The sequence below is a fragment of the Pedobacter sp. V48 genome, from assembly GCF_000523515.1.
In the GTDB taxonomy this organism is placed as follows: Bacteria; Bacteroidota; Bacteroidia; order Sphingobacteriales; family Sphingobacteriaceae; genus Pedobacter.
Window position 1 is genome coordinate 1 of record NZ_AWRU01000007.1, and the last position, 57,671, is coordinate 57,671.

52 protein-coding genes and 4 pseudogenes (1 of these 56 running past the window's edge) are annotated in these 57,671 nt (G+C 43.1%); 37 read left to right on the top strand and 19 right to left on the bottom strand.

What is annotated here, in order from left to right; all coding sequences use genetic code 11:
- From N824_RS08645 to N824_RS35420, 11 genes are all read left to right on the top strand, one after another.
- The coding region (locus N824_RS08645; protein ID WP_048904760.1) for a hypothetical protein at positions 1-489 on the top strand (489 nt) is incomplete at its 5' end.
- 13 nt (positions 490-502) lie between these two features.
- Positions 503-1,315 (top strand): glutamine amidotransferase, encoded by an 813-nt coding sequence (locus N824_RS08650; protein WP_084498245.1) that lies wholly within the window; start codon positions 503-505, stop codon positions 1,313-1,315.
- Between the two features lie 652 nt (positions 1,316-1,967).
- Positions 1,968-2,534 (top strand): hypothetical protein, encoded by a 567-nt coding sequence (locus N824_RS08660; protein ID WP_152542080.1) that lies wholly within the window; start codon positions 1,968-1,970, stop codon positions 2,532-2,534.
- A gap of 41 nt (positions 2,535-2,575) precedes the next feature.
- Positions 2,576-4,738 (top strand): hypothetical protein, encoded by a 2,163-nt coding sequence (locus N824_RS08665; protein ID WP_200869845.1) that lies wholly within the window; start codon positions 2,576-2,578, stop codon positions 4,736-4,738.
- 19 nt (positions 4,739-4,757) lie between these two features.
- On the top strand, positions 4,758-5,936 hold the full coding sequence (locus N824_RS08670; RefSeq protein ID WP_048904764.1) for a glycoside hydrolase family 172 protein: 1,179 nt from the start codon (positions 4,758-4,760) through the stop codon (positions 5,934-5,936).
- Between the two features lie 31 nt (positions 5,937-5,967).
- Positions 5,968-7,257 (top strand): histidinol dehydrogenase, encoded by a 1,290-nt coding sequence (gene hisD, locus N824_RS08675; RefSeq protein WP_048904765.1) that lies wholly within the window; start codon positions 5,968-5,970, stop codon positions 7,255-7,257.
- Positions 7,247-8,674, top strand: a complete 1,428-nt coding sequence (locus N824_RS08680) for a sialate O-acetylesterase (protein WP_048904766.1) — start codon at positions 7,247-7,249, stop codon at positions 8,672-8,674. The genes hisD and N824_RS08680 overlap by 11 nt, the downstream gene beginning before the upstream one ends.
- Positions 8,675-8,687: 13 nt before the next feature.
- A complete protein-coding gene (locus N824_RS08685; RefSeq protein ID WP_084498246.1) occupies positions 8,688-10,937 on the top strand; it encodes a DUF2961 domain-containing protein in 2,250 nt (749 codons plus the stop codon).
- Between the two features lie 24 nt (positions 10,938-10,961).
- The gene (locus tag N824_RS08690) at positions 10,962-11,918 is read left to right on the top strand and encodes a hypothetical protein (protein WP_152542083.1); all 957 of its coding nucleotides are present in this window, start codon (positions 10,962-10,964) and stop codon (positions 11,916-11,918) included.
- 129 nt (positions 11,919-12,047) lie between these two features.
- Complete coding sequence (locus N824_RS35415) at positions 12,048-12,410, top strand: SDR family NAD(P)-dependent oxidoreductase (protein WP_052334091.1); 363 nt, start codon at positions 12,048-12,050, stop codon at positions 12,408-12,410.
- Between the two features lie 23 nt (positions 12,411-12,433).
- The gene (locus N824_RS35420) at positions 12,434-12,862 is read left to right on the top strand and encodes an SDR family oxidoreductase (RefSeq protein WP_255327430.1); all 429 of its coding nucleotides are present in this window, start codon (positions 12,434-12,436) and stop codon (positions 12,860-12,862) included.
- A 44-nt stretch (positions 12,863-12,906) separates the two neighbouring features.
- On the opposite strand, the gene N824_RS08700 is transcribed toward N824_RS35420, so the two are convergent.
- Positions 12,907-13,932, bottom strand: coding sequence for a hypothetical protein (locus N824_RS08700; protein ID WP_048904769.1), 1,026 nt, complete (start codon positions 13,930-13,932; stop codon positions 12,907-12,909).
- Positions 13,933-14,115: 183 nt separating this feature from the next.
- On the opposite strand from N824_RS08700, the gene N824_RS08705 reads away from it, so the two are divergent.
- Positions 14,116-14,577 carry a nuclear transport factor 2 family protein gene (locus N824_RS08705; protein WP_048904770.1) on the top strand — a complete coding sequence of 154 codons (462 nt, stop codon included), beginning with the start codon at positions 14,116-14,118 and terminating at the stop codon, positions 14,575-14,577.
- Positions 14,578-14,676: 99 nt separating this feature from the next.
- Here N824_RS08705 and N824_RS32985 read toward each other — a convergent pair whose 3' ends face one another.
- Entirely contained in the window at positions 14,677-14,853 is a 177-nt protein-coding gene (locus N824_RS32985; protein WP_200869846.1) for a hypothetical protein, read from the bottom strand.
- Positions 14,854-15,085: 232 nt separating this feature from the next.
- Here N824_RS32985 and N824_RS08710 point away from each other — a divergent pair.
- Positions 15,086-15,529 (top strand): annotated as a pseudogene (locus N824_RS08710) (SRPBCC domain-containing protein).
- Entirely contained in the window at positions 15,516-15,845 is a 330-nt protein-coding gene (locus N824_RS08715) for a helix-turn-helix transcriptional regulator (protein WP_048904772.1), read from the top strand. Before N824_RS08710 ends, N824_RS08715 begins: the two are co-directional and overlap by 14 nt.
- Here the strand turns inward: N824_RS08715 and N824_RS08720 are convergent.
- Positions 15,842-16,087 (bottom strand): hypothetical protein, encoded by a 246-nt coding sequence (locus N824_RS08720; protein WP_048904773.1) that lies wholly within the window; start codon positions 16,085-16,087, stop codon positions 15,842-15,844. The two genes, N824_RS08715 and N824_RS08720, sit on opposite strands and share 4 nt — an antisense overlap.
- 244 nt (positions 16,088-16,331) lie before the next feature.
- Here N824_RS08720 and N824_RS08725 point away from each other — a divergent pair, with 244 nt between their 5' ends.
- The 4 genes from N824_RS08725 to N824_RS08740 all read left to right on the top strand — a co-directional run bounded on the left by N824_RS08725 (position 16,332) and on the right by N824_RS08740 (position 20,141).
- The gene (locus tag N824_RS08725; RefSeq protein WP_048904774.1) at positions 16,332-16,790 is read left to right on the top strand and encodes a hypothetical protein; all 459 of its coding nucleotides are present in this window, start codon (positions 16,332-16,334) and stop codon (positions 16,788-16,790) included.
- 1 nt (position 16,791) lies between these two features.
- On the top strand, positions 16,792-17,400 hold the full coding sequence (locus N824_RS08730) for an alpha-ketoglutarate-dependent dioxygenase AlkB (RefSeq protein WP_048904775.1): 609 nt from the start codon (positions 16,792-16,794) through the stop codon (positions 17,398-17,400).
- Between the two features lie 146 nt (positions 17,401-17,546).
- A complete protein-coding gene (locus N824_RS08735) occupies positions 17,547-19,130 on the top strand; it encodes an ATP-binding protein (protein WP_152542085.1) in 1,584 nt (527 codons plus the stop codon).
- Between the two features lie 303 nt (positions 19,131-19,433).
- Positions 19,434-20,141: a diphthine--ammonia ligase gene (locus tag N824_RS08740; protein WP_235207040.1), complete on the top strand. Its 708-nt coding sequence runs from the start codon at positions 19,434-19,436 to the stop codon at positions 20,139-20,141.
- Between the two features lie 18 nt (positions 20,142-20,159).
- Here N824_RS08740 and N824_RS08745 read toward each other — a convergent pair whose 3' ends face one another.
- The gene (locus N824_RS08745; RefSeq protein WP_161662281.1) at positions 20,160-21,020 is read right to left on the bottom strand and encodes a nucleotidyltransferase domain-containing protein; all 861 of its coding nucleotides are present in this window, start codon (positions 21,018-21,020) and stop codon (positions 20,160-20,162) included.
- Between the two features lie 155 nt (positions 21,021-21,175).
- A complete protein-coding gene (locus tag N824_RS08750; RefSeq protein WP_048904779.1) occupies positions 21,176-21,865 on the bottom strand; it encodes an HAD family hydrolase in 690 nt (229 codons plus the stop codon).
- 125 nt (positions 21,866-21,990) lie between these two features.
- On the opposite strand from N824_RS08750, the gene N824_RS08755 reads away from it, so the two are divergent.
- A complete protein-coding gene (locus N824_RS08755; RefSeq protein ID WP_048904780.1) occupies positions 21,991-22,611 on the top strand; it encodes an HD family hydrolase in 621 nt (206 codons plus the stop codon).
- A 1,283-nt stretch (positions 22,612-23,894) separates the two neighbouring features.
- Positions 23,895-24,935 carry a methyltransferase gene (locus tag N824_RS08765; RefSeq protein WP_048904782.1) on the top strand — a complete coding sequence of 347 codons (1,041 nt, stop codon included), beginning with the start codon at positions 23,895-23,897 and terminating at the stop codon, positions 24,933-24,935.
- A gap of 32 nt (positions 24,936-24,967) precedes the next feature.
- On the opposite strand, the gene N824_RS38275 is transcribed toward N824_RS08765, so the two are convergent.
- The gene (locus N824_RS38275; RefSeq protein WP_200869847.1) at positions 24,968-25,114 is read right to left on the bottom strand and encodes a (4Fe-4S)-binding protein; all 147 of its coding nucleotides are present in this window, start codon (positions 25,112-25,114) and stop codon (positions 24,968-24,970) included.
- Positions 25,115-25,226: 112 nt separating this feature from the next.
- Here N824_RS38275 and N824_RS08770 point away from each other — a divergent pair, with 112 nt between their 5' ends.
- Both N824_RS08770 and N824_RS38280 read left to right on the top strand, forming a co-directional pair.
- The gene (locus tag N824_RS08770) at positions 25,227-25,655 is read left to right on the top strand and encodes a hypothetical protein (protein ID WP_052334093.1); all 429 of its coding nucleotides are present in this window, start codon (positions 25,227-25,229) and stop codon (positions 25,653-25,655) included.
- A 38-nt stretch (positions 25,656-25,693) separates the two neighbouring features.
- Positions 25,694-25,789: a hypothetical protein gene (locus tag N824_RS38280; RefSeq protein WP_084498247.1), complete on the top strand. Its 96-nt coding sequence runs from the start codon at positions 25,694-25,696 to the stop codon at positions 25,787-25,789.
- 177 nt (positions 25,790-25,966) lie between these two features.
- On the opposite strand, the gene N824_RS08775 is transcribed toward N824_RS38280, so the two are convergent.
- From N824_RS08775 to N824_RS08785, 3 genes are all read right to left on the bottom strand, one after another.
- Positions 25,967-26,446 (bottom strand): hypothetical protein, encoded by a 480-nt coding sequence (locus tag N824_RS08775; RefSeq protein ID WP_048904783.1) that lies wholly within the window; start codon positions 26,444-26,446, stop codon positions 25,967-25,969.
- A 198-nt stretch (positions 26,447-26,644) separates the two neighbouring features.
- Complete coding sequence (locus tag N824_RS08780; protein WP_048904784.1) at positions 26,645-27,583, bottom strand: YihY/virulence factor BrkB family protein; 939 nt, start codon at positions 27,581-27,583, stop codon at positions 26,645-26,647.
- Between the two features lie 26 nt (positions 27,584-27,609).
- Positions 27,610-28,017, bottom strand: coding sequence for a hypothetical protein (locus tag N824_RS08785; RefSeq protein ID WP_048904785.1), 408 nt, complete (start codon positions 28,015-28,017; stop codon positions 27,610-27,612).
- A 255-nt stretch (positions 28,018-28,272) separates the two neighbouring features.
- On the opposite strand from N824_RS08785, the gene N824_RS30110 reads away from it, so the two are divergent.
- From N824_RS30110 to N824_RS08795, 3 genes are all read left to right on the top strand, one after another.
- Positions 28,273-28,425: a lmo0937 family membrane protein gene (locus tag N824_RS30110; RefSeq protein ID WP_152542087.1), complete on the top strand. Its 153-nt coding sequence runs from the start codon at positions 28,273-28,275 to the stop codon at positions 28,423-28,425.
- Positions 28,426-28,505: 80 nt separating this feature from the next.
- Positions 28,506-29,267, top strand: a complete 762-nt coding sequence (locus N824_RS08790; protein ID WP_048904786.1) for a DUF72 domain-containing protein — start codon at positions 28,506-28,508, stop codon at positions 29,265-29,267.
- A 149-nt stretch (positions 29,268-29,416) separates the two neighbouring features.
- Positions 29,417-32,011: a PAS domain S-box protein gene (locus N824_RS08795; RefSeq protein ID WP_048904787.1), complete on the top strand. Its 2,595-nt coding sequence runs from the start codon at positions 29,417-29,419 to the stop codon at positions 32,009-32,011.
- Here N824_RS08795 and N824_RS08800 read toward each other — a convergent pair whose 3' ends face one another.
- Complete coding sequence (locus N824_RS08800) at positions 32,012-32,662, bottom strand: response regulator transcription factor (RefSeq protein WP_084498251.1); 651 nt, start codon at positions 32,660-32,662, stop codon at positions 32,012-32,014.
- 321 nt (positions 32,663-32,983) lie between these two features.
- Between N824_RS08800 and N824_RS08805 the strand changes: the two genes are divergently transcribed.
- A complete protein-coding gene (locus N824_RS08805; RefSeq protein WP_048904789.1) occupies positions 32,984-33,511 on the top strand; it encodes an RNA polymerase sigma factor in 528 nt (175 codons plus the stop codon).
- An 85-nt stretch (positions 33,512-33,596) separates the two neighbouring features.
- Here the strand turns inward: N824_RS08805 and N824_RS08810 are convergent, their stop codons facing one another.
- From N824_RS08810 to N824_RS08830, 5 genes and pseudogenes are all read right to left on the bottom strand, one after another.
- Positions 33,597-34,073 carry an SRPBCC family protein gene (locus N824_RS08810; protein ID WP_048904790.1) on the bottom strand — a complete coding sequence of 159 codons (477 nt, stop codon included), beginning with the start codon at positions 34,071-34,073 and terminating at the stop codon, positions 33,597-33,599.
- A 274-nt stretch (positions 34,074-34,347) separates the two neighbouring features.
- Positions 34,348-35,154, bottom strand: coding sequence for a DUF4142 domain-containing protein (locus N824_RS08815; RefSeq protein WP_048904791.1), 807 nt, complete (start codon positions 35,152-35,154; stop codon positions 34,348-34,350).
- An 896-nt stretch (positions 35,155-36,050) separates the two neighbouring features.
- Positions 36,051-36,344 (bottom strand): hypothetical protein, encoded by a 294-nt coding sequence (locus tag N824_RS08820; protein WP_048904792.1) that lies wholly within the window; start codon positions 36,342-36,344, stop codon positions 36,051-36,053.
- A 24-nt stretch (positions 36,345-36,368) separates the two neighbouring features.
- Positions 36,369-38,474, bottom strand: coding sequence for a hybrid sensor histidine kinase/response regulator transcription factor (locus N824_RS08825; protein WP_048904793.1), 2,106 nt, complete (start codon positions 38,472-38,474; stop codon positions 36,369-36,371).
- A gap of 16 nt (positions 38,475-38,490) precedes the next feature.
- Positions 38,491-40,428, bottom strand: a pseudogene (locus N824_RS08830) (two-component regulator propeller domain-containing protein).
- 182 nt (positions 40,429-40,610) lie between these two features.
- Between N824_RS08830 and N824_RS31195 the strand changes: the two are divergent.
- The 6 genes and pseudogenes from N824_RS31195 to N824_RS08855 all read left to right on the top strand — a co-directional run bounded on the left by N824_RS31195 (position 40,611) and on the right by N824_RS08855 (position 48,703).
- The gene (locus N824_RS31195; protein WP_161662282.1) at positions 40,611-40,754 is read left to right on the top strand and encodes a hypothetical protein; all 144 of its coding nucleotides are present in this window, start codon (positions 40,611-40,613) and stop codon (positions 40,752-40,754) included.
- A pseudogene (locus N824_RS38285) lies at positions 40,751-42,520 on the top strand (SusC/RagA family TonB-linked outer membrane protein). Before N824_RS31195 ends, N824_RS38285 begins: the two are co-directional and overlap by 4 nt.
- Positions 42,468-44,015 (top strand): annotated as a pseudogene (locus N824_RS08840) (TonB-dependent receptor domain-containing protein). The pseudogenes N824_RS38285 and N824_RS08840 overlap by 53 nt, the downstream one beginning before the upstream one ends.
- Positions 44,016-44,046: 31 nt before the next feature.
- On the top strand, positions 44,047-45,822 hold the full coding sequence (locus tag N824_RS08845) for a RagB/SusD family nutrient uptake outer membrane protein (RefSeq protein WP_052334094.1): 1,776 nt from the start codon (positions 44,047-44,049) through the stop codon (positions 45,820-45,822).
- 35 nt (positions 45,823-45,857) lie between these two features.
- Complete coding sequence (locus N824_RS08850; protein WP_052334095.1) at positions 45,858-46,640, top strand: family 16 glycosylhydrolase; 783 nt, start codon at positions 45,858-45,860, stop codon at positions 46,638-46,640.
- Positions 46,637-48,703, top strand: coding sequence for a glycoside hydrolase family 2 TIM barrel-domain containing protein (locus N824_RS08855; protein ID WP_200869848.1), 2,067 nt, complete (start codon positions 46,637-46,639; stop codon positions 48,701-48,703). The genes N824_RS08850 and N824_RS08855 overlap by 4 nt, the downstream gene beginning before the upstream one ends.
- Positions 48,704-49,128: 425 nt before the next feature.
- On the opposite strand, the gene N824_RS08860 is transcribed toward N824_RS08855, so the two are convergent.
- Both N824_RS08860 and N824_RS08865 read right to left on the bottom strand, forming a co-directional pair.
- Positions 49,129-49,458 (bottom strand): hypothetical protein, encoded by a 330-nt coding sequence (locus N824_RS08860; protein WP_048904798.1) that lies wholly within the window; start codon positions 49,456-49,458, stop codon positions 49,129-49,131.
- 90 nt (positions 49,459-49,548) lie between these two features.
- Positions 49,549-50,460 (bottom strand): helix-turn-helix domain-containing protein, encoded by a 912-nt coding sequence (locus tag N824_RS08865; protein WP_048904799.1) that lies wholly within the window; start codon positions 50,458-50,460, stop codon positions 49,549-49,551.
- A gap of 196 nt (positions 50,461-50,656) precedes the next feature.
- Here N824_RS08865 and N824_RS08870 point away from each other — a divergent pair, with 196 nt between their 5' ends.
- Together N824_RS08870 and fdhA are read left to right on the top strand one after the other, a co-directional pair.
- Complete coding sequence (locus N824_RS08870) at positions 50,657-51,067, top strand: heme-binding protein (RefSeq protein ID WP_048904800.1); 411 nt, start codon at positions 50,657-50,659, stop codon at positions 51,065-51,067.
- Positions 51,068-51,078: 11 nt separating this feature from the next.
- Positions 51,079-52,266 carry a formaldehyde dehydrogenase, glutathione-independent gene (fdhA, locus tag N824_RS08875; RefSeq protein ID WP_048904801.1) on the top strand — a complete coding sequence of 396 codons (1,188 nt, stop codon included), beginning with the start codon at positions 51,079-51,081 and terminating at the stop codon, positions 52,264-52,266.
- A gap of 201 nt (positions 52,267-52,467) precedes the next feature.
- Here the strand turns inward: fdhA and N824_RS08880 are convergent, their stop codons facing one another.
- Positions 52,468-52,941 carry a hypothetical protein gene (locus N824_RS08880; RefSeq protein WP_052334096.1) on the bottom strand — a complete coding sequence of 158 codons (474 nt, stop codon included), beginning with the start codon at positions 52,939-52,941 and terminating at the stop codon, positions 52,468-52,470.
- Positions 52,942-54,536: 1,595 nt separating this feature from the next.
- On the opposite strand from N824_RS08880, the gene N824_RS08890 reads away from it, so the two are divergent.
- From N824_RS08890 to N824_RS08905, 3 genes are all read left to right on the top strand, one after another.
- On the top strand, positions 54,537-55,091 hold the full coding sequence (locus tag N824_RS08890) for a sensor histidine kinase (protein WP_048904803.1): 555 nt from the start codon (positions 54,537-54,539) through the stop codon (positions 55,089-55,091).
- Entirely contained in the window at positions 55,072-55,716 is a 645-nt protein-coding gene (locus N824_RS08895; RefSeq protein ID WP_048904804.1) for a response regulator transcription factor, read from the top strand. Before N824_RS08890 ends, N824_RS08895 begins: the two co-directional genes overlap by 20 nt.
- 556 nt (positions 55,717-56,272) lie before the next feature.
- A complete protein-coding gene (locus N824_RS08905) occupies positions 56,273-57,418 on the top strand; it encodes a tetratricopeptide repeat-containing serine protease family protein (RefSeq protein WP_161662283.1) in 1,146 nt (381 codons plus the stop codon).
- A 27-nt stretch (positions 57,419-57,445) separates the two neighbouring features.
- Here the strand turns inward: N824_RS08905 and N824_RS08910 are convergent, their stop codons facing one another.
- Positions 57,446-57,671, bottom strand: the 3' portion of a protein-coding gene (locus N824_RS08910) for a helix-turn-helix domain-containing protein (RefSeq protein WP_048904807.1). 152 nt of this gene lie beyond the right edge of the window; the window shows 226 of its 378 coding nt (coding positions 153-378); its start codon lies beyond the right edge, outside the window; its stop codon occupies positions 57,446-57,448.

The following is a 57,671-nucleotide window of genomic DNA, read 5'->3' on the forward strand; positions in this document are numbered from 1 at the left end:
ATTTTTTGTATTGTTGTATTGGGTCCAAAATTATTGCTGTGGTTAGGTTTCTCCTCCGCACAACAATTAACGCTGCCATGGTACTGGCAAACGTTATTGGTGATGGGCCTGACAACTTTACTATGGATCACGGTTGCCTTGTTGACTAAACCGGATCCTGACCCCTTGCTAAACAGCTTTTACCAAAGAGCTAAGCCACTGGGCTTTTGGAAGCCTTTCCGGACACTGAACAAAAATGTTTTATTAAAGAAACCGGAATTACAGCCCATATTCAGGGGGATAGGTATCGCCGTTATTGGTTTTGCCGCAACCTGTCTACTCATTTTCGGCCTTACTGAAGCCTGGTTTGGCCGTTATGACTGGGCAACGGCTGAGCTGATCAGTGCTGTGATGCTATTTGTCATCTTCAAAAAAACATCAGCAGCTTACCTGGATTTTCTTTCCGAAAGATTGGAAAGTGATCCTCAAAATATGAATCAAAACACATAAATAAAATAATGCTATGAAAGTAAAGAAAGAACTTCCTACAGATGGGAAACACGTATTATACCTTGGTGATTGGGTTTTTCACGTCGGACCAATGTTTATTGAAACACCTTTTGGTACTGAGACAAAAGATGCCGACCTCCATTTTTATGGTGAACGCGTGGTTGAAGCCTTTGAACATATCACAGAAGTAACCAGTTTAGCCAATTGGGAATTGTATCGTTTGGCCCCCGGAAAATTAGAAGAATATTTGGCACATTCTGAATGCCTCGTGATTAGTGATGTGGAAGCCAAATGTTTTCACCTTTATCCGAGCTTCTTTGACCGTTCACGTCGTGAAAATAAAGTAGTGACCTTTCCCGACCGGTTAAACATTATCAAAGAGTGGGTAGCTAATGGGGGTGGATTGATGATGCTGGGAGGATGGTTGTCCTTTAGCGGTGTACAGGCCAAATCCGCATGGGGAAGAAGCCTACTTAACACTGTATTGCCGGTCGATTGCCTGTTGGTTGAAGATTTGGTAGAATCCTCTGCCGGGTTTACTGCTGAAGTTGTTAATGCTGATCATCCGGCAATAAAAGGCTTGCCATGGGATAAGTTTCCTCCGATTTTTGGGTATAATGAGGTATCCGCCAAACCAAATGCCGAGGTATTGGTGAGGGTTAGGGAAACCGGTCACCCGCTGGTAGTTGCAGGAGAATATGGAAAAGGCCGTTTATTTACGTATATGTCAGATCCGGCTCCTCACTGGGGTATCAATTTTGAATTATGGGAAGGTTATGATGCCTTCTGGCAACAGGCCTTGAACTGGGTAAAAAAGCAAAAATAAATCATATGAGTAAAGAGCTGTTATTTGCGGGTGCTACCGTTGTTGACATTACTCCACCTCTTGAGGTAGGATTACTAACTTCTTCCGTAAAGGGATCTTATGAGCCTTTTGAATCCATTAGAACGCCTTTAAAAGCAAGAGTACTGGTTATGAAAAATAGCGGAGAAATGATTGCTGTAGTTTGCCTGGATCTTCTGGCATTAAATGATACCTCAGTTGGCGGATGGGACAATTTTAAAAGCAGAATAGGTGGTGTGATTTCTGCAGATAAAGTAATCTTGACCTGTACCCACACGCACAATGCCCCGGAATCTGTTGCCTTATCTGATTTATACCTGACAGCTGTTTACAGGGATTGGCTAACAAATGTCCAGTACAAAATTAAAGGAGCAATAGACGCGGCTATATCAATGCTAAAGCCATGCAGGGTATTTATTGGCTTAGATACCCTGGCTGGATACAATATGCAGCGACGCATTCCTACCCCGGATGGCGTTATCATGTCAGATTCTATCCAGCCTATTGCTCCTGAATTATTAGAAAGAGAGCCCGTASRCWMWWSMRWTCWYAGTNAKCNCGTTTCAAAGATCAATTTGATAGGGTAATTGCCACGCTGGTGCACGCTGTTTGTCATCCTGTTCATGAAATGTGTATGCCTCACATGTCAGCCGAGTTTCCGGGAGAAGTATGCATTGCCCTGGAGGCATCGCCGCGTAATGGAGTGGCAATATTTTTAAATGGGGCTGCCGGAGATATCAATCCTCCGACGGTTTCCTGCGGACCGGAATATGCGATAAAACATGGAAAGGCAATTGTCAAAGTAGTAGAAAAGAGTGATCCGGTAATGATATCCGATCAGACCTTCTCTTTTTTGAATCGTACCAGGCAATTCAACATCAGGCCAGGAAGTAACATGGCCAACCCAAATGATGCTATTGGCAGATTAAATGCTATATGCCTCGGCTCAGTGGCCATTCTATTTTTACCGGGGGAGCCTTTTACAGAAACCGCCTGGACAATCGAACAAAATTCACCTTTTGAACAAACTATAGTAGTGGCCTACGCAGAAAATAACATTGGATATATCCCTACACTTTTGGCCGCGCAGCAAGGTGGATATGAAGCCGGGCCAGGTAAATGGTCATTTTTAGAACCTGGAGCAGATGGCTTATTGATAGAAGAAGCCCTGCTGTTACTAAAAGAACTTTATAATAATTGAGCATAAATTTTCTTTCATCCGAAAAACAAAAAACTACTCAAATGAAACTAAAGAATATTTTAAAATCTGCCTGTTTACTTCTGATATTGCTAATCCATTTCCAGGGTAAAGGCTCAACTAAAAGCAGTAACCTGTTTTTTTACGGGAATATAAAGAATGATCTATACCTGTTGCTGAAAACAGAGGGATATATCCTTAAAAGATTTAATACTCCTGCTGCTGCGGTTAAAGCCGCTTCCAACGGGGCGGGGGTGCTAATCATTGCGGATAACTATCCACAGATAGATCCTGCAAACCACATTACAGCTAAAATTTTAAGTGAAGCAAAGCAAAAAGGGCTAAAACTTTATGTGGAGTATCCCACATCTTTTCCAGGAATAGATATTCCTTCAGAAGCATTGGAGACCAACCTGGAAAGAGGCGTCATTACCCAGGAGGTATTTGATGCTCCGCTTAAAAAGATGAGTTTAGTGGGTATTCATAATTGTCATGTATTGCCAATACAGGTTAAAGATCCTTTGATGGTCCTGGCAAAGGTCGTTGGCTTCGATAAAGCGGAATACGGTCTGGAAAATACAAAAACCTATCCATTGCTTTTTAAGTACAATAACAATATATTGGTAAGCATGACTGGCCTGAGTAGCTTTGAAAAGGGGCGCTACGGTCCAACAGATGCAATACAAAGTGTGTTGAAATTCATCATTTCACATTTAACTTCCCGTTCGGAAGTAACCATAAAACACTGGCATCAAGATGTTAAACCGATGTTTGAAAGAGCGGAAAGTTTATCTGCCGGGGCCCGTTTAAACAGCATTAAAAAAGGTACAGATTGGTTTTATAAAGGAAGGTTTTTCCCGGATAAAAGCTGGACATCAGAAGTGTCAAAATATGGGAGCGACGGTACAAAGCCGACTGGTCCTCCTATAGCTCAGTCGAGAATTAATGGTGATGGGAAATTGGGCGTTCTGGAGGGACATATCTCCACGATTTCTTACAAAGGTGATCAGGGTTATCGCTATTGGATGCGGGCGGACGTACAGGGAGAGGTGGCAATGACTTTGGCGGCTGCCGGAAGGCTTTTCAATAATCAGGATTATAAGGATCAATCTGCAAACCTGATGGAATATGTTTTTAAAAATTCGAACCTGCGCCAGGGACCAAAAAATAATCCTGCAAGTGCTGCCTATGGATTAATTGGTTGGGCCACCACTAATGCCGGTACTTTTTATGGTGATGACAATTCCCGTGCAATTCTGGGAATGATAGCTGCATCGGCTTACTTGAAAACAGATAAATGGGATAAGGAACTAACCGAGGCTATTATGGGTAACTTCAGAACCACTGGTATAAAAGGATTTAGAACGGATCGTCTTGAGGAAGCGGATATCATCAAAAATGGATGGCCCTATTACTGGAACAGGGATGTGGTTAACATATCACCACATTTTGAATCGTGGATGTGGGCATGTTACTTATGGTTATATAACAAAACTGGTTACGCACCATTACTTGAACGGACTAAGAAAGCAATCAAAATTACGATGGATGCCTATCCTGAAAAATGGCTTTGGGGGAGTAGTATGCAAACCCAAAGGGCCAGGATGATCCTTCCGCTAGCCTGGCTGGTCAGAATAGAAAATACCGAGGAGCACAGGCAATGGCTGGATAAAATGATCAACGAAATTTTGAAATATCAGGATGAAAGCGGAGCGATCCGTGAAGAACTTGGAAAAGGAAAAGGAATGTTCAAGGCCTTAAATAAAAATGAAGACTATGGGACTGATGAAGGTTCACTTATATTCAGGAATGGTGAAAAAGTATCCTGCATGCTGTATACCTGCAATTTTGCCCTTTTTAGCCTTAATGAAGCTGCTGCAGCTACCGGCAATACAAAATATAAGGAAGCTACCGACAAGCTTTCGGACTTTTTGACCCGCATTCAGGTACAAAGTAAAGTACACCCTGATCTGGATGGCGCCTGGTTAAGAGGCTTTGACTATGGACGCTGGGATTATTGGGCATCTAACTCAGATGCAGGTTGGGGAGCCTGGTGCACCTTAACGGGTTGGATCCAAAGCTGGATTGTTACTACTCAGACTCAGATTGAACAAAAGGAAAGTTTCTGGAAGGTAACTGCAGCTTCGAAAATTAATGAGGTGGCAAAACCAACTATACGCACCATGATGAAAGAAGCAGATAAATAATACTTAAAGCTAATCTGACATGAAATTTAAAATATATTTCCTGCTGGTACCTTTTCTGTTTTCAGGGAGTATTATGGCACAGCGCTTTAACAATGACCTGTCGGCATTGTCGCTTATTCAAGATGGTGTAAAAACCAAACGCGTGAGCAGTTATGACAGGAGCGGGGACAATCATGACAATCTGCAGAACATAAAAAGCGGAGAAAAGCGTACTATCTTTGATGTGAAAGGCATTGGAATGATCAACCATATCTGGATCACCATGGGACCGGAACCCAATGTGTTAAGCCGGAACGATGTGATCCTAAAAATGTATTGGGATGGAAATGATCGTCCCTCAGTCGAATCACCAATAGGGCCTTTTTTTGGACAGGGATGGAATGAATCCTACCTTTTTACCTCAGCAGCATTGGCCGCTACTCCATCAAATGGAAATGGTTTGGTTAGTTATTTTGCCATGCCTTTTTCAAAGGGAGCAAGAATTGAGATTGAGAACCAGTCAGGCAAAGACATCAGGTCGCTGTACTTCTATGTAGACTACGTGGAAATGAAAAGCCTTCCCGCTAATGCCGGCAGATTTCATGCCTGGTATAATACGGAACTAACTGGTCCTGCCGATAGTGTTGAAAATGAACACTGGATGTTTGGACCCGGAATTCCAAACACAACCGGCAAGGACAATTACATCATTGCCGATATAAAGGGGAAAGGGCATTTTGTGGGTGTAAATTACTATGTTCATTCGCCTACCCCATATTGGTATGGAGAGGGTGATGACATGATATTTATTGACGGTGATGAACATCCCGCTCTAATTGGTACGGGTACGGAAGATTACTTCAATACTTCCTGGGGCGCTCCAAAAACACCTTATTCAACGCCTTATTTTGGTTATCCAAAGGTTAATGATGATATCGGTTTTCTTGGAAAAACCCATATATACAGATTTAACATTGCAGATCCGATCTATTTTGAAAAATCAATGAAATTCACGATAGAACATGGAAGTATGAATGTGCTCACCCTTGATCTTGCCAGCGTGGCGTATTGGTACCAGGATAAGGCCGTCGGCGTTCCGGCAATTCCAGATGCGGCGGCCAGAAAACCTATGCCAATGATTGGTCCCGCAGAAATTCACAGATGGCGCAACGAATGGCGCAAAAACAAAGGAAATGGGTCCAAGGTTTGGGGGAATTAGAAAATCAGTAAAAAAATCATAATCATATTAAATGGCCAGGTATATAAAAAAGGGAAAGAGTGAAGATGAAATTAATGAAGCAGATTCACGCGTTAGCAAAACAGTAGAAAGAATAATTAAGGATATAGCGTTAAATGGAGATAAGGCTATTAGGGAGTATTCTGCCTCATTTGACAATTGGGTACCAGAATCTTTCAGACTTACCGCCATCCAAATTCAGGAAATTCTTGACCATACTCCTGATCAGGTTATCGCAGATATTCAATTTGCGCAGAAACAAATTAAGTTTTTTGCAGAACAGCAAAGGGCATCAATTACGGATATAGAAGTGGAAACATTGCCTGGCGTGTTTTTAGGACATAAGAATATTCCCATAAATAGCGTGGGCTGCTATATTCCGGGTGGAAGGTATCCAATGGTGGCCTCAGCACATATGAGCGTCATTACTGCAAAGGTTGCCGGAGTACAACGCATTATTGCTTTTACGCCACCAATTAATGGTAAAATACCCGAAGCTACAGTATGTGCCATGCATTTAGCTGGTGCGGATGAAATTTATATTCTTGGTGGTGTACAGGCCCTATGTGCGATGGCCATTGGAACAAGTTCCATAAGGCCTGTTGATCTTATTGTAGGGCCTGGAAATGCTTATGTGGCTGAGGCGAAGAAACAATTGTTTGGTCGTGTGGGAATAGATCTGTTTGCCGGCCCTACCGAAATACTTGTCATTGCAGACGAAACTGCGGATGCAGAAATGGTCGCATGTGATCTTTTGGGGCAGGCGGAACATGGCCCTACTTCGCCGGCAGCATTAATTACAACTTCCGAAAAACTGGCTAAAGAGACTTTAATGGAAATTGAACGTCAGCTTACGGTATTGCCTACGGCAGATATTGCAGGTGCTGCGTGGAGGGATTATGGATCCATTATTTTGGTGGCTGATGAACAAGAAGCTGTTTTAGTGGCGGATGCTTTGGCTTACGAGCATGTGGAGGTACTTACCCGTCGGCCACAGTATTTTCTGGATCATATGACCAATTACGGCGCGTTATTTTTGGGGCCCGAAACCAATGTTGCTTATGGTGACAAGGTTATTGGCACAAATCATACGCTACCTACTATGAAAGCAGCCAGATATACCGGCGGATTATGGGTCGGTAAGTTCCTTAAAAATTGTACCTATCAACGATGTACGCCACAGGCAAGTGTTGTAATAGGTGAGTATGCCATGCGGTTATGCGAACTGGAAGGTTTTGCAGGACATAAAGCTCAGGCTCAACTTAGGGTAAATCGTTATCATAAGATCCCAGATGAAAAGTAAACGAACATCTAAACAAATAAAGATCTTATCACTTACAGCTTGTGTGCTGATCTTTGCTGTTCTTCCCACTTTCGGCAATATGCGTTTGCCAGGAATTATAGGCAGTAATATGATATTGCAGCAAAAAAGTGAAGTGAAACTTTGGGGCTGGGCAGATCCTTATGAGAAGATTTCCATAACCACCTCATGGAACGGTAAATCTTATCAGGTTGTTGGAGACAGGGATGCAAAGTGGGCAATCACTGTGCCTGGTTCAGCTGCTGGTGGGCCTTACACTATTGTTTTTAAGGGAAATAACCTGATTACACTTACCAACATATTAATGGGAGAGGTATGGGTTTGTTCCGGTCAGAGTAACATGGAAATGAATGGCAACTGGGGATTAAAAGACATTATCGAAGAACTGCCGCAGGCCTATAATAACAATATACGGTTCTTTTATATTCCTAAGAAGGCAGCAAAATATCCTCAGGATGATGTCGAAGGCAGCTGGGTAGTCTGCGATAGCAACACGTTAAAATCATTCAGTGCTGTTGGATATTTCTTTGGTAAAAAGTTAAATGAAAAGCTCAATGTCCCAATTGGCTTGATAGGGGCAAGCTGGGGAGGCTCTGCTGCGGAAGTATGGACGCCGGATAGTTTAATAAATGCAGATGCCGTTTTAAAATCAGCCGCCTCCAGGATACAGCCAAGTGGCATGGTCCCATACCATCCGGGTTATGCGTATAACGCGATGATCTCACCCCTAACGAATTATTCAATTGCCGGAACAATTTGGTACCAGGGGGAGAATAATACAGAAACTGCGGGTACCTACAGCAGACTATTTGCCACGATGGTATATGCATGGCGTAAGGCTTGGCGAAAGGACTTCCCGTTTTACTACGTACAGATTGCGCCTTTCCGCTATAAAAAGAAAAATTCCGGTGCACTTTTACGCGAAGCACAATTGCAGAGTATGGCTGTTCCCAATACCGGTATGGTGGCTACAACAGATCTAGTTACGGATGTCAATAATGTGCATCCTGAAAACAAACACGATGTAGGATGGAGACTGGCAAACTGGGCATTGGCAGAGACCTATGGACAAAAAATGCAGGCATATAAAAGTCCGGTTTATGAACGGGTCAGCTTTGATAAAAACAAAGTGCTCTTAACCATATCCAATGCATCGAGAGGAATGTTTGTGAAAGGGAATAAGATTAACGATTTAGAGATTGCGGGTAAAGACAGCATATTTTATGCGGCCAAGGCAATTTTAAAGCATAATAAAATAATCGCCTGGAGTGATTCGGTCAGACATCCTATAGCCCTGCGATATGCTTTTCATGACACCTCGATTGGCAATGTTTTTAACCAGGAAAGACTGCCCCTGATTCCATTCAGAACCGATAAATGGTCCATAACTACACCATAAAACTGATGCTCATATGAAAAATATCCTCTCAGCATGTCTTCTTGTAAGCTTAACGGTAATGTCCTTGAGCCTGAATGCACAAAAGGCTATTCCAATACCGGTAGGTTTAGATGCCTATCGCAAATGGGATCAGCTTTCACTTCAGCGCATAGGGGTAAGGGCGTATATGCGCAGTACGTATGATCGTACTGGCGGGGGCGCCGACGCGTCACATTTTCTGTTCATGAATAAAGAAGATGAGAATGTGACCCTCAGCGTAAAAGGGAAAGGTATCCTTTATTTCTTTCGCAGTAATCATTGGCATGGCAGCCCCTGGCATTTTAAGATAGATGGTGTCGATAATGTGGTAAAAGAAACGGCAACAGCTGATCCGGTAAATGCAATTAAAACGCTGAAAGAAACTGCTTTTATTCCAGATACTGCATTTCCCAAGCCGCTGGCATGGACCTGGGGTGCTACCAAAGGTGCCGATCTGATCTGGGTACCGATGGCTTTTCAGGATTCGATGAATATTGCGTATTCCCGTACTTTTTATGGTACCGGCTATTATATTTATCATCTTTATGCCAATGAGCAAAATCTTTCTCAGCCCATCAGCTCATGGAATGTAAATAAAATGCCAGATCAGGATGTGGTCGATCTGGTTAACCTTTCAGGCCAGGATATTGCACCAAAAAATATCAATATAAAACAAGGTCAGTTAAAATTGAATCAGAAGAATATCACCCTGGCCACTATTAAAGATCCCTTATCTCTGGTTCGTGCGATTAAGTTTACTTTACCGCTTAGTAAAGCGATCGATCTGGAGCGCATTCACTTAAAAATAACCTGGGATGGTGCAGCATATCCATCTGTTGATGCACCCCTATGTCTTTTTTTTGGAGCGGGTACATTCTTTAACCGGGAGAAAAAGGAATTTCTGGTCAAAGGGCTTCCCATAAACATTCGTTATGATTATGTAAATAACAAAGTAGAGCTTGGCTGTTATTATCCTATGCCCTTCTTTAAAACAGCCAAATTTGAACTGAGTGGCATAACCCCTGAAGATTCAGAGATAAGTTATGAACTGCGTTATGAAAAGCTGAAAACAGCCAGCAACAGAAATGCTTATTTTCATGCCACCTATAAGGATATGCCTAAACCGGATTTGGGCAAAGATATGACCTGGTTAGATACTAAGGGAATAGAAGGGCATCAGCAGTGGTCCGGAAGTTTCCTCGGAACATCGTTTATATTTTCTCACAATGCCAACCTGAATACACTGGAAGGTGATCCTAGATTCTTTTTTGACGACAGCAAAACTCCCCAGGCCTATGGTACAGGAACAGAGGAATGGGCCGGAGGGGGCGATTATTGGGGTGGAGAAAACATGACACTCCCACTTGCCGGTCATCCTTGTGGATCTACTGAGAAAAAAACAGCGGTAAATGATAAAGATCTTATTCAATCCGCATATCGGTTCCTGGTTGCTGATCTGATGCCATTTGGAAACCGGGCTGTTATAAATTTTGAGCATAGCGAAAACGTTTCCCAGGAGCATTACGAATCAGTCTCTTATTGGTACGGAATGCCCTGGCCATCATTAATTAAAACAGATTCAATTGACGTTGGCAAGCAGGATGATGAACTGCGCCATGCTTATTATTCGCCTGAGGCGTCAGAAGTAGAAACCATCCGATCCAGGTATGAATGGGGGCCGGATAAGTTTCCTTCCGGGGCATGGGGTCTGGATCTGCCTAAAAGAATTGCTGGTTATAAAGAACTGATCGGTAAAGAAATCTATCCTGCCCATGAAGAAGATGGACGGCATACATCCGGTATTTCTGAGTTTACAGTGAGTATCAGTCCAAATAACCTGGGTGCGCTATTACGGAGAACCCTGGATTATAGTTATCCCAATCAGACTGCAGAAGTTTATATCGCTAAAAAAACATCCGTTGGAAAGGTTAAAGAAATAGATTGGCAGAAAGCGGGGATATGGTATTTAGCTGGATCGAATACCTGTATGTTTTCCAGACCAGCAGGCGAATCAGCAAAAAGAGTGTATCAGGTGGAAACATCAAACAGACGCTTTAGAGATGATGAGTTTCTGATTCCCGCTAAATTAACCAGAGGCTTATCTAAATTAAGGGTAAGGATTAAATTTATCCCTGTAGTTCAGCAACTCTATCCGGGAAAGGATTTTCCAAAACCGAGTGCTTGGAGCGAATTGAAATATGGCGTGTATAGTTACGTACTACCACAATTAAAACCTGTAAAATAATCAACCACTTGTTTAAATATTGATGTGAAAAAAATAGGAATGATGTTGCTGACAACTGCTGCTGTATTTTGTCAGCCTGCCATCGCGCAACAGAAAAAATCTTACGAAACCCCGCATATAAAAGGAAGTTTTGTCCACGTTTTTAATCCAAATGACACGCGGTCAAAAGAGGATACCACCTGGTATACAAATGATCACTCCTTTGTAAAGGGAGACGATGGTATCTGGCATGCATATGGCATCATCGGGCATCATCCTATCAGGCCCTGGGGAGGGGAAACTAAATTTTTTCACATCACTGCCGATTCTCTGAAACAACAAAAGTGGGAAGATAAAGGATATGCCATGTCTGTACAGGAAGGTAAGGAGCGTGTATTGTGGGCACCTCACGTTATAAAAGATAAGAACGCCTTTTTTATGTTTTATAATATTGGCAATATGCAAAAAAATGCTCCTAACTATGCCTCATGGGGCCAGTTATGTATGGCAAAAAGCGATAATCTGGAAGATTGGGATCGCTATCCGCTTAACCCGCTTTTTAGTGATCCCGGGCATGCGCGTGATTCGTATATCATGAGATATAAAAATAAATACTATTATTACTACACCAGAACCTATAACGAGGTCGATCACCGATCAGTCGTTGCAGTAAGGACAGGGCCAGATCTTTTTCACTGGAGCGGTCCGAGAATTGTGCATGTCCAACCTTATGTGGTAGATTGGGGAGGTGATGCGGAGAGCCCTTTTGTTGTGCATAGAAACGGGATTTTTTATCTTTTTATATGCCGGGCAATGACCAAATACAACCAGACAGATGTATACTGGTCTAAAGACCCTGAAAATTTTCCTGAAAAGAACCTGGTTTGTTCGCTTCCTCTACACGCTGCTGAAATTATTTACGATAAAAAAGAAGGATGGTTTATCTCCAATACAGGTTGGGATAAAAGGGGCTTGTTCCTCGCCCCATTGGAATGGAAATAGCTGCATTCAAAAATTAATGCACATCACGAATTTTGTCGCGTTCTGCACCTATTATTGTCTGTTTTGCACCCCTAGATAGAATGAACTAAGCAATAGCTTTGTATTGAACAATATCGATAAACTGGAATTATGATACTTCAAAATAAAAATGCGATTGTTTATGGGGCAAGTTCTTCTCTGGGAGGAGCCGTTGCTCAATCTCTGGCAGCTGCCGGCGCTACCGTTTTTGTAACCAACAAAAATTTATTAATTGCCCAGCAGGTTGCTGAAAAAATTATTGCAGCAGGCGGTAAAGCTCATGCTGGTATTGTTGACGCAATGGACGAGGATTCTATCAGAAAACACATTGAATTCGTTAATAATAAAGTCGGTACTGTTGATATATCTTTCAATTTAATAGGAATTAAAAATGTCCAGAATATTCCACTAATCGAGATGTCACTGAAAGATTTATTTCACCTGTCCATGATGCTATGCATACTCAATTCCTGACCATGACAGCGGCGGGTAGAATTATGAAAAATCAACAATCTGGAGTAATACTTTCTTTAACGGCAACTCCAGGTGGCATTGGATATGCAATGGTTGGTGGTTTTGGTCCGGTATGTTGTGCAATAGAGAGCCTTTCTAGGGACCTGGCAGCAGAACTTGGCTCATTTGGCGTCAGGGTTGTTAATATCAGATCGGCTGGTTCTCCGGATTCACGTCCATTTAAAGAATTTATAGCTACTGGAAGTGACGACGCCAACTCTTTCTTGCAAAAAATTGTGGACGATACAATGCTCAATCAATTGCCATTGATGCAGGATATTGCAAATACTGCTGTTTTTTTAGGATCAGATATGGCTGGGAAAATAACAGGCGTAACAATAGATGTTACTGCAGGAACAACAGCTGCAATTAACTACAAAAGTACAAAACCAGCTTTTCTTAGTGGCAATTGAACGCACAACAGAAAAAAAAATCTTCTAAAAATGATGGAAGGTCTTTAAGCCCCGGGAATAGTTTTACTAAGCAGCAGGTCGTCAATTCGCTTGTTCCAATTTTGCTGAGCCATCCTGTTGGTGCCATGGGCGGTCCCTGTGTCGTAATCTTTCTGTAGCTTGTTCATCTCCCTATAGGAATCCAGGTATTGCATATTGATGAAGGCTTCATACGTGTCGGGGGTAAGTTTTGCTGAGCCGATCTTTTTCCTGAATTGTTCAGTTACGATTTTGGCAATATCAAAATGTCTTTGCTCATGGTTCAGCATGTAATCATCTTTGTAAGGCCCACTCAGCCAGCAATCACTTTTAGCCAGATAGGTCTTTAAGATAATGGTTACCTGAATCACTCCTTTTGCAATCTCCTCATGTTGATCATAACCGATATTGGGCATCACCATTGCTGCATATTTGTTGGACATTTTTCTGGTCGATTGGAAGTCGGGCCAGGTTAGGGGTCTGTTGGTAGCATAGTAAATGGTATCACCTTCGGTTTGCTCCTTATAGTACTCAAAACTAACCTTTACCTTACTTGCAAGGATTCTGTTCGTATGGATATTGTTGTTCATCCAGGTGTTAAAGTATTCCAATGCAGATTTACCAAGGTGCTTTAAGTTTTTGTCAATTACCGAAGTATTAGAAGCAGGTCCGGAATAGCGCATGCCTCCACTGTAATTCATAAGGTGTTTTTTCTCATCTTCTTCCTTTAAACTGAATGACAGTTGCATCTTGATCTGTCCCTCTACCACGCCGGTTTTAGTCGTTGTTTCCCGTATGGTGAGTTCTTTGATCTCGACTACGACAGGTTTTAGGGAAAGGTCTTTTGACAGGTTATTTTTAATAAACCTGATCAAAATAGCGGTTTCCATATCCTTACCTGCCCCTTGATCTAGAATTTCAGTAACATAAAATGTCGTAGGTTTAAATAATAGCGGTTCTTGTGCCGTCTGTTGGACACTTTTAAACGAAGTGAATGGCAGGCAGATTAAAACAATGAAAAGCAAGAAAAAGTATTTCCTTAGCAGATGCATCTTATTTAAAGACAATGTGTTATTGTAAAGATAAGAGATTTTGGAGTATTTGAGTTTTCAGATAACTGCCAACGTCAGTTTTTGACTTTTTAAAGACCTTGGCAGGTTGTCGAAACAATTTCCGCTGCCAATCGGTTATCACTAGGCTTTCCACACGGTGGTGGCCGATTTAATAATGATATTATGAAAAACAACGATCAATTTGCTGCACAAGAAGCCCAGATATTATGGACAATTAATAAACGACTTGAAGCGATTAGACAAAAGAACCTGGAACAGACTTTATCTTTTTATGCGCACAACATTGTTTCATTCGATGTGGTCGGCCCGCTTCAGCTTTCGGGGCTGGACGGGATCAGCACACGCCTGGAAAACTGGTTTTCCTCGTTTGCTGAAGGCCCCATTGGTTTTGAAATCGCTGAGCCCTTTCTTCTGGTGCGCGAGGATGTTGCTTTCTGTTATAATTTGAACCATGTATTTGCCGCTAAGAGGGATGGGAAAATACTGGATATGTTCTGGCGGGAGACGACCTGTTACCAGAAACTTAACGGAAAATGGCTGATCGTTCATGCCCACAATTCAGTGCCTTTTGATATCGAATCCGGGCTGGCCTCAGTAGGTTTAAAGCCTTCGGCACATGGCTGAAAACCGTAGTTTCTGGAACATCAGATCACTTATTGTCCCAGACAACATCAACCCCGAAGAAAATAAAAAGGTGTTCTGATCAGAACACCTTTTTATGAATTAACGCGCTTCGCGTTTACGCTGATTGTCTTTATTTGAAGTCTGGTCTGACCGCTGACCCCCGCCATTGGTAATTCCCTGTTGTTTTTTATCGTCCTTAGCATTGTGGTACATGCGATCTGAGGTGGGCTTTCCCTGTTCTGAACTGGTATGCCTTGTATCTTGTTTATTCTTCATTGTTTTGAATTTAGGTTCATAAATTAAGCCGGCGCATTATTCGTTCAATTTTATAATGATCGCGCTCTGGAATTGTTTTAATAGTTTGAGTAAATAACAACCATGGCTGAGCACAACAAGATCATTGTAGAAAAAGCTAATGCCGTAGTAACTGCACTGAAAAAAAAANGATTAAAAATTATGTAACTTCAAAATTACTCTTTATATTTGGGTAACTTACAGGTTACGTATTATGGAAAATCACATTAAGCACAACTGGTACTTTAAGCACCCTCCAATGGTTGTGTGGGAATACCTCACTGATTCGGAGTTACTCGGACAGTGGTTGTTGCCAACTGAATTCAAACTGGAGATTGGTCACAAATTCATTTTTGGTGCAAAGCCTATCCGCCGTTTCAGTTTTGATGGTAGGATTTATTGCCAGGTTCTGGATTTCGAGCCATTGAAGATGCTCAAGTATTCCTGGCGTGGGGGCGACGGCGATGATGTAAAGCTGGATTCAGTAGTAACCTGGACGCTGGAGCCTAAGGACGAGGGCACCGAGTTGACTTTACTACATYMTRRYWWTMAANGNYYAWKMRMKWAKCTGNYCTTANNTCTGGTGATGGGCAAAGGCTGGTTGAAAATCGCTAAACGTTTGGTAAAAAAAATGGAGGAGGCACATGAAACAACCTAATTTAGATGTTTTTCAGGTAATTGCTGATGGCAGCAGACGGGAGATTTTACACTTGCTAACCGCCGAAAGCTTGACCATCAATGCAATAGCAGGGAAATTTGAGATCAGCAGACCGGCGATCTCAAAGCATATTAAAATTCTTGAACATGCAGGTTTTCTAACCATTGAAGACCGGGGCAGGGAAAGGTTCTGTTTGCTCAGTCAACAGGGTTTTTATCAGCTTCGCGAATGGCTTGATTATTATGATAATTTCTGGAAGCAGAAGCTTGGTAAGCTAGAAATGCTGATGGATGCATCAGGGCACAAAAAGAACTAATTCACATTGCGCTCAGCGTTCAGGACCTCAAAACTCCGATACTGAGCCATTTCCGCAGAATGGTGTACAATAAGTTTTAAATTCATACTGTCAATTAATGCTTTGGCCAGTTCTATGCTGCGATGTATGTCGTTAATACCCCTGATCTCAATACCTCTTGTCAGCATTTTGAATTTGTTGGGCTCAAATTTGGTAATGAATTTTTTTAGGTCTGTGCTTACTTTAATTTCTGTGTTTTTCATGGCTTTAATTTAAAATGGTATAAATGCTAGCTGCTGTTTTTCTTTAGCAAAGATAGGTTATTTTTTTCATAAAACTAAAAATATTAGTATTTTGTTTTGAAAAGTGTTAACTTTGTTACGACCTAAGTTTTTACATCATGAGAGAAGTTGAAAGGTTCAAAAGGGAAACTGCACAGACGCTGATATCCCTAATTGAAAAAAATGAAGAATTAAGGGCTACGGAGCATAAACGATCGGGGGACAAATGATTGAATTGGATTTTTTTCCGGATGGGGTTAATGGTGTGGTTTACCAGGTGCTGCAATTTCGTGTTGGGGAATCCTGGCGTGTTGTTTACGCTGGTGAGCTGATTTGCTGCATGGAAAAGCTAGAAGGTCTGTGGTATGCCAAAGGAAAGATAATCCTTTCACAAGAGCTGATTAAAGGTATTGGACGTTTGATTGATACCCAGCATTTTAACCTTTTGCCGATAGAACTTAAACAACATTGGCAGGCATATGTTCGGGAGGCGATAGCTCAGGGAGATAACCAATACCTCGTCGTTTGTAAGGATGGGATTGATTTTGACCGTTTTGAAAAGTTGTTCAGGGCTTATATCATGAACCTGGTTAGAGATCCATGGGAGATTCGTTTCAGGGTATACAATGCCATAATGTCTGAAGATTTTGAGGTTGTTGTAAAAGGGTCGGTATTTGCATGTTGATATGGAACAGATCAGTTTGTTTAAGGAATCGGGACAAAGCCCGGGGCTGCCAGTTGAATTGTTGGAATATCATCCCGATTTGTTTTCTGAAACTCAAAGTGAGTTTTTGTTACAGAAGTTTATTGCAGAATCACCATGGAAACAGAAAGTAGTCAGGATGTATGACAAGGAGGTCATCACACCACGACTTACGGCCTGGTATGCAGATGCAGAAACCTATGATTATACTTCTTTAGGCAGGTCTGCACCAAATGTCTGGACACCCGAATTGCTAATGATTAAAGAAAAGGTAGAAGTTATTGCCGGAGTTCGGTTTAACAGTGTATTGCTGAATTATTACAGGGATGGCAATGATTCGGTGGCCTGGCATAGTGATAACGAAAAGGCTTTGGGTAAACGACCTGTGATTGCTTCAGTGAGCTTTGGACAGGTGAGGTGCTTTGACATCCGCAGGAAGCGCGATCACAACGAGAAGTATTCGATCCGTTTAGAAAGTGGTGCGCTGATGATCATGAAGGGGGATTTGCAGGTGAATTGGGAACACAGGATTGCAAAGTCAATGAAACCAATGAAGCCAAGGGTGAATTTAACTTTCAGGATAGTGATCTGATTCTTATTTAGTGAACCTGAACATTTTTTATTTTTTACCGTCGATAACTATTTGTCCGCTGGTGAACAGATTTTATCCTGTTGCTCTTTTGGCATGATTTTAAACCGATTTATCATTATTTACTTACCAATCTAATCGCTCATACATTGATCAAATCCAGTTTATCAGCAAATGCCCGGTATTTTAAAGAGGGGGGCGAAATGGGAGATCTTATCAGGAACTTTGACTGGTCAAAGTCTGTTTTAGGTAGTCCGGAAAAATGGTCGCAAAGTTTGCTGACTACGGTAAATATTATCCTCAGGTCAAAGTTCCCTATGTTTTTGTGGTGGGGAAAAGAACTCATCCAATTTTACAATGACGCTTACCGACCAAGCCTCGGTAATAATGGAAAACACCCAGCAGCCTTGGGCCAACAAGCAGTGATGTGCTGGCAGGAAATTTGGCCAACCATACAGCCATTAATTGATCAGGTAATGGCAGGAGGAGACTCTACCTGGAGCGAAGACCAACTTATTCCAATCTATCGCAATGGCAGAATGGAAGATGTTTACTGGACTTTCAGTTATAGCGGCGTTGACGATGAAAGTGGAGAGATAGGTGGCGTTTTGGTTATTTGCACCGAAACCACTAAAAAGGTAAATGCCTATCATGACGTTGAACATACCAAAGAAGAACTGGAGTTTGCCATTGAGGCCGCTGAACTTGGTACCTGGGACCTTAATCCACAGACCAACAGGTTTATTGGAAATCAACGGTTAAAATCCTGGTTTGGCTTATCTGTGGGCGAAGAGATTGATCTGAGCAACGCTACAGCTGTTATTGCCGAGCCCGATCGCCAGCGTGTAACGAATGCCATCATTGAAGCCATGAAGTATAAGTCTGGTGGGCATTACGATATTGATTATGTCATTCAACCCCTTAACAATCCTACCCCCAGGCATGTCCGCGCTAAAGGGAAAGCATTATTCAACACGAATCAGCAGGCAACTCGGTTCAGTGGCATATTGCAGGATATTACCGAACAAAAGAAAGATGAGGTCCGAAAAAATGACTTTATTGCGATGGTTAGCCATGAACTGAAAACGCCGTTGACCTCATTAAAAGCTTATGTTCAGGTGCTGATGCGAAAAACAAATATCAAATCGGACGAATTTAGTGCAGCGACGCTGATTAAACTGGATACCCAAGTTAATAAAATGGCAGGACTTATTAACGGCTTCCTGGATGTCTCTCGTTTAGATTCCGGTAAAATACACCTGGATAAAAAAGTATTTCTGATCAATGACTTGATCCTGGAAGTAATTGAAAATTTCTCCATACCATTGGTCATTAATCCCCTGCAATTTGACCCAGGTCCTGATTTAAAGGTGATGGCCGATTGGGAAAAGATAGGTCAGGTAATCGATAACCTGATCAGTAACGCAATAAAATATACCGTAGGAGCGATGCCTGTGGTTGTGAGTTGCCATAGGGAAGATGATAAAGCGGTCATACGTGTGGCCGATCAGGGTCTTGGTATAAAAAAGAGCGACCTCCCACATTTATTTGAACGCTTTTATCGGGTACAGGATGAGCATGGCCGATCCATCTCAGGCTTTGGAATAGGATTGTATCTGTGTGCTGAACTCATCCATTTCCATAATGGAGAAATCTATGTAGAGAGTGAATTGGGCAAAGGGTCTGTTTTTTCTTTTAGTTTACCCTTAAATACTGACCGGCCAATTTCGTGAGCGTACCCATTTAATGGTAGATCAAACATAAATTGAATTTTGGCACGAATTCAGGTTGAGAAAGAACGCGAACTAGACCCTATAATATAGTCGCTTTTTGCGGCACTCTTAAGCTAGTCTTGTTCGGACCTCGTTCGGCCTGAGCCGTATAAAAAGAGAACAAGAGCAGTAGTTGGGTAACACGAACTGAACTACCTAAATTTTCTATTAGCTATAATAATTTTCTTAAAAATTTTAGCCTCCCCAAACCTTTTTCCCTGCTTCTCGAACTACCGCTTATCCATTATCTTTACCGGATAATTGTTGTTTAAGAAAATGGGTATGGTAGCCGGTATTTTTAATTGGAGTGGGGGAAAAGACAGTACTTTGGCGCTGCACCACGTTTTACAGCATCAGCGTTTCGATGTTAGGTATTTATTAACTACAGTCAACCAGACTTATAATAGGGTAAGTATGCATGGGGTTAGAGAAAGTCTTTTGATTCAGCAGGCAGAAAGTTTGGGAATCCCCTTGTACCAGATAAAATTACCTGAATCGCCTGATATGACTACTTATGAGCTGGAGATGCACAAACATATGAGTATACTCAAAGCAGCAGGTATTACACATTCGATCTTCGGAGACCTGTTTTTAGACGACCTGAAAACCTATCGGGAAACCAAACTTGCTGAGATTGGGATGATAGCGGAATTCCCTTTGTGGAAAAGAAACACGACGGAAGTTTTAAGGGAATTCATTTCCCTTGGCTATAAAACGGTTGTGGTTTGCGCCCAGCAGGGACTGGAGGATTTTTGTGGCAGGACAATCGATGAAAGTTTTCTCGCAGATCTACCTGAAGGTATAGATCCATGCGGCGAGAATGGGGAGTTTCATACTTTTGTATTTGACGGGCCATTGTTTAAAAAGCCAATTGGATTTACTTTAGGTGAGAAAATATTTAAGGACTTTCCTTCACTTGTGGGGGAATCTCCTCAGGGTTATTGGTACATAGATTTGATTCCTTTGAGGTAAACGGAAGTCTTTTTAGCGTTAAAAACGATACAGAGGTTTATAGTTGCCATTTGTCGATCTTACAGCGTCCTGAAAAAGCGCTTTGAGGGCTTCAAGATTATGTGTTAATGAATTTTTGTTTGCAATTAAAATCGAATTCACCCTGGAATGGAAATCTTTTGGTACATATGTTTCATATGTTAATATCTCAATCGCTTTTTTATCGCCAATAGGATATTTTTCATTGATCGCAAACAGCGCATTTACAATGCTTTTCAGCGCGCGGGTTATACAGCCGAAAGTATTGTAATAATCTTCTTTTTGAGCAAATCCATCAGCGTTTAGAATGGTGAATTCCGCTGACCAAAGCGCTTCTTGAATGATGGTTTGTTTGAGCTTAGCCGGATAGTTTTTAATCGCTGATTTTAATTTACTGATGGTGTTTTCCTTGTCATAAGCAGGAATGCAGGACTCAATTTCCGCGAGATAAATCACCGATGAAAATCCATATGGGGGCTGTTGTTCATAGTGGTTGTCCCATTTTCCATTTTGGGCATTTTCAATAGTGTTGGTGACTTGGTCAAGGTTACGATACAGAAAGTCTACTTTTCCACTTTCGGTTTGCAACCAGGCTCCTCCATTTACCCAGGGTCCCCACTGGTAAAAGTCGGTTACGGTTGGCGCCTGGTCTGTTGCGTACTTTTCAGCGACAGATTTAACGGCAGTAATGTGAAAAGGTTGGTTTCCATTGTAATAAATGCCAATGTCTAAATCTGAGTTTTCAGTTGCTTTTCCTGTAGCAAATGAACCGCCTAATACTACTGCAACTACATGGTCAATACTTTTTAGATCAGCTACGATATTGTCAAATGTTTTTTGTTTATCTTTTGGTAGGTTCATCTTAGGGGGATATAAAATCATGGAAATTCTTAGGTCATTCGGCTTGTGAGAGACAAAGCTATGGAAAAATGTATTGGTTTGCCAGCGGTTTCAGCTGTTCGGTAAGAAGTCCTGTGTACTGAAATGCCTGGCGGGTAGCATGCGTTCTGGAGTCCTCACAAACTGACTATCTTGTCGAAATCTTTCAGTGAAGTGATTTGGTAATCGGGGTTCAGTGATTTGCAGGCTTGCTGGTTTCCGTAGCCATAGGAGGCCCAGCAGGATTTTATGCCACAGTTTTTCGCGAACAGCAGGTCGGAGTAAGTATCTCCGGTCATCAGCACTTCACTATCCGCTTCAATCCGGAAGTGTTTTTTAATGACGGAAACATAACTAGCCGGGTCGGGTTTCATGTTGAGATCTTTCATCACCGGACTGCCGTCTGCGATTAGCAGGTCTGTGTACTGTTCCAGATCGAAAGATCTTAGGGATTTGGTGACGGTTTGAAAGCCTTTGTTGCTCAGCACGGCAACAATTTTGCCTTTCGCTTTCAGCCCTGATAACAGGGTTGCTGCACCGCCAAATAAGGTCGTATATTGGGTATCGATGTCGGTATAAATGGCTCTGTAGGAATTGACCATGGAATTGACCTGTTCTATGGGTAATGTTTTACCCATGGGATGCATTGCCCTTATAGCCTGGTATATGGTGCTGCCTGAGCCAATTGCTTGTAACCGCTGTTCTTCGGCTGGAACGTCGAGATGGTAGGCCTTGAAGGTTTCGATAATTGCCCGGTTAATGGTATCATGGGTGTGGCAAAGCGTGCCGTCATAATCGAAAAGAAAATAGTTGAGTGTTGTTTTCATTGCATCGGCTTTAACTGGTCTGCCCTAAATTGAGATGAAAGACTTTGCAGTTTTGGTGAATGGATTTGTGAAGCTTAACTTTGCCTTGTTCACCTAAAATAATATTAATTACAGAATTTTAAGTAATGGGTACAGACGATTTATTGAAACAAGTGGCTTTTATCAAAGAGATTGATAAGTTAAAATACATTAAACGGAGAACTAAATTATTTAAAAGCGACAGGCACGAAAATGATGCCGAACATAGTTGGCATTTAGCAATGATGACACTCGTTTTGGCAGGCCACTCGGATAAGCCGATTGATGTGCTTAAGGTGTTGAAGATGGTATTGATCCATGATCTGGTAGAAATTGATGCAGGTGACACTTTTATTTACGACGTATCGAAAAATCACACCAATACAGATGAAGAACGTTTAGCTGCAAAACGGATCTTTGGTTTATTGCCAGAGGCGCAGGCAAATGATCTCATTGCAATTTGGGAGGAATTTGAAAAAGGGGTTACTGACGATGCAAAATTTGCCCGGGCTATGGATAGGTTTGAACCATTGCTGCAAAACAAGTCAAATAATGGCGGAACCTGGACCGAATTTAATGTCGATTATCAAAAAGTTTACGACAAGAAAAAGGCGATTAAAGAGGGCTCTACTTCAATTTGGACTTATGCAGAAAAGCTATTAAATGAAAGTGTTGAGGAGGGGATCCTTAGGAAGGAAGTTCACCCTGAGAAGACTTACCTCAAATAAAATCACTGAGTGAAAATCTACTTTTGACATCCAATCTGGTCATATGGAACTGGAACTGATACATAAAATTGAAGTTGATTTGGGCCGGCAGAAACAGTATCACAGGCTACTACTGCTCAGTAGCGGGACTGTGGCCGCATTTTATGCTGAGGATACTCATCAGCGCTATTACCTGGATTGGTATACTGCCCGAGGTATTATCCATACCAGGATAAGTGGTTTTATTTACGATATTTTTGATCCACCCACATTATTCCAGTTTCAGGATTATGTAGGGATTTTCTCAACTACAGGTAGTCTGCTCTATCTTTATCACGAAGAAAATAAAGCTGATCATATCCTGATTTCGGTTCTCGATATGCTTCCAACCATCGAGTATCCCGGATTTCAAAAGGAACTGAGCAATTATGTTTATGCAGGCAGTACCGATTCAAATGTCATTCCTCTGCTATTAAAGGATAGCGGCTTGCTACCGGTATATTTTGCTGAGCTAAAGATTGATCTTGCTGAACGCTCAGCCAAATGGCTTAGCTTGAATTACTGGAACAACACCTATTCACTCGATGAAAAAATCAAAACCCTGAAAAAACCAGCTYRWRRRTNKKATNCMAWWWTRCACGCGTTGAGAAAAAATGAGCAAACCTATATTTTCAGCATCGGTGACCGCGACGGAGGTTATCTTAAATATGGGATGGATTATAGTGATCTTTGTGTACTAGCTGCGGATGGGAAGGTCGGAGAAAAGCTATTCACCCTGGGTGCTTTAAACAAAGGAGCTAAGAAATGCGGAAAGGAGTGTCTGTTTACTTCTTCTGGAACCTACGGGATTCTCACCCCTGTATTTACTTCCGATGATTGGAAAGGGAAACAGAAGATCCTGCATATAGATGAGCGCAGACTTATTGATGTAACGCCTGCTGAAGGCTTATCTGACCATAAGATCATTGATCATAACAACGGGTATTTTCTGGCCATCAAAGAAATACGGAATCAGATCATAACTGATCTGACCAGTATCGCGATTTGTGTCGCCAGGTCTGAAGTTTAAGTTTTATATAGCTGTTTCCAAGTTGTATACTTCAAAGATATGAGTTGGGGAAAAAACGACAGGTAGCCGCTTCATTTCAGGAAACCTATTGTTGAGTAATCGCAGCAAATTATTATTGTTCAGTTAGATAATGATTTGATATTCAATTAAATATGCGTATTTTAGATAACCTAGTTCCAGTAGAATTTTCTGGTAGGCGCAACCAATTATTAAAACTGACAATTAACAGAAAAAAATGGAACAGCAAACTAACCAGCCATCGCCTGAAAACATTATGAAAATTGGAACAGGCTTTTGGGCCTCAAAAATTCTTTTGACTGCCGTGAGTTTTCAATTATTCACCAAGCTTGCGGAAAAGAAAACGATGAAAGCCAAAGATGTCAAAGAGATTTTAGGGCTTAAGTGCACAGACAGGAATGTGTATGATTTTTTAGATGCGTTAACTGTATTTGGTTTTTTAACGCGTGACGGCATTTTGGATACAGCTATTTATTCAAATGCCATAGATGCAGATATATTTTTAGATATAAATAAGCCGTCCTATATCGGAGGTATCCTTGAAATGATGAACAATCGTTTATATGGATTTTGGGGTAATTTAGGCGAGGGTCTGCTTACCGGGCTTCCTCAAAATGAAGCCAAAAGAAGTGAGGATTTTTTCGGTTTAATATATAAGGACCCTGAAAAACTAAAAGAATTTACCAATGCAATGAGTGGCATTCAGATGGGGAATTTTATGACCTTTGCTCAAAAATTTGAATTTCAAAAATATAATACAATAGTTGACATAGGCGGTTCAGCCGGGTTGCTTTCACTTATGGTTGCAAAGTATAATCCTCATATGCATTGCACAAGTTTTGACCTGCCGCCAGTTGAGCCTATTGCAAACGCTACCATCCAGCAATTCGGACTATCAGATCGGGTAAAAGCCGCAAGCGGCGACTTCTTTGCCATGCCAATACCCAATGCTGAGGTTGTTGTAATGGGAAATATCCTGCACGATTGGGATGAAGAAAATAAGATTTCATTAATGAGAAAAGCTTATGATGCTCTCCCAGCCAATGGGGCATTTGTAGCCATTGAGGGCATCATTGATAATGAAAGAAAGCAAAATGTTTTTGGTATGATGATGAGTTTAAATATGCTGATTGAAACAGGAACAGGATTTGATTACACATTTGCAGACTTTAACAGGTGGGCTAATATTGTCGGGTTTAGATCCACTTCACTTCTTCCATTAGCGGGGCCATCAAGTGCGGCAATAGCCTACAAATAAAACCGCCCTGATATTGCTGTTTTCATTCATCTTTATTTCGTTTTCGGCATCATCAATTTGATGGTCAATGCACCCGAAGGACAGCTGGCGACCTGGCTGATCGGTTCCTGGGGCGTCGCATTTTCCGGAGGTATCCAGGGCACTGCACTCGGGTCATAGATTAGATAGCGTCTTGACACAGATGCTGGTATGAATCCATGTTTTTGCTTTCCAGAGGATCGTTATTTCCCCGTTCTGATATTTAAGTGTTTCCATAGCGTGGTTTTACAGATCGATGTTGAAACCTATAAAATGACACAGATAGCGAACTTGGCTCGACATGCGTGGCAATTGATAAAAGGTGATACACAAATCTCTATAACCAAAGCCGAAAAGCCGGAATATTTAGCTATTGAAGGCAATGATGTACCGTACAAAGCCTTGGCGGACGGAAAAGGATGGATAAAAGTGATCGCCGGGGCGTTTGAGGATCTAACCTCTCTGATACCAAATTATTCGGAACAATTCCTGTATCACATCCATTTGGAGCCAGGTATGGTTTTTAGTATCGATCCTGCCGATAAACTGGAAGTAGCTATCTATTTGCCTGAACAGCCGGCCATCATCAATGATGAAAAATTTAATGCTGGTGATTTTATCGAATATGACAGGAATGCCGGGACAATTGAGCTTAACAATGAGAACCAGGAAGCTTGTGACTTTATATTATTCGGTGGATAAACTTACCAGAACCAATATTTGCGGAGGGCCCGTTCGTCATGAATTCCAAGCTGGATATTGCCAATGCCTACCGGGATTTTTATAATGGCGACTACGGAAAGGTCGATTACCAAAAACAAAGACATAAAGCTTAATAAGAAGCTATGCATACTTTTTTATCCTCTAAACGCCGCTAAAGAGTTTGTGTCGGCAGTCTCCTGATTCTTCCGTCTCAGGCAGACGATTTGCTTTACTTTGGATTCCCTGGGCCTAAGAACAAAAAGCCTGAAATTGAAAGATTTCAGGCTTTTTGTAGGTTTGATACCTTGGCGTCAACCGTTGATATAAGTTTGTATTGCTCCGAAATTAAAACCAGATGCTTCCAGTTTAGTCCAAGCCTGTTTCTGATCAATTTCAAGACTTACTTGTGTGACCAATTGCTCGAAATAGCTTGTTTCATCCTGATTTCCAAGTGCGATGTTTCTGACATACTGTTCTTTACACTCTTCGAGCAATGCTGGCGTCTGTCGTCCGTCTGTTTTTAAAGTGGTACGGGTAACCTCGAGCAGTGTCATAGCAAATTGTTGGTTGAGCGGTTTCCCTCTTTCCGTAAGCTGACGATCAAGGATGTTTAACAAAGCCATGGCCGCTAGCCCCGGGTATTGACTGGATTCCTTTTTTATTTGGAGTTTGTGACTGGCCTTGCATTGTATAATAGCCTGCAATAATGTCTGAGCGATGTCGTCAGCGAGATGTAGGTTCAGTTCCGCGAACCAATCTCTGTATATCAATAATGGATGTACTGTTTTCATAGTAAGTAGAATTATCAAAATGCCAGAGTTTATCGTTAGGCCTGCGTAGCTTTTCCGGATCGGGCTTTTGTAAACGATAACACTGAACGCGAATTAAAGTTCAGCCTTTTTTAAAAGAGTGCCTTATGTGCTAGTTGATAGTTGACCGCCTGAAAGCAAAGGGGTTAAGGATCCTCGGATAAGCTAAAATCAAAAACCTTAATTGTTATCCTGCACTGAATTGTTTCCAGTTTCAATTTCGACCTCTTTAGTCGTTACTGCGTAGGAGGAAGGGTGGATCGCAGAACCGTATGCCAGTGCATAGGCCTTTGTAAATTCCGCCCCAAAATATAAAATGATGGAGGAATAGTAAGTCCACAGCAACAGTACCACAAGTGATCCTGCCGCACCATAGGTACTTCCCACATTGCTCTGCCCGATATACAGGGAAATGCCGAATTTACCCAGCATAAAAAGCAAGGCAGTCACTACCGAACCGAACAGCACGTCCCGCCATTTAATGATGCCATCGGGAAGTACTTTAAAAATCACACCAAAAATGAGGGAAATGACAACCAAGGTGACCGTTTGATTAAGGATATAGAATAACACCACGGACACCTCTTTATACCTCGCTTGTAAATGCTGACTGAATCCGTCAAGAATTGCATTCACACCTAACGAGACCAATAGAATAAACCCAAGGCTAATGATCACTGAAAAAGAAAGAAATCTGTTCTGTAACATTTTAATCCAGCCTCGTTTGGGCTTGGGCTTTAAACCCCAAATGGTATTTATGGATTCCTGGATGTCGCTGAAAACCGTAGTAGCACCGATCAGTAGTGTGATAATTCCAATGGTGAAAGCGACCTTATCCTTATTGCCGATTGCGGCTTTCTTTACCAGGTCCTGCAGCTGCAGGGCGGTATCTTTTCCGAGAAACCCGTCCAGCTGGGCATACACCTGACCTTGTGCGGCCTCCTGCCCAAGAAATAGTCCACATAAAGAAATAAGAACGACCAGTAATGGAGCCATAGAAAAAACGGTATAATAGGCGAGCGATCCGCTCAGCTTGGTTACCTTATGGTCAGCAAACCCGTTGAATGAATTTTTCAATACCTCCCAGACCCCTTTTATGGTAACTTTTTTCTGTTCCATGGCGCTTATTTATATTCAGGTTATACTCATTGTCCCTCACGGGAACTGCTTTCTATATTTCGCTGTTTTCCGTCTTCTTTCTCATTGTAATGCCGTTCAAAATATTTTTTTACGCTGATGCCGCCAATCCAATGTTCCAGCCTTTCTTTTTTCCACATCATCAACAAGGACCCTGTTAACAAGAATACAGCAGCACAACCAAAGCCAAGGGGGTAACTGCCCAGTAGCTCAGAAAGATAAAACGAGAGGCTGATCGTAACCGCAATGAATGCCAGCGATAGGATAAAAATAAGCAGTAAACCAGATAACAGATCTCCCATTATTTTCGCCGTTTTTTCAACGGTTTTCAGCCGGAAGTATTCCAATCGCTTGCTGATGTGAGTTTTGGTATCGTGCCAGATCTCTCGTAGTTTCTTTGGTTGGATATGTTGCATAGGCAATTAATGWWWTANMRTTCKWTCAKGRWSWSWYCMTGAWMGAANSKTAWWWYAWWAMYTGCCTNKSYYKMMAAWMSWWTKKKSMARMYWWWSWWWWYYCCWCNYCRYYRASMWGRWYYMTGATYGMATNKTMMMMMATKANNATKGNYMWAKRCAACATAWCCANCYWRWGRAASTANCKMRWSAWMWRRSACRAAACAAAACTCCATATCGGTGGTTGTATGCTTATCGTTTAACTTTAATTAAAATATCATGGGAAATCTATTGTACGTTATCGCGGTCGTGTTAGTCATTATCTGGGCAATCAGTTTCCTGGGCGGATTTTACACAGGCGGAATTATTCACGCCCTGCTGGTGATTGCGGTCATCGCAATACTGCTGAGACTCATTCGAAGTGGGACATAGCAGCTGTGTTTGCTAGGGTTTCATTTCGCCTCCGGGTCCTGGTATTGTGGATGTTTTACGGTTTTTTAATGTTGTACTAAATGCTGAGTAAAATAAAAGGCAGTTACTACTCGGGAACAAGCGGTTTGCTGTTGCCAGTTCCCAATAAGCAGTTTTATCCGGAGGCGTTTAAAGCCAAAAGCCGTTTGTGTTACTATGGTTCGCTTTTCAATAGCATTGAAATCAACAGCTCATTTTACAGGGTTCCTCTGGGGTCAACCGTAGCCAGATGGGCGGGGGAAACCCCAGAGGATTTTAGGTTTACTTTTAAATTGTCCAAGGAAATCACGCACCGTAAGGGTTTTGTGTTTGAACCTGACGCAGTGAGGCTGTTTATCGAGCGCATTGCAGCGATTGGGAATAAAAAGGGTTGCCTTCTGGTGCAATTTCCTGCAAGCATCAGAACAGCGCAGACTCGGCAGGTTGCAGCCCTGTTTGCATGTATCCGTTCGTGTGATCCAGATCTGGAATGGAAGGTGTCGGTTGAGTTTCGGCATCAAAGCTGGTATCAACAAGGCGTCCAATCCCTTCTCGATGATTACCAGGTAGGCTGGGTGCTGCATGATAAACTAAATGCAGGCGGATATATGCTGGAGTCAGCCCTTGATTTTGTTTATGTTAGGTTTCATGGCCCCCATGGAGATTACCGGGGCAGCTATACCGATGATTTTCTACAGGAGTATGCTTCTTATATTCGAAACTGGATTGCCAATGGAAAACACGTATTTACCTATTTCAACAATACGATTGGTAGTGCCCTTGAGGATCTGCAGTCCTTACGCGCTTATGTAAATGACCACTAGTGGATTGCTTAATTGTTTTCCCTTTAGGGTAGCTAATCACAAACTGCATATAAAAAGCCTATTGCTGTTTGTAGTTAGAAATGGTTATTTTACCAATTAAAAGACGGTAATAAAAAATAATAAGTCATTCTACAACTGGACACCTTTTTATGAAAATCGAACCTTCAGGCCATTTTTCAGAATATCTCCTCAATTCAATACCTGTTGCCTGTTATCTGCTGGACAGGGACAGCAAGTTTGTATACCTGAACCGGGAGGCCGAACGCTTCTTTGAGCTGGAAAAGCATACTGTCATTGGACGCAACGTCTGGGAAGTGTTTCCGGAATCCCGCACAACACACTGTTATACGTCAATTAATTTAGCCTTATCTGGACGGCAAAGCGGAGCATATGAATATATATCTGCAGTCAGCAACCTATGGATTAGTCTGACCGCCTATCCTGCTGATAACGGGGGAGCGATCGTCATGTTTTCTGAAATTGATGCACTTAAAGCCAGTAAAAATCAATATCAGGCCCTTGTTGACAACACCCCAGATACCATTAGCCGGTGGAACAGCAAACTGCAACTCCTGTTTGCCAATCAAGTGTACATCCAAAAAACGGGCAGAACATTGGAGAAATTACTGGGCAGGACAATGATCGACATCGGCCAATCCCCTGAAGTGGCTTTGCCCTGGATGGAAAAAATGAAACTGGTCTTCGATACAGGTAAAGCCCAGGAACATTACCATAGTTATCCGGGGCCGTATGGAGAGCTTTTTTATTTTTCGAAGATGGTGCCTGAGTTGGACTCACAGGGAGCCATACAGAGTGTATTATCTATAGACCGCGACATAACTGCCTTGAAAAAGGCGGAGCAGGAACTGGAATCGCAAACCCATTTTATCCATTCCATTATGGAAACACTACCAGATGTGGTTTCCGTGGTACGCCTTCCTTCCAGGAAATTGGAGTACATCAACAGGGATCCGCTGATGATGGTAGGGTATACCAGAGACGAAATGATCGATATGCCTGCTAACCAGGGGACAGATCATCTGGTTCATCCCGATGACCTGCAGTCGCTGCTTGATTATTATGAGCATATAAGCGCACTAAAGGATGGGGAAACGGCGCAGCTTGAATATCGGGCACAGCACAAAAACGGCAAATATAGTTGGCTGTGTTTAAGGGGGACGATTTTCCGACGGAACCAGGACGGTGAACCGACCTATGCCTTTCATACCTGGCAGGACATTACTCAGCAAAAAAATGCCGAACTGGAATTGAAAAAAAACCTGGACATGTTGCAATCTGTTTTTGATAGCACCCTGCTTGGCATGTGTGTATTGCAGGCCGTACGCGATGAACGCGGTTTGATCAATGATTTTCTTATCAAAATGGTGAGCAAAGAACTGGAAAATGAGACTAAGCGGAAAGACCTTATCGGAAAACTTTACTTCCAGGAATATCCGGATCTGCGCTCATCAGGTTTATTTGAGCTGATGTTGAGGGTTTTAGAAACCGGCGAACCGGCGGGGAAGGAGTATCCCTATGCCTATGATGGCATTGAAAAATGGTTTTCCTGTAAAATCGTAAAAATGGGCGACGCGCTGGTCTCAACCAGCATGGACATCACCGAAAGGAGGAATGCAGAAAAAGCAATCAGGGAAAATGCTGCATTGATCAACAGCATTGCGGATTCTGCACCGGATATGGTTTATGCCATCGATCTGGTCCACATGAAACAGATTTATTCGAATTATAAAATTGCGACCTTACTGAATAAGTCGCAACAGGAAATCAGGCATCTGGATATCTCGTTTTATGATGAATTTATCCATCCAGAAGACCGGAATAACTTTTACAACAATCTCGCTGAGCTCAGAAATGCAGATAATAGCCAGGTAAGTGAGCTTACCTACCGACTGATTGACGCAAATGGCAATGTTCATTGGATCAGGACCAGGAGAAGTGTTTATAAGTATGATGAATCCGGACGGCCCAGCCATATTGTTGGTGTGTCAGAAGACATTACCGTACAACGAGAATTGCAGGATAAAAATCATCAGCTCTGGCTGCAACACAACGAAGCAAAAAAACAACAGCGACAGGAGATTTTCCGGGTAACACTTAAAGTCCAGGAACAGGAAAGAAAACGCATTTCTGAGACGCTTCACAATGGAATAGGCCAAATTCTTTATGGCATTAAACTTACCCTTGACCGCCTTAGGGTAAACCTTCCCAACGTTGGGCATGACCAGCAGAGCATATTAAATGAAGCTCAGGATCTGCTGACAAAATGTATCCGGGAGAACCGAAGGATTTCTCATGAACTTATGCCCCCTGCTTTGGAAGATTTTGGACTCAAGGCTGCCATTGAAGATGTTTGCTGGCAACTAAGGGGAGAGGTTTCTTTTAATTGCCATTTTACAGGTGACCCGCTGGCGCTGGATAAATACATTCAGCTTTCTATTTATCGGATTGTGCAGGAACTTATGGTGAATATCATTAAGCATGCGCAGGCCACTCACGGGGTAGTCAGGATTGTCATTGAACACAAAGCGACCCGAATTGAAGTCGAGGATAACGGAAGTGGTTTTACCTGGTCAGAAGCAAAAAATAAGGGGATCGGACTATCGACCATACAGGCAAATGTAAAGCTGTTAAATGGAAAGACCGAAATTAAATCAGATGCGTCCGGAACTAACGTACAAATCACGCTGCCCATTGATTTGACCGCTAATTCCGCTGAAAGCTAACTAGGAAATAAAACCATTCAGTACTGCAAACCTGATCAATGTGGCAGTATTTTTTGAGCCCGTTTTTTCAAGCAGACTTTGACGATGGCCTTCAACTGTCCGTTTACTGATAAAGATTTTCTCGGCGATTTCTACATTGGTCAGGCCTTCAGCGATCAGCTGAAGTACTTCCACTTCCCGCTCGGAAAAGTCAATTTTGCTTTCCATTGGTGCGGTGAATATCGTGTTTTCCTGCATGGATCTGTCCAGCAGGTTTAATGCAAGCTCCGTACATAAATAACGACTGCCGCGATTTACCTGTCTGAGTGAAAAGATCAATTCGTCTGAACTTACATTTTTAAACACATATCCCCAGGCCCCTTCTCTAAATGCCTGAGTAACGTATTTTTCATTGTCCAGCATAGATAAGAAGACTACTTTTACTTCCGGATAGACTAGTTTTATGGCTTTGAGCATGGTCATTCCATCCATAACGGGCATATTGATGTCTGCGAGAATAAGTTCCGCCTCAGTATTATTGTCCAGCAATTCCAGGACTTCTTCCCCATTGGTGGCTTCAGCAATTACCTCAAAGTCAGGCTCATTGTCCAACAGCATCCGGATGCCATTTCGAACAATGTTGTGATCCTCTGCAAGTATAACTTTTAACATCTTTGTCTTTTTTTCGGTTGGCATTATATGGGGTGTGTTAGCTCAGGTTAATCTCGGTAATTGTACCTTTTGATATAAAAATAAGGATTTAACGGTTAAATGGCGTAAGAATATCCGCTTATATCTGAATTATTTAATATACACGTACATTTTTTTTCTTACAGGTATAAATACGCGCAAGGGTGCGGCAATTACGTGCTATTTAGCCTGGGATCCTGCTTGAAATGCGTGAAAAGCGATAATTTGAAGTATAATTGGAGCGATACCATAGCGCAGGCATACTCTTTGGTGATTAGCTAAAGAACCCTAACCCCTAAAACTATGAAATCAGATGCGATCAATTTACAGTCAGAGCTAGGAAAATTGAGGAACAGCCTGCGCTTTTTTGCCATGTCTTTTACAAAGAACAGAGAGGATGCAGATGATCTTGTGCAGGATACCTTTCTCAAAGCTGTACGTTACGCGGACAAATTTGAGGAGGGAACCAATTTACAGGGCTGGTTATACATGATCCTCAAAAACACCTTTATTAACGATTACCGGAGAAAGTCCAGACACCAAAATTTTGTGGATGAAAGTATGGCGCTGTCAGCTGATTATCTGGTGAATTCCTCTGGCAATCTGGGTGTAAATAAGTGCATGAACGATGACATTCACAAAGCGCTTAAAATGCTTCCCTATGATTACTCATATCCCTTCATCCGGTATTTCGAAGGGTATAAATACCATGAAATTGCCGAAGAGCTGAACATCCCGATAGGCACCGTAAAGACCAGAATCCACGGTGCCAGACTTGTCCTGAAAAAGAATTTGAGAATGTATAAAGATGGTTTAAAAACCAACCATTAGCCGATTTCATTTGATAAAGTTCCTTAAAATGAAGTAAGATGCAATGAAATAGCGATGCTTACTTCATTTTTCTGTTATTCATTTTTTATTGCGAAACCTTTTTATAATCCAGCCAGGTGGTGAATTCATGCAGTATCAACTCCCAGCCCTGTACCGAGTTCATCCTTTCATAATATTCTTGAGCGCCTTTCCCATGGTTCTCGAAGTTGAAATGTTGGAGTTCGATAGTTGTTTCTGCTTCACTGGTTTGACGGAAGGATATTTCCAGGTCACTCGCTTTTGCCGGATCAGGTTCAGGTATCCTTTGCGGACTGATTTGCCATTTCAGGTGTATCCGCCCCGGTGCAATCAGGTCAGCTACTCTTCCCCAGTCACAGCGGAAACCATGTGGACCAGTTTCTGTGCATAACCCGCCAATAAACGGTTCAATTTTTATCTCCTTTAATACTTCTTTTGACCAGGTATAAGTATTTGGCCACCAATCATTAATATTGCTCAGGAAAAGATTAAAAACGTGTTCCTGTGGTAGTTTGACCTTGATGGTTTTAGTGAGGATGTTCATAATATAGAAATATTCTTGGTCTCTTTAACAGAACAATATAAACCTAAAAACGTTTCAATTTTAAAGAAAACTACCTTCTATTTATAATTTTAACCGCCTTTAAGTTACTTCAACGATTAATGGGGATACTTTACTGGGGGGTGCTGAAATTATTTGTGACCTGTGCCGGATTTAAAGCATTACGGTTTTCAATCGGGGTGCAAAAAAACACGCCGGAAGGACTGGGCTTGGGAATAAAATCAAAACCATTTGCAGAAATAGAATTACCAGCGCTTTATTGTCCGCTTTTACCACTCTCGGCGATACTTTTGATTTGTTGTAAATGATTGCGTAAAATCGGTAGGTATTTACCCGCAAATGCTTTTACCTCCGGATCGGAAGAAAGATTGCCTTGCTCAAATAAAGCTACCGCATTTTTGTGATCTTCAACCATCATTTGGGCATAAGCGATATCGAACTGTTTTCCGTTTAGGGCGTACAATTGCTTAAGGGCTGAAGTGACTTCGGCTTCAGTGACTATTTTCAAAGCGTTTATATCTGTCCCTGTCTTAAGAGCGCTTGCAGGCGGCTGTTCAGCTTGCTTCTCTTTAGTTGCAGCATGTGCCATTGTTTCTTTAGCACCTGATGAGGTGCCCGTTTCGCTGATGCCGGTGACTTTTGTTAAACCGGTAGCGCTGCCAGTAGTATTTGAATTGATCGTTGTTCCACTGGTACTGGTTAAGCCAGTTTGAGTGCCATCTGGTGCTGACTTTTTACCTATGCTTCCAGATCCGGTTGAAACGGCGTTGGTGTCATTTTGCCCGGGCAAGGTAATGTTTTTGGATTTGGCAATTGCTGTTAATTCGGCATTCGCCTTTTCATGATCCAGGGTCATCATAGCCCCATAATCTTTAAGTTTCGTATCCTGTGCTTTTTGCATGGCCATTTTTCCCGATGTGACTTCTTTCATGCCACTGAGTGCGGCCTGATTGATGAATTGTTCAACAGTGATCCCTGAAGGCGGATTTTGTTTCTGGGTCTGGCTGGTGGCTGGGCCTGCAACAGCAATTATAATCATCAGGCAACTGAGGTATGTTTTCATAGTTGAGAATTTTGATTTAACCATCTTCAATGTAGGTAGTTATATGACTATACAACCTCTGTTAAAGAGGAAATGTTTGGAAATTAAATACCTGTTTTCTGATGTCAAATACTTGTTTTATTGCTTATAATCCTGTCTTGGATAGGGGAAGTGACGATGTCATGCCAGGTCTGCGTCTGCGCTGTCGAAGTATTGCAAAGACTATACACCATTATGGAGAACTATCCAATTATTAGTCAGGGAGGCAAAAAGTTGCATCGGTTGAAATCAGAGGATTTTTGTGCCATGACCGAAAGAAGGACAATTAGGAACCCCTTCTCCTTCCGATTTGATGAAGTTTATGAATGGTCAAGACTTCCTTGCAGAGATTAAATTTCGGGAGTATCTGGAACTCCTGTAAATGAACTAATGCACAGGTCTATTTTGGTAAGATCTAATAAGGAGTGAATTTCCTGTCAATTGCAACAAATTTGCAATTGCTAATTTCGTAATTGTGTTTTTTGTAATAGGATAACTATCATTACCTCAATTGTTAACGTTTATTAACTGAAATTTTTATTTATGTATATACTGCTTGCTAATCTCCATCTCCGGGACCGCTCAGCGGGCTACACTGCTGAGGTTTAATTAAGTGCTACTGTGATCTTTCGCGGTTTGATTATGGGTTAAGCATAAGGGCACACAAAACAATTCACGTTGCGCGCTGCGTTCAGGACCTGAAAATTCCGGTGCTGAGCCGTTTCAGCAGAATCGTGTACAACAAGTTTTAAATTCATGCTTTGGCCAGTTCTATGCTGCGGTGTACATCGCTGATACCCTGATTTCAATACCTCTTGTCAGCATTTTGAATTTGTTAGGATCAAATTTGGTAATGAATTTCTTTAGGCCTGTGCTTATCAGTCCTCATTGATGCCAAGGGATTCCAAAACATCATCAAGATGCTTCCAGATAACTGTTCCATGGTCCATGAATTCCTGGTAGTTAAGCATTACCGCGACGATAAATTCATCACAGCTGCTCAGGGATTGGTCCTGCGGAAGATGATTAAAAACAATCGTAAAGATTTCTTCGACATTGATCTCAGGGTGGATAGGGACAGGCATGATTGCTGCGATAAAGTCATTTCCAAGTGGCTTGCCCACCAGATAATTGTATTTACGGGTTCTTTCTCCGGCTTCAATTCGTGTCATAAAAAAGCGTTAAAGTAATGGTAATTAGGGTGTCGCTGTGCTGATGTATTCAGTTGGTGTTTTTCCAAACTGCTTTTTAAATTCGCGGCTAAAATACTTCCGGTCTGAAAAACCGACCATGTAGCCGATTTCATACACCGTATATTTCTTTTGAGCCAGCAATTGGGCAGCTCTTTTTAACCGTATGGATTTTGAAAAATCGTTTACAGACATGTTTGTCAGTGCCTTAAGCTTTTTGTACAATACGGACTGGCTCATGCCTATTTCTTCTGCAAGGAGTTCCACGCCAAGCTGCTCGTCCTCCATATGACGCTCAATGATGTCTATGAGCCTGGAAAGAAATTGTTCCTCCATGGACTCAATCACAACCTGCCCGGGTTCCAGCAGAAAGGTTTTGCTGAATTTCTGGCGCATGGCCTCCCGTCCTGACAGGAGGTTGCGAACATGCAGTTGAAGTATTTTACTGCTGAAAGGCTTGGTCAAATAGAGGTCTGCACCTCCCGAAAGGCCGCTTATCTGGTCCGTTTCTGAACTTTTGGCGGTTAAAAGCACCACCGGGATGTGGCTGGTACGTTCATCTGACTTCAACTGATTGCAAAGTGTAAAGCCGTCTATCCCCGGCATCATGACATCGCTGATGATGAGGTCCGGGATTTCTGCGATGGCATTTTCCCATCCTTCCAGACCATTTTTGGCGACCAGAACACGATATTGTTTAATCAGGGATTCTTTGATCAGCTGGCGCAATTCTGCATGATCTTCTATAATCAGAACGGTATGTTTCTTTGCCGGGTTTTCCACTTCCATCCCGGGAATTTCAATGTCCTGCATCTCCTGTGGTGAAGTGGTTGCCGCTTTCGGTGAAATCGACGCTGGGGGTTTTAGAAAGGACGTATTGATGAAGTGCTTTGTTCCGGACTTCAGGATGACCTCAAAACGGGTATGACCTGCCTGTTTTCCCTCTGCCGGACGGCTGCTTACCGAGATTTTTCCCTGGTGTAGGGCGACAATATGCTTTGAAAGTGCCAGCCCAATGCCGTAACCTGTATTTTGTATGCTGTGGTCATCAACCTGGAAAAAGTTAGTAAAAAGTCTGCCCAGGTATTCAGCAGCAATACCTCTACCGGTATCCTCCACAGTGACCACAATATGATCCCCAAGCTTTTTGATCTCCACGCTAATGCTGCCGTTTATTGGGGTAAATTTAAACGCATTGGAGATCAGGTTGAAGAAGACTTTTTCCAATTGTTCGGGGTCAAAATATACCATGATCGGCGCGGGATCATGGATGATAGAAAAATGAATCTTTTTCTTTTCAGAGAGCTCTTCGAAAGAACGACCGATTTCCTGAATAAAAGTAACCAGATCATGTGCTGCTACATGTAACTTTAAATTGTTTGTTTCCGCTTTTCTAAAGTCCATGAGTTCACTGGTTAACTTCATCAAGCGGTTGGTATTGTTTTTTACATTCGTTAAGTGCCGGTTCATTGCACTGTTGTGCTGGTTCCCATCCAGCAGTTTTTCTACCGGTGCCATGATCAGGGTCAGGTGTGTCCGGATTTCATGGGATACGTTGGTGAAGAAGTTAAGCTTACTCTGATGAAGTTCTTCGTCCTTGATGAGCAATTCCCTTAAATAGAAGAACCGGGTAATGAAAAATAGGATGACCGCAGTGATAATCGCATACATACAAAAGGCCCACCATGTTTTCCAGAATGGTGGCCGTATCTCAATCGATATGCTTGTGGGTTTACTCCAAACGCCATCATTGTTTGCACCCTTAACAAGCAGTTTGTAGCTGCCGGAAGGTAGGTTGGTATAGGATGCGGCTGGGATACTGGTTTCTATCCATTGGTTGTTAATGCCCTCTAGCTTGTAGGCGTACCGGTTCTTGTCTGATTTGATATAGCTGAGTAATGCAAATTGAATGCTGAAGATGTTCTGGTCATATTTAAAAGTTATTTTTTTGGTGTAGCCGATGTCCTCCTTCAGCAGCTCGTTGGGGGCATTTAGGGAAATTGCTTTGTTAAACAGCAATAAACCCGTGAAAGCGATAGGGGCACGGAAGTTGTTTTTTTGAATCTCATCCGGGTAAAAATAGGTGAGGCCATTGTACCCGCCAAAGAACATCACCCCATCCTTATTTTTAAAAAMWKMWYTGYARWTAMASSYATYGNNGMAGMWRWGYNNTCANCTSRWRRKRYNGKTCWKSAAYRARYGYWWGTMCRRWTSWWWNCTYARMNAGWSCGTTTGAAGTGCTGACCCAGAGCTTGTTCCTACTGTCTTCTAAAATGCCGAGTACATTGTCATTGGACAGCCCATCTTTTGTGGTGTAGATCCTGGTAAAGTGTTGCTGTCTAACGTCATATTTGGCCAGCCCGCCATAATTTAATCCGATCCAGATGTTGCCCCTGGAGTCTTCATTTAAGCAATTGGCGAAGTTAACTCCGGCATTCGGACCACTTTTTCCTTTCGGTGAAGCCAGTAATTGCAGCATATTTTTAGCTCCGGAATACAGGTATATCCCATTGCTGGTGCCGATCCAGATGTCTTTTCTGGCATCCTGGTGTAAAAACCGGATGTTTTTGCCGACAAACACCTTGAGCTTTTCAGGAATTGCAATCGGCTGCAGTGTTGGACCCGTTTTGTTGAAAATACTTAAGCCTGCCTGACTGCCCACCCAGAATTTACCCTGGTCATCTTCCAGCAAGGCTACGATTTCGGAACGGCTGGCCCTGGGGTCTTCCTTATTGATGAAAAAGCGCTTGAATTTGCCTGTCTGACGATCCAGCAGGTTTAATCCGCCTCCATGGGTGCCAACCCAGATCTGATCCGATTTGTCTTTATAGATGATTTTAACCAGCGGAGATCCCAGGCTGCTTGGATCATTCGCGGCAAAAGTATAGGCACCAAAACCCTGACGTTCTGGTATATAATAATTGAGCCCACCCCCTTCTGTACCAATCCACATCCGGTCCTTATCCTCGATTATGGAACTGACCACATTGTGGTTAAGACTGGGAAGGTCTTCCTCATATTGCCAGAACTTAAAATTGGTGGGAGCAGCATACGCTACATTTACCCCACCATAGTAGGTTCCAATCCACACGGAGCCATTCAGGTCTTCATAGAGACTGTAGATGGAATTGTGGTTTAGGCTTTTAACATTTGATTTATGGTGCTGGTAGGTGCTGAATTTTCTGGTGAGCGGGTTCAAAATGCTTAGCCCTTCCAGGGTACCGATCCACAATTCACCGGTTCTGCTGCGCATCATTTTACGTACGGCATGATGCACAATGCCATTGTGCTGAGGCAAAAAACGGGTAAAAGTCCCGGTAGCCCTGTTAAATAAATTAATTCCCCCATTTTCGGTACCAATCCACAGGTTCTTTTGCAGGTCCTCGGTAATCGCCGTTACGGCGTTGTCACTAATGCTGGCCSGCTNSTYSCKMTTTTTAAATACATTAAGTACATTAAAGTGCTTGTCAAACCTGGATTGCACCAGTCCCTGAATGGTTCCAATCCATAGATAACCTTCCAGGTCTTCATATATACTTAGAATTTCGCTGTCAGCGATTGTTTTTGGTAGTTTCAGCTGTGACGCATGCAGAAATTGACCCGGGGCTGAGCTGTTCCGCAGATACAGGCCTGAATTGGTCCCGACCCAGAGATTCCCTTTTTTATCTTCATTAATGACCCGGATGTATACGGCTGTTTTATTTGGGCCGCTCCGGAGTGGAAATCTTTGAAAGGTATTGTGGTGAGGATTGAACTTATTTAGCCCATCGGTGGTTCCTATCCATAGGCTGCCTTTTGTATCGTTGTATAGTGAGGTGATGTAACTGTTGGAAAGTGTAGTGCTGTCTGCTGTACTGCTTTTATAGGAACGGAACTGGTTGCCATCATACCTGTTTAATCCAAAGCCGGTGCCAAACCACATAAAGCCCCGGCTGTCCTGGGTAATGGCGAATACGGAGTTTTGTGAAAGCCCGTTTTCGGTCATCAGGTGGTTGAACCTGGGACCCTGTCCGTGACAAAATGAAGCAATCAACAAAAACAACAGCAGACAAGGTTTAAATGTCATTGAAGGCTCGGTTTAATTTAAATGAGAGAAGTTTAAAGATACAACTTGTAACTAAAAAGTTGGCCCTGAAGGGATTTTAACCCCAAAAAGAATGGATTTTCACACCTCTGCTGCTCAAAGTGTATCCAAATTTGATCCGTTAACCAAATAAACTCGCTAACCAATATTAAAACCAAACGCGTATGAACCAAATCTTACCATGGGCTATTGCATGTGCAATAGCAAGCCATCGCCATTGCAAAGGCAGTCCGGGGACAGCCCTTATGCAGACAGCAGTTGATTTTCATGTATTAACCATTCACGCCAATCAACCTTCTGACTTATGAAAAAACAAATACTTATCATTTGTGGACTATTGTTATGGTTCACCGCAATAGCCAGTGCCCAGAATAAAGTGATTAAAGGGCTGATCAGGGACAAGGATGGGCCACTTCCGGGGGCAGGAATTACAGAAAAAGGCACTAATAATGCTACACTCACGGATAAGGACGGCAATTTTCAGATTAACCTGACAGCAGGCGCGCAAATCCTGATCATTAGAAATGTGGGCTATGTTACCCAGGAAATAAATGTCACCGGTAAAAATAGCCTAACGGTTACGTTACTGGAAGATACCAAAGGCCTCAGTGAAGTGGTGGTCGTGGGCTACGGTACCCAAAAGAAAGTTAACCTAACCGGATCGGTCGCCTCAATTGGCTCCAAGGAGCTGGTCTCGAGACCGGTAACCAATGTCTCTTCTGCGCTGGCTGGTCTGGCACCCGGGGTGTCTGTTCAGCAAAGAAGTGGTAAACCGGGATCAGATGGGGCTTCCATTCGTATCCGGGGTCTGGGTACATTAAATAACAACAACCCACTGGTGGTGGTAGATGGAATCATTGGCACTATGGATGCGGTAAACCCAGAGGATATTGAAAACATATCGGTATTAAAAGACGGTGCTGCGGGTGCCATTTATGGGTCACTATCTGGCAATGGGGTCATTTTAATTACCACCAAAAAAGGAAAGACGGGCACCAATAATGTCACTTACTCGGGGATACTTTCCTTTGCACGTCCCAGTAATTTACCGGATTTCATCTCAGATTATGCCCGCTTTATGCGCCTGACGAATGAAAGTGCACGAAATTTGGGCATAGCCGATGTGTATAAGGCCAGCACGATTGAAACCTGGGATAAAGCCAATGCAGATCCCAATGGGATGAGTGCGGGAGGGGTGCCTAATTATGTGGCCTATCCCAATACCAATTGGGCGGACTGGATTTTTGCAAAAAATGAAGTGGTGCAAAACCACAATGTAACGGTAAATGGCGGGAGCGATAAGATTACCTATAATGTGTCTGCAGGGTATTTGGGTAATGGCGGCATCATGCCCAATACGGGTTTGAAAAGGTATCAGTTCAGGGCCAACCTGGAGTCTAAAATCAATAAGTTTATTACACTGGGTACCCAGACCTTCCTCTCTACACGTTCCATTGGCAAAGCAAATACAGAGAGTGCCTTTAATTTCATCTGGCAGACCAATCCGGGTATTTATCCTGAATATAACGGACGATATGGTTTTGCCCCGGCGACCGAAGAACCGGTGACCAACAACAACTTGTTAACCTACCTGTACAGTACGGGGGGCAAAGACAAGGAGTCTCGTCTCAATTCTACGCTGTATGGTATTTTTACCCTATACAAAGGCCTGACTTTTGAGAGTAAGGTCAATTACCAGGACAGGTATCAGGAACTCAGTACCTTCGCCTTACCTATTGAAAGATGGGATTTCTCAACCAATACCCAAAGGGTATTCTTGTCTGCGCCCAACGAGCTGAGTACCAGTTACAGCTTCAATAAAAACTACACCGTTACTTTTGATAATGTGCTGCGCTATGCGACCTCAATTGGTGACCATGATATTGGTGCATTAGCCGGATACAACCAGTTCAATTACAATTATTATGATTTCAATGCCTCAAAAAGAGGATTGATTGATTATGACATCACTACACTGGGATCGGCAGGGGAGTTTGCCAATACCGCAGGCGGCAGAGAATATGACAGGAGCATGCGTTCCTGGTTTGGCANRGNNCKGAAKWRYGNCKTRTARRKMMARAKAKYWKWTCKMRGCGGTAGCGCGTTATGACGGCTCCTCTAAATTTGCAGATGGCAGCAGGCATGGATTTTTCCCTTCCTTTTCTGCGGGATGGCGCGTTTCTGAAGAGCCTTTTATGAAAGGCTTAAAGGATAAGATTCAAAACTTAAAAATACGTGCATCCTGGGGCAAGGTGGGTAACAACAACATGAGCCCGGATGACGATAAGGGCAACTATGATTATCTGGCTACCTATAATAAAATAAATTACTCATTTAATAACGCTTCGGCAACCGGTCTTGCGGTGACAAAGATTGGCAACCCTTTGCTGGTGTGGGAGAGTTCAACACTTGCCAATATTGGTATTGAAGCAACGGCCCTAAACGGGAGATTAAATGTTGAATTGGATGTATATGATAAAAAAACCGAGGATATATTGACCACTCCGCCGATTCCTTTAACCGCCGGAACGGCCGCTGCACCTACTCAGAATACAGCGAACATGAGCAACAAAGGGATTGAAGTGAGCCTGGGCTGGAAAGACAAAGTGGGGGAGTTCAGCTACCTGGTGTCAGGGAATTTCGCTTACAATTATAACAGGGTAACGAATTACAGAGGTAACCTTTCAGAAGGTTATGTGACCGATGCGACAGGAGCCAGGGTATACAGCTCCAATATCGGGCAGGTATCCAGCGGTGGTGATACCCGTATTATAGATGGACGCATCATGAATGAATACTACCTGTTGACACCACACAAGGGTAGCGGTGCCTATAAAAATAGTGATGGAACCGTAAACATTAACGGTGGGCCTAAAGACGGTATGATCAGAACGCCAGCGGATTTAGACTGGGTAAACAGCATGATTGCCGCAGGGTACAAGTTTCAACCGGTAGGGACTGTCGGTAAAGGTCAGCTGTATTATGGAGACCTGATTTACAGCGACGTAAACGGGGATGGCATTTATGGCAATAGTTTCGATAAGCAATTTGCCAATGTATCCACCGAACCGAAATATACTTTCGGTTTAAACCTTGCTGCTTCCTATAAAGGCTTCGACTTCAGTATGCTCTGGGCGGCGAGTACGGGTATGAACTATCTGTATAACCAGGCAGGGATTAACAATACCGTTACCCGTCTGGGTACCGGGATCGGGACAAATATTGCAGACAACAGCTACTATTACAACGAGGCCAACCCAGGGGATCCTGCAAACCGTATAAATGGAAGCCTGCCACGTTTGAAGTGGCTCTCCGATAGTCAAAGCAATATTGCCAGTACGTTCTGGCTGTATAATGCTTCTTACCTGAAGCTCAAGAATGTTCAGTTGGGGTATACGTTTGCGCAGGGCCTGATTCAGAAAATCGGATTGAGCAAACTTAGGGTTTACGTATCGGGAGAAAATCTGTTTATGGTCACCAATTATCCCGGCCTTGATCCGGAGGCGGGCATTAACCTTTCTTACCCGACAATGAAACAATTTGCCGCTGGTTTAATGGCTACTTTTTAAAAGACAATTACGATGAAACACTATAGACATTATGTTAAAAGAACMWTCCNWKCTYMKYKCAGTAAGCATCAGTGTGGCGGGTTGTAAAAAGAATTTACTGGATAAAGAACCTTTTGATGCAGTTAGCTCCGCCAGTATGTGGACAACCGATAACCTGACTGATCTGGGGGTAACCGGCGTGTATCAGACCTTGCGTTTAGGTACGCAGAACAGCGGACCTTCGCAAAGGGAATTGTACCAAATGGATGCCCTGGGCTTTACTTCGATGTATCGAGGAGGGAATGAAATGATGAATGGCACCGCAACCACCTCAAGCGGACGCTTTGCAGATACCTGGAAGGAATTGTATGAAGGGGTGGCGCGCAGCAACGACGCGATCTTGAATATTGCTGTCCGTTCTCCTTCCGCGCTGCAGAAAAAGGCACGCTATATTGCAGAATGTAAATTTTTGAGGGCTTATTTTTATTATCGCCTAAATCAGTTGTATAAAGGTGTTCCTATCTATCTGGAACCTGTACCGGTTACCGGGTTGACAAAGCCAAGGGAAACCGAAGAAAAGGTATGGGAGGTCGTGTTAACGGATCTTAGCGATGCCATTAACGAAACCAACCTACCGAATAAATATACAAAGGGTAACGCGCAGCATGGGCATGTTACCAAGGGTGCGGCTTATGCCTTGCGCGGTAAAGTGTACCTCTACTTAAAAAAATGGGATCTCGCGGCAGCAGATTTTAGTAAAGTAAAGGAAGCAGGATACTCCGTTTTCATGGGTTCAGGACCCGGTGCTGCTACTTACAAAGCTTTATTTAAAGAAGGAAATGAGCAATCGGATGAGATGATTTTTTCCATTCAGAACATTGGTGTGGATGGATTCGGATCCACAACCCAGTGGTACCTGGGTACACGTTCGGCCTTTGGTTCCAACTGGAACAATTATTACATCAATCCTGCGCTGGTAGATCTGTATGAGAATATCGATGGGAGCAAATTCAACTGGGATAATGTGATACCCGGTTACAATGCAATGCCAGCAGGCAAGCGGGAGGTTTATTTTTTAAGGAACAATTTGTCGGCAGATGATGTCGCTGCATTTACCAAAAAAGGCCTGGACATGTCCTTGTATTTGCCTGCCGGTAATGAGCAGCGCATACAGGCAGCTTATGCCAACAGGGATCCCAGGTTAAGCGCTACGGTTATTGTTCCTTACGCAACTTTTCTGGGAAGAGCGCCTTTTGCGGGTGCAGGTGATCAGGTGTACACCAGCAGATGGCCATCCAAAAATGATCAGCCGCCTATGCTGGACCTGTTTACGGATAGCCGGGATCAATTCTTTTACCTGCATCGGAAATTCGTTTATGAAGGATCTAACGAAACCTTAAACCGTCAGTTTGGACCTATTGATTTTCCGATCATCAGGTATGCCGACGTGCTTTTAATGTGGGCAGAAGCCTTAAATGAGCAGGGATTGACGGATGATGCGGTGGTTAAGGTCAATGAGGTCAGGACCAGGGCAGGGGTTGCTGGTCTGAATTCATCACCGGCGACAATGGTGGCTGGTCAGGCTGATTTAAGAACGCGCATACAAAACGAGCGAAGGATTGAGCTGGCAGGTGAAGGGGTGAATTATTTTGATGAGCTGCGCTGGGGTACCTTAAAAGACAAGGTGTTCTTCGCAAACAGTGGTGTAAACCAGGTATGGGGTTCGGTTACTGTTCCTTATGTCTTTAAAGATAACATTACCATTTGGCCTATTCCTCAAACAGAGACCGAAATGAATCCAAATTTAAAACAGCAGTCTGTCTGGTAAGGAGAAGCAGCGCACAACACAACTGCTTGATAGCTATGAAAAAAAAGTTTGCATTGTTAACCCTGAGCATTTGGTGTGTTTTCGCCAGTGCTCAGGAAAATGCCACGAAGCGCCATCTGGTTTGGTCCGATGAATTTAATTATTCGGGACTTCCGGATGCGCAGAAATGGGCGTATGAAACGGGCTTTGTCCGCAATAAAGAACCCCAGTATTACACCAGTAAACGCTTGGAAAATGCCCGTGTAAAGAATGGGGTGCTGACCATTGAGGCCAGGAAGGAAAAATATAAGGATGCCGAATATACCTCAGCCAGTTTAATCACCCTGGGTAAACAGCATTTTAGATATGGCCGGATTGAAGTGAGGGCCAAAGTCTGCAAAGGGCTGGGTGGATGGCCGGCCATCTGGATGCTGGGTACAAACCGCGAGCTGGTCAAGTGGCCAAATTGCGGAGAAATAGACATAATGGAATATGTAGGTAAGGATTCTGCACAGGTTTATGGTACGGTACATTTTCCGGACGCCGCAGGTAGATATACATATGAAGGAAAGAAGCCTGTGCTGGGTAAGCCTTATGAGGATTTTCATGTATATGCTGTAGACTGGAATGCGGACCGCATTGAATTTTATTACGATAGCCTGAAGTATTTTGTTTTTGACCTGAACAAGGCAGATGCAGGAACAGAAAATCCATTCAGAAAGGATTTTTACCTGCTCCTTAACCTGGCGCTTGGACATGCCGGGAATCTAGGAGGCGCATTAAACGACAAGATCCTGCCGCTAAAATATGAGGTGGATTACGTAAGGGTATACCAATGAGCAGGACGGGTAAAATGGGCATGAATCTGGTCATCGGCTTTTTTCTTGTTTTCTTCCAACTGATGGCAACAGGAGCACAGGCTAAGGAGGAAACAAAAGCAAGGGAGCTGATTCCCTTGACTGCTGGCTGGCAGTTTTACTTTGCGTATAATTTCGAAAACAACATCCAAAAAGAAAGGATCAGCTTACCACATACCTGGAATGCGCAGGAGGTATCGAAAGGTGTGGCCAATTACAACCGGACCTCGGCTGTTTATGAGCGTACGCTGGATGTTACCCAAGCTATGACAGGCAAAAGACTTTTTCTGTATTTTGAAGGGGCGAATAGTGTAGCCACCCTGTTGGTGAACAATAAATATGTGGGTGAGCACCATGGTGGTTATACGGCCTTTTGCCTTGAGATTACCGCTTTTGTAAAAACAGGTGCCAATTCAATCAGGGTGCAGGTGAGCAATGCGCAGCGCCTGGACGTATTGCCTTTACATGGAGACTTTAATGTGTATGGGGGGCTCCATCGCCCGGTTTCTTTACTGGTCACAGACCGGAATTGCATTAGTCCTTTGGATTACGGTTCACCGGGAGTATATATCGGTCAGCAGGTATCCCCCGGGCGGGCGCAGGTATCGGTTTTAACCAGGTTGTCTGTGACGGAAGGAAAGGGATTAAGCCTAAAAACGACGGTATATGATGAGGATAAAAAGATCGTGGCTGAGTCCGTTGCCCAAGTCGGGGAGGAAAATAAAGATTCCCTCAGGCAGGAGCTGAACATCCCTCACCCACATTTGTGGAATGGAAAGGCTGATCCGTATCTGTACACAGTGAAAGTTAGTTTATGGAAAGCAGATCGGGTGATGGATCAGGTTGTTCAGTCTTTAGGCTTACGTTATTTTCATGTTGATCCGGATAGGGGTTTCTTTTTGAATGGGAAATACCTGGACCTGTATGGTGCCGGACGACATGAGGATGTTTCCGGTAGTGGTTCTGCTTTAAGTCATGCGGATCAGGATAGGGACATGGAGCTGATCAGGACGTTGGGGGCTACGGCGATGCGGCTGACGCATTATCCTCAAAATGAATATTTTTATGACCTTTGTGACCGCAATGGCATCATACTCTGGTCTGAGATTCCTTTTGTGGGTCCTGGGGGATATACCGGTATGGGCTATCTGAAAAATGCCGACCTGGAACAACACATCAGGACCATGCTGACCGAATTGATCAAGCAAAACTTTAACCATCCCTCCATTTGTTTTTGGGGCATGTTTAACGAATTAAAGCTCAACTATGATGATCCCCAGCCTTTTGTCAAGACATTGGCAGCACTGGCAAAAAAAGAAGATCCAGGGCGTTTAACTACCCTTGCCTCCAACTTAGGAACGGAGGAGTTTAGCGGGCTTACTGATTTGATGGGCTGGAACAAATACTACGGCTGGTACGGAGGAAGTTTTGGACAGGTTGGGGAATGGGCTGACCAGACACATCTTGCATTGCCTCAAAAGCCAATTGCGATCAGCGAGTACGGAGCTGGGGCGAGTCCCTTTAAACATACCGAAGAGCTGGTTGCTCCCTCGCCACAAGGCAGGTTTCATCCTGAGGAGTGGCAGACGGCTTTCCACGAAAGGCATTGGGCCGAACTGAGCAGACGACCTTTTGTATGGGGTAAATTTGTCTGGGTGCTGGCGGACTTTGGTTCCTCTATCCGGACAGAGGGTGACCATGATGCCATCAATGATAAAGGGCTAGTCAGCTATGACAGGAAAATTAAAAAGGACGCTTTCTATTTTTATAAGGCAAATTGGAATGCGGAACCCATGGTTTATCTTGCCGAACGGAGAAACCTGGTTCGACGTAAAAGGCTGACCACAGTCAAAGTCTTTACCACTTTATCCGAGGTGCAGTTGTGGGTAAATCAAAAACGTCATCCCAGCAAAAAGCCGAATGAAATGAATACTGCTACCTGGGAAAATGTGGAGTTGCAGCCCGGTAAAAACAGCATCGTTGTAAAGGGGGTGAAGGAAGGCCGGACATGGGAAGATCACTGTGAATGGCTATTGAAACCTTAACCTTTTAAAAATCCCGGGCTCGCCATTCTGTACGGCAGAAGAGATTGCCTGACTTTTGTTTTTTGCTGTCCGGATAGTTTCTTTTTTAGGTAGTTTATAGAGCAGCAAGATCAGAACAATTTGTGGAGCAGAAAGCATTAAGGGTGACTAAAAGTGTCATACCTATACTTAGTTCAGGTGGGTCTGTTTGCTTAGCCCTGTCTGGACTCAAATGCTTGATGCTTTAGCCGGGATTATTTCCTGGAGCTAATAGTATGTTCATTGGATAATGGATCGTGTTCTATCTAATAAGGGATAGTCTCTTTTTTTAATCTTAAAACAACCTTCTGAATCTGTGGTGAAAATAAAAGAATAGCAATGATGAAAATTAAACCCACAAGCATCAGATCATAATAATCTCGGGTTGCACGAGCCAATATTTGTTGTCATACTAGTTTATTAAAATGCGCTACTGAAGCTCCTTTTGCTGTATAGATATCGCTGCCTGCATTTATATAGTTGTTTTGAATATCCAGTAGGGTGACGGATAATTGTGGGTTAGTTTCGGTTATTGTTTCTCGAAGTTTTTCCCTAACTGCGGATTTGGAAAATAATCGAATTTCATTATTAAGAGCCAGACTCGCGGTAAAGCCGGTGAACCTCGCAAATATTCCGACAAGCGACGCATTTAACGCAATCTTTGGCGGTGCTGCGGAGCTGGTAAATGAAACAATTGGAACAAATAAAACTCCTGTTGCAACACCATAGATAAACATAGGCAGGATGAAGTTAAGACAATGTCAAGAGTGTAGAATAACTGTACGTTTTATTTTCCAAGAGTAAGAAATCTACTTGTTTTCAGGATATTAATGTGCCTCTCGGTACATTTTTGGCGTAATGCCTTCCAGTCTTTTAAACAGCTTTATGAAAAAATTAGGACTATTGAATCCGGACATGTAACACGCCTCTGTTGTCGTTATGGTCGAATCTGCCATGATCTTTTTAGCCAGCTCAATCCTTTGCCGGATAACGTAATCTAAAGGTGACATATGAAATCTCTCTTTAAAGGCCTGAAAGAAGGAAGGCTTACTCATGCATGCTTGCTTTGCAAGTATATCCACACTAATCTTTTCTGTGAGGTGATCATGAACATATTGTATAGCGGGCATAAAGCGATGGTCTTGTTTTGACGACCGCTCCTGGATGCTTTCCATGTTTTGGGTCTGGATAATCCTAAGTAATAAAAATTTCAGGGAAAGGTCTGCCAGTGCGTCCTTTGCCATATTTTCTTCCATACTGATACTGATCAGCTTGTTGATGCTACTGGCCAGCTCCCTGTTGTTAGAAAAGTGATATCGTGTAAAATTAAGTTTCCATTCGAAAGGGTATTCGGTATTGGGGTAGTGCTCGTTCAGGAAAGCCAGGTTTTTGTTGACCATGTCCCAATCAAGGGCAAGTGTGGCGCATTGTACAGGATGTTTTAGGTCAGCTTCCGGAAAATCAACTTTCATCGAGATGCCTCCGGGAAGAATAACGCTTTCTCCCGGCAAAAAAACAAATCCATCTTCACCGTCAAGTGACAGCACTTTTCGGCCACGCATCATACTGGAAATGACCAATCCATCATATGACAATACCACATCACTACACTGGTGAAAAGTTTCAAAGATATTCAACTCACAATTTTTCAGATTGAATACTCTTCTGTGTTCCACCAGGGTATCCAGCGCTGTGCTGTCACTCAGGTTTATCGGAGCAAGTTTGCAAATATGGTCCATAATTTATAGATCAATTTATTTTTTCTATTAAACGCACGGCGGATAGCTATTTCTAAAATTAGGGAAAATAATCATAAACTGGGATTATTCGCCGGGTTTTCAAGAGGATCGTTCCATTAAAAGATAGGATCGTTCGGTATCCTCAGGAACCCATTGGCTATCTTGTACAAGCATATTCCAACAAAAAAACCAAATTATGAACATTACCTTAAAACAGGCAGAAGCCGCCATTGCAGCGGCAAAAGCCAAAGCGACCGAGATCAACACTTTGATGAACATTGCAGTAGTGGACAGCGGCACCAACCTGGTTGCCTTCGCCCATATGGACCAGGCCTGGCTCGGATCCATTGACATTTCCCAGAGAAAGGCACGCACGGCCAGGTATTTCAACATGAATAGCGGGGAAATAGGTAAACTCTCACAACCCGGAGGTCCCCTTTACAACATCGAACATTCAAATGGCGGACTTATTTCTTTCCCCGGTGGTGTGCTTATCAAAAATTCTGATGGTGAGATCCTGGGAGCAATTGGCGTCTCTGGCGATTCGGTGGAAAACGACCATATCGTTGCGCAGGCTGGTGCAGATGCGATTCTATCAACTATTTAAAATCTAATTTTATGTGTCAAAACCATGGAGTAGCTTACATCAAACCCGGAGTGGTGGAAGTAAGAGAAATAGACTATCCCAAGCTTGCACTGGGTAACCGTAAATGTGAGCATGGCGTAATACTGAAAATAGTATCTACCAACATATGCGGAAGCGACCAGCATATGGTCCGTGGACGGACCACCGCACCAGAGGGGCTTATACTTGGCCATGAAATTACCGGGCTGGTGATAGAGGCCGGGCGGGATGTGGAGTTCATTAAGACCGGCGACCTGGTTTCCGTTCCGTTTAATATCGCATGTGGCCGTTGCCGCAATTGTAAAGCAGGCCAGACTGGTATATGTCTGAATGTGAATCCGGCCCGGCCTGGCGCTGCCTACGGTTATGTAGATATGGGTGGATGGGTTGGCGGTCAGGCCGAATATGTTATGGTGCCATATGCAGATTTCAACTTACTGAAATTTCCCGACAGCGATCAGGCTATGGAAAAGATAAAAGACCTCACATTGCTATCGGACATATTCCCGACCGGTTTTCATGGCGCGGTAACAGCCGGTGTAGGACCGGGAACTATTGTGTATGTTGCCGGGGCAGGTCCGGTGGGACTTGCCTGTGCGGCTTCCTGCCATTTGCTGGGTGCGGCGCTGGTAATCGTTGGGGATATGATAGATGAAAGGCTCGCGCAGGCCCGAAGCTTTGGCTGCGAGGTGATCGACCTGAAAAAAGATGCAACCTTGGCCGAACAGATCGAAGCCATTGTGGGTGTGCCTGAAGTTGATTGCGCCGTTGATTGTGTAGGCTTTGAAGCTAAAGGTCATGGCCATGACAGTGACCATGAACAACCCGCTACTGTCCTGAATGCGATCATGGAGGTAACCCGGGCGGGTGGGCAGCTGGGAATTCCTGGTCTCTATGTAACCGGGGATCCGGGCGGTGTGGACGAGGCAGCAAAAAACGGAAGCCTGAGTATCCGGATTGGATTGGGTTGGGCCAAGTCGCATTCTATCCATACCGGACAATGCCCGGTCATGAAATACCACCGGCAGCTAATGAATGCGATCCTTTACGATAAAATAAAGATTGCACAAGCGGTCAATGTTGAGGTGATTTCCCTGCAGGATTCGGTGAAAGGATACCGTGATTTCGACAAGGGTGCTGCAAAGAAATTCGTAATCGATCCGCATGGAATGATCGCTTAGATATCAATCTATGATAATCCAAATGAGGCGTCAGTTTTGCTGACGCCTTTTCCCTGGGATTACGTCAAAAAGATAACGCGTTAAATGTGTTCATAAGGTGCATATTTACATAGTTGAAAACGGGGTGTATATTTCAGAAAATGCTGAAGGGATGTGCAAAAACCGACACGCCCTAGACCAGTGACATGTCGGTTTCATGCCCTAAAACGCGTATTTAAAAGTAAGGCTGAAGCGTGCTGGTTCGAAACTGGTACCATGTGTCAGTTCCCACATTGGCCGCCAGTCGAATCCTGCAGCAATGGGGGCCTTTGGAACTTTAAATTCCAATCCGGCCTGAGGACGTAGCAGAAAACCATTTGTACCGGTACCAAAATAAAATTGAGGGCCGATTCCCAAATTCCAGTTTAAGCCAGGGGCACCTGGTATCCCTTGATTATAAGAATATTCCGCACCAAGAACAGTCAGGCTGTTACCAAATAAAAGCATAGCCTGTCCTGCATGGTTGCCAGTAAAAAAATGCTTGGCATGCGGGCCAACGAAAGTACCACCCGTACCCAGGTCAAGCATCAAACCAAAGCCCGTGTTATAGGGAGCTTTTTCCTGGGCGGATGATACTTTTGCGGAAAAGATTTGTGTGACCGTAAGGAATACGGCGATTAAAAGGGAATTTTTCATAAGTCAATAGTTTTGGTTTAACGATTCAAAGTTGATGAATGTATTGCGATTATAAAATCCCGCGATTTGCTTATTTTTGATCTCATGGTTTTCCGGTATATTGAGAAAATGCCAGATAAAGTTGATCCGCATTAGGTATATTGCTAAATAATTTTTGCCTGTTGTAGATCATATGAAAAATCTATTTCTGCTCATATATCTGATCAGTTGGTCCCTGACTGCTAGTACTCAGCAATTGGTAAACTCCAGGGCCGATGATTTGGAGCGAAAGCTTAAAAGCAGCCTCAGGTATACTGACAGTGCAAAAGTAATGATGGAACTGTCTAACTACTGGGCCTATATCGACTCGGCAAAGTCGATGAGTTATGCCAGGCAACTGATGGGGCTATATAGACACCATAAAGACCGGCAGGGTATTGGCGTCGCTTACTATTACATTGCCGGAACGTACATGGATGCCGGTAAAAACGAAATCGCAGAAGCACAGTTCCATAAAGCCAGGGCAATTCTCGAAAAAGATACCGCTTATAATGCACAACATTACCTGGCCAGGGTCTGGCATAACATTGGCGCCTTACATCAACGTCAGGGAGACAGCAAGGCATATGTGGACATCTTGCTGAACAAAGCCGTACCGATTCTGGAAGCGATTAACGATACGGTAACACTTGCGCGTAACTACAGTGACATCGGGCAAATTTTCGTCAATACCAACCAGTTTGATAAATCTCTTTCCTGGTATAAAAAGGCAATCAAAACTTTACAGCATTATTCCGGCTATGAAGATCTCGCACTGGCCTACCTTGGGGCTGCCAGGTCCATTCTGTTTAAAGGAGATTTTAGCAAGGCCCCGGCACAGCAAATTAAATCTTACCTGGATCAGGCCGCAAAAGTTCTGAAACCCAATCCCAGGGCTCCCGCATGGATTGAATATTTTATGAACATGGGCCTGTACCGTATGGAGATAGATAAAGATCCGGCGGGTGCTGTCCAAAGCTATGATCAAGGACTGGCCCTGGCATCGGAACTCAACGATGATTATTTACAGCTGGAGCTACTTAACAGAAAGTATTACCTTTATGACAAACAGAAGCAATACCCGCTGGCCAAAGCTACCGCCTACCAGCTATACGCGTTGATAAGCAGATATCCGATTTCTAAAAATAAGCTTATTGTATTAAAAAACCTGGTTGATGCAGAGGAGAAGAATGGCAATTCCGCAAAAGCATTTGAATTGCTAAAGCAATATACTAAACTGGCCGATAGCCTAAAGGTAGAAGATACTAACCTGCAGCTCAATGAACTTGAGAAAAAATATGAACAACAAAAAAAAGAAAAAGAGATCATACATCTGCAAAGTGAAAACAAACTAAAAAGTACGGCATTGAGCCAGAACAAAACCATGATGTTGGCCGTCTCAGGCTTATTAATAGGTGTTATTGTGGTTCTGGCGCTGGTTTATCTGCTGCAGGTGAACAAGCATAAACTCGCTCAAAAGCAAAGGCAACTGGAACAGGAACNAAGNATYKKWWGANGCGCTGATCCAGGGGCAGGAGCAGGAGCGTAAGCGACTGGCGGGAGACCTGCATGATGGATTGGGCGGCTTACTGGCCAATATCAAACTGTTGATCTCTAAACAGCATGATCAGGAAGAGTTTAGCGATTTCAAAGGGCGTATTCTGCATAAACTCGATGATGCGGTTAATGAACTTAGACGCATTGCCAGAAATATGATGCCTGAGACGCTCCTGCGATACGGTCTGGTGATCGCCCTCAGGGATTATTGCGAAGACTTTAAAAAGTCAGGAGTTGAGATTTCTCTGCAAACTTACGGCATGGAAGCCGCTTGCGAGAAAAGTGTGCAGTTGATGATATACCGTATCCTGCAGGAGCTGATCAGCAATGCTGTAAAGCATGCTGCGGCCAAAACAATATTGGTGCAATGCATCCAAAATGACAAAAAGATCTTTATCACAGTAGAGGATGACGGAAACGGCTATGACCAGCAAACAGCAGAGCGCAAATCAGGACTTGGGCTTTCCACAGTCAAAAGCAGAGTGGCTTATTTAAAGGGAGTCATGGAAATCCAGACACAGCTTAACATTGGAACAACCATTAATATTGAATTAAATGACTGCAAATCAAATTAAAATAAGGGTTTATGTTGTTGATGATCATCCTATAGTATTGGAAGGCATCAAGCATTTTCTTCAATCCAGTGAAGATCACATTGAGCTTGTGGGTGGATGCGGGAACGGCCAGGAAGCGCTTTTAGCATTGGCCACCGCAAACATAGATGTGTTGCTCCTGGACATAAATCTGCCTGACATGAGTGGAATCGATGTTTGCAAACAGGTAAAGCAGCAGTTTCCTGCCATTTCAATTATTGCGATCAGCAATTATAATGAACGCAGCATGATAACCAAAATGGTTAATAATGGCGCAACTGGATATATACTCAAAAATGCATCAGCAGATGAAATCCGTGCTGCGATTGAAACAGTATATAAAAAATCGCTTTATTTTAGCCCCGACGTACAGCAGGCCTTGTTTGAGGCTGCGCTGGACGATCCAGCGGATCGCCCCCGACTCACGCGACGGGAAGAAGAGGTGCTGCGGAGCATCGCAGAAGGTAAGACAACCAATAAAATTGCAGAGCAGCTTTTTGTGAGTATCCATACTATTGAAACGCACCGCAGAAACCTGATGCAAAAGTTCAATGTCTCCAATTCTGCTGCTCTCGTAAAAATGGCCTCAGAGTATAAGCTGATTTAACTGTGATTATTAAAATTGATTGTGTAAGCTAAAAAGCCATTTTCAAGCGCGTAAAGTGTATCCATTTTTTCTTCAAATCCGCCAACTCCTTCTGGAGGGTACTGACCATGGCGCTAATTATGAATTTTATTTAAAAGGCTCTGATAAGAATGTTGCCAATGAAAACAATTTACTAAACCCCGACTACGAAGAATGGTTCGGTCTAATAGGAATGGTCACGAGGCGATGGCCCAGGAGGAAGTAGGGTAAAAGGATATTCCTGTAGTGGAGCCGGTGAGTTATGCGGACGTAATCGAGAATTATGCCAGGATTAAGGCGGAAGTAGAGGATTTGTTGAGGGAGGTGTGCGGGGAGTTATTGGAGCAGAAAACGRMWSAGGNNCTKAWNNAWSMMGKKWKRYCWTRRSNGGACACSTGGAACRGGGGGKTTCGAATCACCTTAAGATGAAGTAGAAAACCATTGAATTTACATTATTTACATTTCTTTTTACAATACGGATTCCCACTTGTCTCCTGACCTTCTTAGGTTTGTCAAAGCAACCCAACTCAGTATGAAAATGACAGCAAGAAACCTAATCGTCCTATGTTTACTATTCAGCCCATTCGCGGGACGTACCCAGGTAAGGGAAAACTGGATGGATAAGCCTGTTTCGGCGTGGCCGCGGATCGCATTGGTCAACCATGTTCAGTATAAGAATGGTGATCGCTATGTGGACCCTTCATTTAAATACGCCGCGACAGGTTTTCTGATCGGTAGCGGCAAGGATACCCTGGCCGCTACCGCCAAGCACATTCTTTGGATTGCCAAAAACAGGAAGACCAAAAGTACTGAAATCAATAATGACCTAGAACAATGGGTGATGACACCGAAAGGAATGGGTAAAGATTCAGCCCTTATCGGCAGGCTGTTGAATGAAGATCCTGAAGAACAGCTGGAAGGTAAGGGGGCAACGAGCCTGGACCGGGATTGGATTGTTTTCAGTACCACTAAAGTTGCATCGGGTTTGTATCCCTTAAAGCCACGCTATACCCAGGTGAAACCTGGTGAAAAGGTTTACATTTTGAGCTGTGCCTACGAAGACAGTTTGTGCACGGTGCATGAAGGGAGGGTATATAAAAAGCTGGGAATGGACATCCTGATCCGAAGAGATATGAAAACACATAAAGGAGGCTGCAGTGGCTCTCCGGTAATTGATGCAAACGGATATTTAATCGGCGTTTTGTCCCGGAGCTCGTACTCCGAACATGGAAATGTTTCGGTGGCCATCTCCACTGAATACCTAAAAGAAGTGCTGAATAAAAATCCGAGCCTGAATATACCTAAAAAGGACTACGGGGAACTCCTTTACCATACGGTGCTTAAAGATGGAACTGAAAAGGCAATGAGACAGTATCGCGACTTGATTAAGGATCCGCAGAATTATTATACCTACAACTTATACAGCCCTGACCGCAATGGGCTCAGAGAAACCGGAGAAAAGTTAATACTGCTGGGTAGGTATCAAGAGGCGATTGAAATGCTGAAATTTGCCGTAAAAATGACGGGAGGTTTTTATGTTAATTACAACCTCCTTGGCAAGGCACAATTATTAGGAGGTAATAAAGACCTGGCGATTAAAGCCTATCAAGCCGCTGTCAAGGCCAATGAGGACAAAGGGAATGAAGCTTATGCCGAGCTGGAGAAATTACAAGCCAAACCTTAATCAGGAAGCGCAATGGCATGCAGCGATTCAGGAAGCCATTTCCATTTTTCCTGAGCTTTCCGGCTGCGGTTTTAATTTCTCTTTCAGAATTTGTTCATCTCCCCATTTCTTTAGGTGGTCAAGAAAGGGGATCAGCTCTTTTCCCACTTCGGTTAGCGAATACTCCACTTTTGGTGGTACTTCGAGATACACCTGCCTATGAATGAGTACGTCTTCTTCCAGTTCACGTAAAGATTGCGTCAGCATTTTTGGG

Bases quoted from the DNA above. Each gene is read 5' to 3' on its own strand.
- N824_RS08650 (WP_084498245.1), top strand. From the start codon at position 503: ATGAAAGTAAAGAAAGAACTTCCTACAGATGGGAAACACGTATTATAC.
- N824_RS08660 (WP_152542080.1), top strand. From the start codon at position 1,968: ATGCCTCACATGTCAGCCGAGTTTCCGGGAGAAGTATGCATTGCCCTG.
- N824_RS08665 (WP_200869845.1), top strand. From the start codon at position 2,576: ATGAAACTAAAGAATATTTTAAAATCTGCCTGTTTACTTCTGATATTG.
- N824_RS08670 (WP_048904764.1), top strand. From the start codon at position 4,758: ATGAAATTTAAAATATATTTCCTGCTGGTACCTTTTCTGTTTTCAGGG.
- hisD (WP_048904765.1), top strand. From the start codon at position 5,968: ATGGCCAGGTATATAAAAAAGGGAAAGAGTGAAGATGAAATTAATGAA.
- N824_RS08680 (WP_048904766.1), top strand. From the start codon at position 7,247: ATGAAAAGTAAACGAACATCTAAACAAATAAAGATCTTATCACTTACA.
- N824_RS08685 (WP_084498246.1), top strand. From the start codon at position 8,688: ATGAAAAATATCCTCTCAGCATGTCTTCTTGTAAGCTTAACGGTAATG.
- N824_RS35415 (WP_052334091.1), top strand. From the start codon at position 12,048: ATGATACTTCAAAATAAAAATGCGATTGTTTATGGGGCAAGTTCTTCT.
- N824_RS35420 (WP_255327430.1), top strand. From the start codon at position 12,434: ATGAAAAATCAACAATCTGGAGTAATACTTTCTTTAACGGCAACTCCA.
- N824_RS08700 (WP_048904769.1), bottom strand. From the start codon at position 13,932: ATGCATCTGCTAAGGAAATACTTTTTCTTGCTTTTCATTGTTTTAATC.
- N824_RS08705 (WP_048904770.1), top strand. From the start codon at position 14,116: ATGAAAAACAACGATCAATTTGCTGCACAAGAAGCCCAGATATTATGG.
- N824_RS32985 (WP_200869846.1), bottom strand. From the start codon at position 14,853: ATGAAGAATAAACAAGATACAAGGCATACCAGTTCAGAACAGGGAAAG.
- N824_RS08715 (WP_048904772.1), top strand. From the start codon at position 15,516: ATGAAACAACCTAATTTAGATGTTTTTCAGGTAATTGCTGATGGCAGC.
- N824_RS08720 (WP_048904773.1), bottom strand. From the start codon at position 16,087: ATGAAAAACACAGAAATTAAAGTAAGCACAGACCTAAAAAAATTCATT.
- N824_RS08725 (WP_048904774.1), top strand. From the start codon at position 16,332: ATGATTGAATTGGATTTTTTTCCGGATGGGGTTAATGGTGTGGTTTAC.
- N824_RS08730 (WP_048904775.1), top strand. From the start codon at position 16,792: ATGGAACAGATCAGTTTGTTTAAGGAATCGGGACAAAGCCCGGGGCTG.
- N824_RS08745 (WP_161662281.1), bottom strand. From the start codon at position 21,020: ATGAACCTACCAAAAGATAAACAAAAAACATTTGACAATATCGTAGCT.
- N824_RS08750 (WP_048904779.1), bottom strand. From the start codon at position 21,865: ATGAAAACAACACTCAACTATTTTCTTTTCGATTATGACGGCACGCTT.
- N824_RS08755 (WP_048904780.1), top strand. From the start codon at position 21,991: ATGGGTACAGACGATTTATTGAAACAAGTGGCTTTTATCAAAGAGATT.
- N824_RS08765 (WP_048904782.1), top strand. From the start codon at position 23,895: ATGGAACAGCAAACTAACCAGCCATCGCCTGAAAACATTATGAAAATT.
- N824_RS08770 (WP_052334093.1), top strand. From the start codon at position 25,227: ATGACACAGATAGCGAACTTGGCTCGACATGCGTGGCAATTGATAAAA.
- N824_RS38280 (WP_084498247.1), top strand. From the start codon at position 25,694: ATGAATTCCAAGCTGGATATTGCCAATGCCTACCGGGATTTTTATAAT.
- N824_RS08775 (WP_048904783.1), bottom strand. From the start codon at position 26,446: ATGAAAACAGTACATCCATTATTGATATACAGAGATTGGTTCGCGGAA.
- N824_RS08780 (WP_048904784.1), bottom strand. From the start codon at position 27,583: ATGGAACAGAAAAAAGTTACCATAAAAGGGGTCTGGGAGGTATTGAAA.
- N824_RS08785 (WP_048904785.1), bottom strand. From the start codon at position 28,017: ATGCAACATATCCAACCAAAGAAACTACGAGAGATCTGGCACGATACC.
- N824_RS30110 (WP_152542087.1), top strand. From the start codon at position 28,273: ATGGGAAATCTATTGTACGTTATCGCGGTCGTGTTAGTCATTATCTGG.
- N824_RS08790 (WP_048904786.1), top strand. From the start codon at position 28,506: ATGCTGAGTAAAATAAAAGGCAGTTACTACTCGGGAACAAGCGGTTTG.
- N824_RS08795 (WP_048904787.1), top strand. From the start codon at position 29,417: ATGAAAATCGAACCTTCAGGCCATTTTTCAGAATATCTCCTCAATTCA.
- N824_RS08800 (WP_084498251.1), bottom strand. From the start codon at position 32,662: ATGTTAAAAGTTATACTTGCAGAGGATCACAACATTGTTCGAAATGGC.
- N824_RS08805 (WP_048904789.1), top strand. From the start codon at position 32,984: ATGAAATCAGATGCGATCAATTTACAGTCAGAGCTAGGAAAATTGAGG.
- N824_RS08810 (WP_048904790.1), bottom strand. From the start codon at position 34,073: ATGAACATCCTCACTAAAACCATCAAGGTCAAACTACCACAGGAACAC.
- N824_RS08815 (WP_048904791.1), bottom strand. From the start codon at position 35,154: ATGAAAACATACCTCAGTTGCCTGATGATTATAATTGCTGTTGCAGGC.
- N824_RS08820 (WP_048904792.1), bottom strand. From the start codon at position 36,344: ATGACACGAATTGAAGCCGGAGAAAGAACCCGTAAATACAATTATCTG.
- N824_RS08825 (WP_048904793.1), bottom strand. From the start codon at position 38,474: ATGTTCTTTGGCGGGTACAATGGCCTCACCTATTTTTACCCGGATGAG.
- N824_RS31195 (WP_161662282.1), top strand. From the start codon at position 40,611: ATGAACCAAATCTTACCATGGGCTATTGCATGTGCAATAGCAAGCCAT.
- N824_RS08850 (WP_052334095.1), top strand. From the start codon at position 45,858: ATGAAAAAAAAGTTTGCATTGTTAACCCTGAGCATTTGGTGTGTTTTC.
- N824_RS08855 (WP_200869848.1), top strand. From the start codon at position 46,637: ATGAGCAGGACGGGTAAAATGGGCATGAATCTGGTCATCGGCTTTTTT.
- N824_RS08860 (WP_048904798.1), bottom strand. From the start codon at position 49,458: ATGTTTATCTATGGTGTTGCAACAGGAGTTTTATTTGTTCCAATTGTT.
- N824_RS08865 (WP_048904799.1), bottom strand. From the start codon at position 50,460: ATGGACCATATTTGCAAACTTGCTCCGATAAACCTGAGTGACAGCACA.
- N824_RS08870 (WP_048904800.1), top strand. From the start codon at position 50,657: ATGAACATTACCTTAAAACAGGCAGAAGCCGCCATTGCAGCGGCAAAA.
- fdhA (WP_048904801.1), top strand. From the start codon at position 51,079: ATGTGTCAAAACCATGGAGTAGCTTACATCAAACCCGGAGTGGTGGAA.
- N824_RS08880 (WP_052334096.1), bottom strand. From the start codon at position 52,941: ATGAAAAATTCCCTTTTAATCGCCGTATTCCTTACGGTCACACAAATC.
- N824_RS08895 (WP_048904804.1), top strand. From the start codon at position 55,072: ATGACTGCAAATCAAATTAAAATAAGGGTTTATGTTGTTGATGATCAT.
- N824_RS08905 (WP_161662283.1), top strand. From the start codon at position 56,273: ATGACAGCAAGAAACCTAATCGTCCTATGTTTACTATTCAGCCCATTC.